Origin of the sequence: Aureibaculum sp. 2308TA14-22 (assembly GCF_040538665.1) — a bacterium.
Taxonomy (GTDB): domain Bacteria; phylum Bacteroidota; class Bacteroidia; order Flavobacteriales; family Flavobacteriaceae; genus Aureibaculum.
Window position 1 is genome coordinate 115,344 of the sequence record NZ_JBEWXT010000001.1, and the last position, 57,671, is coordinate 173,014.

Sequence of the window (57,671 nt, forward strand, 5' to 3'; positions counted from 1 at the left end):
TCAAACATTATATCGGTTATGGAAAAGCCTAAAATGTCATTGGCTTGTTCAAAGAGTTCTTGGGCAATGTTCGATTTTTCATAAATGTCTAAACCCATTCCTGAAAATTGAGCTCCCTGACCAGGAAAAATATATGCGTGCATAAGTTGGTTTTAAAAGTTGTTCTACAAAAATAGAAAATTTGAATCTAATGAGGTTCATAAATATTTTATACTTTTGGTTGTAATGAAACCCTCAAAGAAACTATTGGCATATAAAATCTATATGGTGTTGGCCGCCCTATTCATTACCTCTCTAGTCGTTTCAAACTTAATTTTTCAAAAGTTTTTTTCGTGGGACTTTTTTGGAGTTTATACTTTTGAAATTTCCGTTGGCATATTACCTTATCCGATAACCTTTTTAGTAACCGATTTGATTTCTGAAATTTATGGAAAGAAAAAGGCAAATCAGGTAGTTATTGCGGGTATTTTTGCCTCATTTTTTTCTTTATTGATTATTTACGTAGCCGATGTTGTACCAGCTACTGCTTGGTCTCCCGTAGATGATACTGTTTTCAGCAACGTTTTTGGACTGTCAATATTGGCTGTGTTTTCTTCAATGATTGCATATTTACTGGCTCAATTTGTGGATATTCGAATTTACCATTATTGGAAAAAACTAACCAAAGGAAGGCACTTATGGTTACGGAATAATTTCTCAACAGTAACCTCACAATTTTTGGACACTTTTTCTGTATTGTTTTTATTGTGCTCTTTTGGTGTTATTGAATGGGATTTGTTTGGAAAATTATTGTTAAACGGCTTTCTGTTTAAAGTAATGGTGGCATTTTTGGACACCCCAATTTTATATATAGCCGTACATTATTTTAGACAATTATTCAACTTAGAGGTTGGCGAAGAAATTGATTTAGATGCTTAAGCCAAACCATTTTTAAGAGCATAAATAACCAAACCAATTCTGTTTTTTACTTCCAGCTTTTTAAAAAGTTGCTCTCGGTAGCCATCAATGGTTTTTGGGCTTAAATGCATAACATCGGCAATTTCCTTATAGGTCATTTCTGTACTGGCCAATTTTAAAAATTCCAGTTCCCTATCCAAAAGCTTTACTTCTTTTTTGTTACTTGGATGAAGAGAATGTACTAAAGTATCGGATACTTTTTTTGAGTGGTAATAACCTTCTTTAATTAAACTGTATAATGCTTCTTTTAAAATATCAGGATGAATATCTTTGAGCAAATACCCTTTAGCTCCGTTTTTAATCATTTTTAAAATGGAGTTTTCATCATCATCCATAGATAAAGCCAATACTTTAATGCTTGGATAGTTTTCATTTAAAAACTTAGTAGTCTCTAAACCATCCATAATGGGCATGTTTAAATCCATTAAAGCGATTTTGGGTAACTTAGCGTTGTCTTTAAGATTATCAATAAAAATCTTTCCATTTAAAGCATGCTGTGTTACTTCAAAATCTTCAAAGTTGTTAATTAGTCCTTTTAAAGATTGAGCAAAAAGGAGGTGGTCGTCTATTATGGCAACAGTATGTTTAGACATCTTTTTTTAGTATTGGATAAGTTAATAATAGTGAAACTCCTTTATCTTTTTCAGATTTTAAATCAAATTTGGTATTAATCAGTTTAGCACGGCTTTTCATGTTTAATAGTCCTGACCCTTTTTTAATAGAAGCCTCATCAAAACCGACTCCATAGTCTTGTACTTTTATTGTCAAATAATTACTGCTGTAAGTTGCAACAACTTCCATTTTTTTGGTTTTAGAATGCTTTACTGAATTTGACAAAAATTCTTGGATAATCCTAAATAAAATAATTTCATCTTTTTGATCAATCGGAATAACATTTCCATTTACCTTAAACGAAGCTTCTATAAAATTTAACCTATTAAAGCGATCAATTTCCAATTGTATGGCTTCATGTAAGCCTAAGTTTTTAACAGCTTCTGGATTCAATAATTTCGACAACGACCGTATTTCTTGTAAACTTTTTGAAATTATTTCTCCGGTTTCTTGCACTATTGTCTTTTGTTCTTCAGTTAAATTGGGCTGCACAATATTCAGTTGCATCCTAGCTACAGAAAGCAATTGACCAACATTATCATGCAATTCCCAACTAATATTTTGCAACGTTTGTTCTTGTGTTTCTAATTTTGATTTTATTATTTCTTCATCAAACTGCTGTTTGGCTACTTTTTGGTCATATAAAAACTTAATTTTTCTATTCTGAAAAACACTAAAAATAATAATGATAACAACTACTAGCAGAACCACTGTTAGGCTTGCTATCAATATTAGTGTTGTTAAATTACCATCCATAAATTCATTCTCTTATCCTATAAAGTTAGGGTTCTTCTTTGTAAATGGACAATTTATTTTTAATTACATTTCTTAATGAGTCATTATCTTCTAATAATTTATTTTTTTTGTGCTGAAAAATGCTGAATAACAATACCATAGCTATTACAGCTATTAACACCACAAGTGTACTTATCAATATGACTATTCTTTCTTGCTCCATATAAATCCAAAAGTAAAAACTGAGTACATGGCAATTGCCAATATATGATTTATTAAAAACATTTTTTGAAGTGCTTTATCGGCCAATGCGTAATTATTTACAACCACCGTAAACGGTATAATAGATGTGTAATAAACTAATAACCCTACACTTAACCAAAAAGATACAGATCGGTGAAATCTAATTACTTTTTCAGACTGCAACAGCTCAATAAAATAGAAAATAACACAGATGGTTAAAAATAGAGAACCTATAATGTCAGGATATTTTGAATATTCCGTAAGAAAATCCTGAATAAATATCCAATTGATTATTGAAATTACAATAAAGCTTAAAAAAAAGATTTTGATAGCGTTTCTATACTTTTTGGTTTCTAATGCTTTATAATAAATGTAGTAAAATATAGGGTAAACGATAATATATAATAAATTGTATAAACCTAAATTATATTTTACGCCATTTTCATCCATATAATATATATTCCACTCAATATAAAACGCCCCTATTATCTCAGTAATTACAATAAGCCAAAGTACAATTAAGAAGTACTTAAAGGGCGTATTTTTATATTTGAAATAATAGATAGTCCCAAAAATGGCAGCTATTATTTCAGAAATTAATACGGCATGCATATAAAATTTAAGCATATAATTAGAATACTAACCAGTTATTTTTATCAATTAGGTGGACTTCCTTGACTTTTGTTATACAATAAACCCTCATCACCATCTAAAGTAGTTAAAGAAAAGAATCCTGCTTTATCCATTTGTTGGTTTTGAGAAGGCGTATAACGGCCACTGCTTAAAATTGTTTTTAAAAACAGAGGTTGTGTTTTATCATCAATCGTTTCTAAAGTATAACCAGATTGCTTTCCTTTATTTTCAGTGGTTGGTGCTATAAAAAAGGTTTGATGATTTTTTTGTTTACCCTCATCATCACCATAGACACTAAAATAAAATTGAAGCCCTTCAGGGGTGATATCATTTTCAGCAGATCTTTTTTCAACATAAGCGATATAATTTTTTAAGGTTTTAAGATCAAACCAAACCCTACGCGTGTCATTAAAATTTTCATCTTTATATATTGCTTGGAGAGTGTCTTTAAGAATATTAAGACGCTGTTCTTCATAATTTTTATAGATTTCAACAGCTTTTTCAGTTTTAATAATGTGAGCTAACATTTCTTTGGTAGGTTTTTGATTTTCATGACGAGGTTTTTGATCCTGACATGAAATTAATAAAGAAGTTGCTGCCAAATAGAGTAAAAAAGAATACTTGATTTTGGAGTTTAAAAATTTGAGATTGTTCATAATTAGTGTTTTAAGATTATGTTTCTGCAAATTACAAATAAATATGATTGCTTTAAAAGGGGATTTTTCCCCTTTTTTATTCGGGTGAAAATCCCCCGATAAATTAAGGGTTTTACCTCTTGTTTCACTTTAGTTAATGCCCCACATTTGTACCAGAAAAATAGTTGAAAGAAAAATTCTTAGACGTGTAATATATCTTTCTAATTGCTATGGAAATGGTTGCTGTGAAGATAGTAGCTATGGAAATTTAGAATGGGAAAATTGCTATGAAAACCCATTGTTTGACATTATTTGAGTTAACAATCAGCAAAATTAGGCTAAGTTTAGTAGGTTTAGCATTATTTTGCACCAAGAGGGGTAATTTACAGTCTAAGGATTTTTTATTTTTTAAACAAAGCATCAAATTACTAAATATAAAAAACTTGCATTATCCTTTAAATTAAAAGGGAATGCAAGTTTTACATTTATGATAGAATACTATTTTTAAACAGTTTTTCTCTCATTTATAGCTAAACCAGCCAATGTGGTTAATAGCATAATGTGAATCATTATATTCATCCAATTACCTGAAGGAATGTGTACTAAAACCAAAGCCATTAGCATTATAAATGCTAAAAAAGCATAAGCATATAATAGTTGTTTATTTAGTAAAACCAAAATTCCAGCTAATAACTCTAAAGCCGCCAATACGGCTCCCAAAGCATAAGTTCCAGTATCTCCTAAAAATGCGAGTCCGCTAACTTTTAGAAAATCAGCCATATTTTGTAGACCAACGCCTCCAAGGAAACCTTCGATGAATTTTTCTAATCCACCCCAAATAAATAAAAGAGCAATTCCTATTCTAATTACTATATTTCCTATATCCATAATAGTTGTATTTAAAATTTAATTATAGTTCTTCTGCAAGTGGAAAGTCAATTTCAAATCCTGCTAAATTGTGTATGTAGTTACTTATTATTTTATCTCCGATGATAATAACAACATCTATCATGTTAGCTTCTGTATAACCTGCATTAAAGAAATTGCTTTTTATTTCCTCCGAGACATTCCCTTTATTTGATACTGCAGCCAAAGTAAACTCAGCCAACGCATTCAATTTTTCATCAAAAGAAGCTGTCCCTTTTCTTAATTCGATAATCTGCTCATCATTAAATCCATTCATTTTGCCTAAAGCGGTGTGTGCAGATTGACAATAACGACAACCGTTATATTGACTTACCACTAAATTGATAACTTCACGCTCTTTTGCTTTTAATGTAGATTTTCTATTTTGAAGAGCAAGATAATCAGGTAATGCTGTTTCGTTTTTTGCATAATAAGCATATAGATTAGGTACAAAACCTAAATTGCTTTTAAGCGAATCAAAAATTGCTTGATTATTAGTAGATACTTCTTCTCTTGTTGGTACTGTAAAATTTGTTGTTGTTTCCATTTTATACTGTTTTAAAGATTTATATTATTTTAACAGTACAAATGTATGGCGAGGTTAACACCAGATAGTTATCTAGAATTCCTAGTGTGTTGGCAATAATTCCTTTTTATGGCAAATTTCTAAATTCTGAAGGTGAAATATGCTCAATATTTTTAAAAAAGCGGCTAAATACCTGCACATCAGTAAACCCTAACTCATAACCAATTTCAGAAATGGTTTTATCAGTATAGGTTAGCAATCGTCTTGCTTCTAACATAATTCTATGCTTTATATAATATAAAGGAGTTTTGTTTCCTGCTTTTTTAAAAAGATTAGTTAACGTTTTAGGAGATTTATTAAGCATGTCTGCGTAATCCGAAACGGAATGATTTTCTTTAAAATGTGTCTCAACTAAATAGTTATATTCTCTAATGATATCTATATTACTTTCTTCTTTTTGAAAATAATTGCTTTGTAACTTGTATATTCTTGTGCATAGAATAAGTATTCGTTTGACCATCATTTGTAGCATTTCTAACTGTAAATTATCCTTAGAATTAAATTCTATTTGCAACATTTTTAAAACGGTTTGCAGTATTTCAATATTTTCACCATCTGGTTTTATTACTGGAAGGTTTGAAGCTCCATAATATAATATTCCTTTGCAACCAACTTCACTATCATGATCTAAAATGCAGTAAAAAGATCTATTCCATCTTATAAGATGCAGTGTTTTTAAGTTGATAACTTCAATTTTATGAAACTCGGTAAGGCTAATAATGTCATTTTTGTTAAATGTGTAATGTATAGCATCTATAATAAGCTGATTATTGTCCGAGGTAAACCATAACAGAGAGAGTTCGCTAGTTTTCGAAGTCTTTAATATATGACAGTTGTTAGAAGTTATTTCATGAAGCTCAATAAAAGCTCCATTTTGGTTAGAAAATTTCATTCCTGCTACTAATTAAACCCTAGCTTAAATTAAGCTGTATGTAGTGTCCTTCACTACCTCTTATATTAAAGACGGTATTATCTTCAAAAATTACATATTGCCCCTTGATGCCTTTTAAAACGCCTGAATAGTTTGGAGTTTTTCTTAGACTAAGGCTTTTTACTTTTGTTGGATATTGCAGTACAGGAAATTCAATATTAGTTTCCTTAATATGATTTTCTAAATAATAAGGTTTTGCTTCATCAGGAATAAATTTGGCTAGTTTTTCTTTTTCAGCAAGTAAATCAACATCAATAATATCGTTTGTTAGCATTTTACGCCAATTTGTTTTGTCGGAGATATGTTCTTTAAGTGCTATTTCAGTAATTCCAGCCAAATACCTATTGGGAACTTCAACTATTTCTATAGCTTCATGTGCTCCTTGGTCAATCCATCGGGTTGGGACTTGAGCCTTACGTGTAACACCAACTTTTACATTGCTAGAATTTGCTAAATACACTATATGTGGTTGTAATTGCACTTTTTTTTCATATTCTAAATCACGATCTTCTTTACCTAGGTGTGCTGTACTTAATTCTGGTCTCATTATCCAATCTGCCGCTTGTGGGATGTCATAAAAGCAATTTTTACAAAAACCTTGACGATAAATAGGTTTGTCTAAATGACAGTTTAAACATTCATATTTTACAAAAGTAATTTCTAAGGTTTTGCCTAAAAGCTGATTTACATTTATAAAATCATTTTCTAATTGCAGGTAATACTGAACTGGCGAGGCCAATTCGGTCATCATTTTTTGCAAAACGCCGCTATATTTCATAAAATTTAACCTTTTAGGATTTCTGAGTACTTATAACTTTTATTGTTTTCTTTACTTTTTCCGCAACCTTTCTCGCTTCGTCTAAATCTTGATGGACAATAGTTACATGACCCATTTTTCTGAACGGTTTTGTTATTTTTTTACCATAAATATGAGGTGTAACACCATCCATTTTTAAAATCGTTTCCATGTTTTCATAAACCACATTTCCCATGTAATCTTCATCACCTACCAAATTTACCATAACACCACCAACTTTACTAGAAGTATCACCCAAAGGTAAATTTAAAATGGCTCTGATGTGTTGTTCAAATTGATTAGTAAAAGAAGCTTCAATACTGTAATGCCCACTATTATGAGGTCTTGGAGCTACTTCGTTGACCAGTATTTCGTCATCTTCAGTCAAAAACAGTTCTACCGCAAGCAATCCAACGTGCTTGAATGCTTGTGCTACTTTCAAAGCAATAAATTCTGCATTTTTTGCTATTTGCTTAGGGATTCTTGCTGGACAAATTACATATTCAACTTGATTGGCTTCAGGGTGGAATTCCATTTCAACAACGGGATATGTTTTTAAGTCACCATTAGGATTTCGAGCAACAATTACCGCCAATTCATTTTTGAAAGGAATTAATTTTTCCGTGATACATTCCACATTAGGTAAGGTGTCCAAATCGGTATAGGTTCTAACAATTTTAACTCCTGTACCATCATAACCAAATTGAGCACTTTTCCAAACAAACGGAAAATCAATGGTTTCATGTTTTAGAGCTGTTTTAATTTCGTCAGCGTAAGCATAACGGGAAAATTCAGCGGTTGGAATGTTATGGTCAACGTAAAACAATTTCTGTTTTGATTTGTTCTGTATCGTTCTAATTGTTTTAGAACTAGGATAGACATTTATACCTTCATCCTCTAATTTTTCTAAGGCATCAACATTAACATTTTCAATTTCAATAGTTAATGTATTTACTTGTTTGCCAAAATTATAAACAGTATCAAAATCGAGTAGGCTACCGACATGAAATTCATCACAAATATTTGCACAAGGTGCATCTTTAGCAGCATCTAAAACACAGGTGTAAATATCAAATTTTTGAGTTTCTGTCAAAAGCATTTTACCTAATTGACCACCACCAAGAATACCTAACTTAAAATCTGAAGAAAAATAATTATTCATTTAGAAATTTGTAATTAATAAAGTTTGACCATTATTTACAACCTTATACTCTTTAGCTCCATATTTTGTTCCACTCTGTGGAGCACCTCCCAACGCCAATGCATATTTAGAATCGTCACAAGGGCATGTCATATTAAGTCCGTCAACGGTCATCTTACCACATTCACTTGGTGGCAAATTAGGGCAAGCCAAATCAAAAGCATAAAAAATATCGCTAGCACCGTGATACACGACTATACCTTTAATGCCTCCAGGAATTTCTACATAACCATTTACAAACAAAAGATTATTATTGGACGGGTTGTTTAAATACACAGTCTGATTCACTGCTACATTTGGCAAGATAGGATTGTCGTTATCTGAATCGGAACAATTTATAAATGTAAACAATAGTAAAAAAGCTACAACTATATTTTTCATTTAATATATTTTTTAAGGATTACAAATATAAGGCATACAATGTTGAAATAATAAATATTTCGTATCTTTGTAGGCGAATCTCAACTCCGTTATATAGAGCTGGGATTTTTGTATTTTATTAAAAATGATTAAGTTATGAGTAAAGTTTCTTATTACACAGCAGAAGGATTAAAAAAATTAAAGGAAGAACTAGAACAATTAGAGCATGTTGAAAGGCCTAGGGTTACTAATGCTATTTCAGAAGCTAGAGATAAAGGTGATTTGAGCGAAAATGCGGAATACCATGCTGCAAAAGAAGAGCAATCTTTGTTAGAATATAAAATTGCTCAATTAAAAAATGTGGTTGCATCTGCACGATTAATTGATGAGTCGCAATTAGATACGTCTAAAGTTTTGGCATTATCAACTGTTAAAATAAAAAACGTTGCTAATAATATGGTAGTCAGTTATACATTGGTTGCCAATTCAGAGGCTGATTTTAAAGCGGCTAAAATTTCCGTTGATTCTCCGATAGGAAAAGGATTATTAGGTAAAAAAGTAGGAGAAATTGCTGAAGTAAATGCTCCAAATGGTGTCATGAAATTTGAAATTTTAGAGATAACTAGATCTTAGTATGTCAATATTTACGAAAATAATTAACGGAGAAATACCGTGCTATAAAGTAGCGGAAAACGATGATTTTTTTGCATTTTTAGACATCAATCCGAATGCTAAAGGGCATACGTTGGTTATACCAAAAAAAGAGGTAAATAAAATTTTTGACTTAGACGAAGACACTTACAGTGGGCTTATGCAATTTTCAAGAAAAATTGCCATTGCTATGGAAAAAGCAATTCCATGTGAACGTATCGGTATGTCTGTTATTGGTTTGGAAGTGCCTCATGTGCACGTGCATTTAATTCCGTTAAATGATATGAAAGATGCTACTTTTAGGCAAAAAGTAAACTTAAGTAAAGAAGAGTTTGAAGAAGTGGCAGCTAAAATAGCTGAGAATTTAGACTAGGGTTTTACAGTTCTTTTAATAACACACTCATTGTAGTACCCACACCAATCTCAGATTTTTCAACAAGAATTTTACCATCGTGGTAATCTTCCATAATTCTTTTGGTTAGTGATAAACCTAACCCCCAACCCCGTCTTTTGGTAGTGAAGCCAGGTTCAAATATTTTGCGGTATAAATTTTTAGGAATACCTTTACCGGTATCCGTCACTTGCACTTGAACAAATTTGCCATCCTTAGAAAACACCTTAATTCGTAACGTTCCTTTTCCTTCCATGGCATCAATGGCATTTTTCACTAAATTCTCAATTACCCATGAGAATAATTGCTGATTGATCATAGCGTAAATTTTCTCATCTTCATCTGTATCAAAATGATAATCAATAAGCTTAGAACTTCTGGAAGAGTAATAATCAAAAGATTTTTTGGTTTCTAACACAATATTGTGTCTAGTCAATTTAGGAATAGAACCTATTTTAGAGAATCGGTTGGCAATGGTATTGAGGCGTTCAATATCCTTTTCAATTTCCATTACCGTATTTTCATCGGTATTGTCCATTCTAAGTATTTCTACCCATCCCAGTAATGAAGACAATGGTGTGCCAATCTGATGAGCAGTTTCTTTAGCCATCCCTGCCCAAAGCTTGTTTTGTTCAGCTACTTTTGTTGATCTAAATACCAGATAAATTACAATGGTAAAAAGGCATAAAATAAATAATAGTGCCAACGGGTAGTATCTTAACTTGTATAAAAGGTCTGAATTTCTATAATAGATAAAATCGGTAACAGGTCCTTCAAGAGATTCGTAAGTAACTGTCAATTGATTGTTTTCTTTTCGCATTTCTGCCAATTGGTTGGCAAGGTACATCCTGTCCTTATCAGGCAGATCGTTATATGAAGTGGTTTTATCTTCAACATCCAAATTAGCCCATCTTTTTATAACATTATCCTCAGTTGTGTAAATCATAGGGATATTATTATTACTTAGGATAATTTTTTCTTCTAAAGAAAAATCGGCATTTAAATTGGATATGCCCGAAGCATTTTTATAAGCAGCAGCCAAAATTTCCATTTTGGTACGTTCTTCTTGTTTAAAATTTTTGAAGAATGTATTGGTATTCCATAAAATAAGAGCAACCAATATAAAGGCTGCCGATATCAATATCCATCTAATGATATTCTTGCTAAAGGGGAGATTCATTGTAACAAAGATAAAATTATCTGTCGATATAACTAAAAAAAATATCCGTTATTATGTTTGTTAATTGAGTATTTTTGTTTTTTTATTAACATTATGATGATAACTATTGATGTAGAAAATATTCCGACTGCCAAATTACATTCCTATTTGTTAAGTGCAGTTGCACCAAGACCCATTGCTTTTGCAAGTACAATTGATGCTAATGGTAATCCAAATTTGTCTCCTTTTAGTTTTTTTAATGTGTTTAGTGCTAATCCACCAATACTCATTTTTTCACCAGCCAGACGGGGTAGGGACAATACTACAAAACACACTTTTGAGAACGTAAAAGAAGTAAAAGAGGTAGTTATTAATGTTGTTAATTATGCCATTGCTCAGCAAATGTCATTGTCAAGTACAGAATATGCAAAAGGAGTAAATGAGTTTGAAAAAGCTGGATTTACCATGTTGCCCTCTGAAGCTATTAAACCATTTAGAGTGGCAGAATCGCCCATACAGTTTGAGTGTAAAGTAAATGAAATTGTGGAATTGGGCAAGGAAGGCGGAGCGGGTAACTTGATTATTTGTGAAGTTTTAAAAATGCATATTGATGAGAGCATTTTAGGTGATGATGGGGTTATTAATCAGGAAAAACTGGATTTGATTGCTAGGGCTGGGGGTAGTTATTATTCAAGAGCCAAAGATGGCTTTTTTGAAATACCCAAACCTTTACAGAAATTGGGAATTGGTGTAGATCAAATTCCTGATCAAATTAAAAAAAGTAATATCCTTACTGGGAATAATTTAGGGATGTTGGGCAATGTGGAATCTATACCTAATCAACAAGATGTTGATAACTTTGCTAAGGTTAACCCTAATTTTATAGGGCTAAAAACAGAAGAAAAACATAAGTTTGCACAAGAGTTTTTAGAAAAAAATGATGTATTAAGTGCTTGGAAAGTACTTTTAATTAAATAATTACAATAAAATGGAAGTTACAGGAAAAATTAAAAAAATTGACGAAACTAAAACATTTGGAGCTAGTGGATTCAGAAAACGTGAAATGGTAGTTACTACTGATGAGCAATATCCGCAGATGATACTAATAGAGTTTGTTCAAGATAAGACAAGTTTGTTAGATGCTTATAATGAAGGTGACCAAGTTAAAGTTAATATCAATTTAAGAGGAAGAGAGTGGATTAACCCAGAGGGAGAAGCCAAATATTTTAATTCTATTGTAGGGTGGAGAATAGAAAAATTACAATCTGAAGCTCCAAATGCAGTTCCTCCAGTTGAAGCTGTTGATGCTTTTCAACCAGCAGATAATGTTTCTAGTGAAGAACCAGATGATTTGCCGTTCTAAGAGATTTGTCAAATAAAAATGTATAAAATAATTTAAGCCTTTTAGTATTTGACTAAAAGGCTTTTTAGTTAAAAATGGTTCTTTTATCAGATAAATTATGGTTTCCACCAGTTGAAAATGCCTCGCCAGAAGGCATTATAGCTTTTGGTGGTGATTTGTCTACAGATAGACTATTACTAGCCTATAAAAGCGGAATTTTTCCTTGGTATAGCCAAGGTGAACCTATTGTTTGGCATAGTCCGGGCAAAAGAATGGTATTGTTTCCAAACGAGTTGAAAGTTTCTAAGAGTATGCAACAAGTTCTGAAAAAAGATAAGTTTAAAGTTACGTTCAATCAGAATTTCAAGGAAGTAATCAGGGCTTGCAAAACTATTTACCGAGAAGGGCAGGGCGGAACCTGGATAACTGACGAAATGGAACGGGCTTATATTAAATTATATGAATTAGGATATGCAAAATCGGTTGAGGTTTGGTTAGACAACAAATTAGTTGGTGGACTTTATGGTGTTGATTTAGGGACTATCTTTTGTGGCGAAAGTATGTTTAGTATTGTTTCTAATGCATCTAAAGTTGCGTTTATAAAATTGGTAGAAAAACTGCACAACGAAGATTATAAACTAATAGATTGTCAAGTTTATAATGAACACTTGGCTAGTTTAGGAGCAAAAGAAATTCCAAGAGCCGAATTTTTGAAGTATCTTTGATGTGACTAATTTCATTAAATTGTTATGAACATACAAAACGCACAACAAGAAGTAGATAATTGGATAAAAGAACACGGTGTTCGTTATTTTAATGAGCTTACCAACATGGCTCAACTTACAGAAGAAGTAGGTGAAGTAGCACGAATTATTGCTAGACGCTATGGAGAACAAAGTGAAAAAGAATCAGATAAAAATAAAGATCTGGGCGAAGAATTGGCAGATGTTATGTTTGTGGTTTTGTGCTTGGCAAACCAAACAGGCATTGATTTACAAGCAGCTTTTGATAAAAAAATGGATATTAAAACCAAACGCGACCACGACCGTCATCACAACAATAAAAAATTAAAATAATGACATTTTTAGAAAAAATTAAAACCGCCTTTTTTTGGAAACGGGCATTGATGATTATTATTCCGTTTTTTGTGTTTTTGGTAATTATTTCATTGCTGCTCAATAGTTTTTCGGCAATAATCGGAGCGGATTGGGCCAAAATAATGGAAGATAATTTTTATCATGGCAAATGGAAATTGTTCTTTGCCACCAAAATCATGGTCAGTATTTTATATGGTCTTTGGGTAACGAATAGAAATGTGAAATAGAAGCCCCTCCTAACCTCCCCTAAGGGGAGGAACTTGTTGAGGGTAAAGAAAATATTCTGCCGCAATCTTATTTAGCGTGATTGCTCACTCCCTTCGGTAGGGCTAGGGTGAGCAACTCCTCCTTAATCAAGCTTTATCAAATCAATTCCACTCTCTTTTACCTTATTGTTGAGTTCAGAAACATCATTTTTAAAGATTTTGTATAATGCTGCTAATTCTTTGTCAATCGCAATGGTAATCTCTTTTTTAAACTGAACTTCTGCATCCGTTGGTCGGTAATCTCCCATTGAGGTTAAGGAGTTTACATGAGCTAATTTATTGTTCAATTTAATTGGAAAATTCAATGGATCTTGATTGCTCTTGCTTTTGGTCTGGTACAGATTGTTTTCAATTACAGTAACTTCTTTTGCTATTTTACTGGCAAAATCCAAGAGGCCCTTATGTTTTTCTTTGTCCGTAATTGATTTTTTCAAAACCCCGATTTGATTTTTTACTTTCTTCACATTTTTTAAGGCTTTGTGAATTTCAGTCAGTTTATCTCTTACCTCTATTATAAAATCGAACTGAGCTTGCAAGTCTTCTTGGGTAGATTCACTTCTTGGATCCTTTAAAATGGAAAAGTCTTTGGTATCGCTTTGCTTGTTTTTTGTCAACACCACAGAGTAATTGCCAGGTATAGCTTGCGGTCCACTTAACGAAGCCCACCATAATATCATACCATCCACTTTTTCAGCACCCGCGTACATCATATTCCAATTAAAGATATTATTTCCAGGTTTAATTTTCAACGTTTCTTCTTTTTTATCCTTATCGGGATGTGTACTGTATTTTTTAATCAGTTTTTTGTTGTTATCCAAAAAGGAAAGTGAAATGGTATCCGTTTTGGCAGTATCTTTCATAAAGAAATTAACAGCGACACCACCATAATGGTTCTGTCCATTGGTTTTCGACTTGGCTCCTCTACCGCCGCCCATTTTATAACTGTCCATAGGTTTGTACAAAAAGAAATCTTTTGTAGTTAGGCTATTTTCTAATTGGTGTAAAGGTGTTAAATCATCAATAATCCAAAAAGAACGACCTTGTGTTGCGGCGATTAAATTATTGTTTTTGATGGTTAAATCGGTTATGGGTACAATTGGTAAGTTCAGCTGAAAGTTAGTCCAGTTGTTTCCGTCATCAAAGCTGATATACATACCGCGTTCGGTTCCTGCATACAATAACCCTTTTCGTTTGGGGTCAGCACGTAAGGCTCTAGTAAAATCCTCATAGGCTATTCCGTTAGTAATTTTTCTCCAAGTAGCACCGAAATTAGTGGTTTTATAGATGTAGGGCTTGTAGTCCCCAGTTTTATATTTAGTACCTACAATGTAAGCACCGCCTTTATTGAACGGATCTATTTCAATACTGTTAATCATCATCCATTCTGGCATATTTTTAGGAGTAACGTTTGTCCATGTTTTACCATCGTCTCTAGTTATATGCACTAATCCGTCATCAGAACCCGTCCATATCAATCCTTTTTCAGTTGGAGATTCCGCCACGGCAAAAATGGTTGCATAATATTCAACGCCTGTATTATCTTTGGTAATAGGGCCACCTGAAGGGCCTAAAGTTTTAGGGTCATTTCTTGTAAGGTCGGGACTCATTACTTCCCATGTTTGGCCCTCGTTCAGGGTATAGTGCAAATGATTGGATGCCGCATATAATTTTTTGGGATTATTGGGCGAAAACAGTATCGGAAAATTCCATTGAAAGCGATACTTCATGTCTTCTGCACCATGCCCCATGGGGTCATCTGGCCAAACGTTTATAGCCCGTCTTTCATTGGTTCTATGGTTGACACGTGTTAAAAAAGCACCATAACTACCACCATAAACAATATCGTTATTGTTTGGGTCAACAGCAATATGTGCACTTTCTCCTCCTGCTGTACTTTCCCAATCACTTTCTGTGATGTATCTACCGTCAGTTCTGTGAGAAATTCGTACGGTAGAATTATCTTGTTGAGCTCCGTAAATTCGGTACGGAAAATGATTATCGGTGGTTACCCTGTAAAATTGAGAAGTAGGCTGGTTATGATAAGTTGACCAATTTTCACCAGCATCAAAACTAATTTGGGCACCGCCATCATCACCAATAATCATACGCTGATTATCATTTGGGTCTATCCATAAATCATGATGATCCCCATGTGGAGCTGCAAAAGTTTTATAGGTTTTTCCACCATCTTTAGATTGATGATAACGTACATTTAAGACATACAATCCATTTTCATCTTGTGTATCGGCGTATAGTCGTGTGTAGTACCAAGCACGCTGACGCAACTTTCTTTCTTTATTAATGAGTTTCCATGTTTTTCCAGCATCTGTAGATTTATAAACCCCACCATCTTTGTTTTCTATCAACGCCCAAACTATATCGGAATTTACGGGCGAAACCGTAACGCCACTTATGCCCCAAATGCCTTTAGGTAAACCTTCGTTGGTACTGATATTTGTCCATGTTTCGCCTTCATCTGTACTTTTATACAAACCAGAACCTTCACCGCCACTAGATAAACTGTAAGGTGTACGTCTAATGTTCCAAGTACTGGTATATAAAATACGCGGATTATTAGGGTCTAGGATTAAATCGACTGCTCCAGCATCGGCATTTGCAAATAGTGTTTTTTTCCAAGTTTTACCACCATTTGTAGATTTGTAAACACCGCGTTCGTTGGTAGATTTGTATAAATCGCCCATAACAGCAGCATACACTATATCAGGATTTTTAGGGTGAATTCTTACTCTAGAAATATGTCTAGAGTTTTTAAGTCCAATATGTTCCCATGTTTTTCCTGCATCCACACTTTTCCAAATGCCATCACCAGAAGATACATTACCGCGAACGGTTTTTTCGCCCATACCTACATAAATTACGTTGTTGTCCCATTCAGAAACCGCTACGGCACCTACTGATCCACCAAAAAATCCATCGGAAATATTTTCCCAAGTGTTACCGGCATCGGTAGTACGCCAAACGCCACCGCCCGTAGCACCAAAATAATAAAGGTTGGCTTTGCCAGGAACACCAGTTACCGCGGCACTTCTACCACCACGGAATGGGCCGATATTTCGCCATTGCATAGCGTCGTAATATTTTTCTGCAAATTGAGGTTGTTGCGTTTTTTGTTTTTTTTGTCTTTTTTGTGCGTTAACTTTGTCGGCAGTTGCAAATAATATGCAAACCGCTAGGAAGAGTATTTTTTTCATGGTTTTGGTTTGTTGATAGAAGTTAAAATTAAGAATAAAAGTTAATATAGATACTTGTTGTATGGATTTATTTTTAGATTATACTGATAAACAAATAGTTACTTCAAAAGTTAAGATTTCTGGATCTAAAAGTGAATCAAACCGTTTGTTGATTTTACAGCAATTTTATCCCAATCTAACCTTAAAAAATGTATCAGATTCTGATGATTCTGTGCATTTGACACATGCTTTACAATCAACAAAAGAGTTAGTCGATATTGGCCATGCGGGTACTGCAATGCGTTTTTTGACTGCCTATTTTTCTGTAAAAGAGGGCAGGGAAGTAGTACTTACTGGCTCTGAACGAATGCAAAATCGTCCCATAAAAATATTAGTAAATGCGTTACGGATGCTGGGTGCGGATATTGAGTATATGGATAAGGAAGGTTATCCACCATTAAAAATAAAAGGGAAGAAAATTACAAAGCAGAAAGTTTCCATAAAAGGAAATGTGAGCAGTCAATATATTTCTGCCTTGGTATTGATTGCCCCAACATTGGAAAACGGATTGGAAATAGAATTATTAGAAGAGATTACTTCTAGACCCTATCTGGAAATGACCTTGGATTTGCTAAATCAATTAGGAATTGTTACCATTTGGGAAGAAAACAGCATCAAAATTCAACCTCAAGAATCCATAAAAGATAAAATTATAACCGTTGAATCCGATTGGAGCTCGGCTTCTTATTTTTATAGTTTAGTTGCTTTGAGTGAGGTAGGTAAAAGCATTACTTTATCATCATACAACAAAAAAAGTTTGCAAGGCGATAGCTGCTTAGCGAGTATTTACGAAAATTTTGGAGTAGTAACCGAATTTAATAATAACTCCATTCGACTTATTAAAACGAATGTCATTCAGAGCGATAGTGAAGAGTCTCAATCTTTGAAATTCGATTTAAGAAATGCTCCCGACATTGCCCAAACCATAGCAGTTACTTGTTTTGGATTAGGTATGGCTTGTGATTTAACAGGGTTGCACACGCTAAAAATAAAAGAAACCGACAGATTAGTTGCTTTGCAAAACGAACTACAAAAGTTTGGTGCTGAAGTTGAAATTACTGATAAAAGTTTACATTTAAAAATTTCAACCAAAGGGTTTACTAAAAATGTTACTGTAAAAACCTATAACGACCACCGAATGGCAATGGCATTTGCCCCATTAGCATTAAAAGTGGCTTTTACCATACAAGATGCCGATGTGGTTACGAAGTCCTATGTTAACTTTTGGGAGGATTTGGATTCTTGCTTAAAAGGTTAAAGAACTGTTAATACTCTTTTTTTCTTAGTAAATTCTTATCAGAATTACCCCGCCAACTACTTTAATAGTTTTCTTTCGCTTAAAAATGCTCATGGACTATTTTAACGTAAAATGAACAGGTAGAGAAAATGTAATGTTAAATGTTAAAGTTTGTAACACATTAGTTTTCTCATCGTCTTTTATAAATAGGAGAGTCTCTATAAAAAACTAAAACCCATCAACTATGCTATCGTATATGCCGACTTTTACTGACGACGAAATTTCTAATCGTTTTAGCAATATTAGCTTTTTAGTGGGTAGTTATGACATTGAAGTTTTTAGTTATACACTTTCTAAAGGTTGGGTAAAGTCGGGTACAGGGAATTCTGATTGCATAATTAAAGATACTTTTATTACCGAAAAAGTAAAACTAAATAAAGAAAATTGTATTGTCCATTTAAGCAACACTATTGGCTGTGACGTCTTAGATGACACGTTCCGTCTCCTCTCTTTAGATATTCCTTTGGGCAGTATAGATGTTTATAAAGGCAAAATTGAAAACGAAACATTAATCTTTACTAATCTTGATTCTGACACAAAAGCCAAAAGTAAAATTGGAGAAGAGTTATCATTTAAATTAATTTACAAAGCCCTTTCTGGTACTGAAAACGAATTAGTAGTTGGATATACCAAAGATAAAGGTAAAACTTGGTGCCCTTTTGTAAAGAATGTTTATAAACGGATAGGAAAGTAAAATATAGTACTTAATTAAGCAAAAAAAAGCAGCACAATTGTGCTGCTTTTTTTGCTTGTACTCGAGATGGGAATTGCCTAAAGGCGAGTCCTTATTCAAACCTATTGAGAATTAAAAATACCAATCATTTCATGATTTCTTTTTTAGTTCCTCACTTTTGGTCAAATTTATTTGAAGCCAAAAGTTCCAAACAAAAAAACCAAAGCGAAAGCTTTGGTTTTTTATTCATCAGTACTCGAGATGGGACTTGAACCCATACGGACATTACTGTCCACTGGATTTTAAGTCCAGTCTTTCTGCAACCAAAAAAACATAAGTAAACTCATTATCAACTGATTAACAGTAGTTTAATATTTTTTGATTTCAATTGATTTCAATTAAAATCAACATTTGTTGTACCTATGTTGTACCAAATTTTCTTATCTTTATAGTTCAAAAATAAAATCCATGACTTCAAATGCAAAAATAACGTTAAGGAGAAAACCAAACAAACAGGGTAAATACCCTTTGGCTATTAGAATTACTAAGAATAGAAAATCTAATTACATGTATCTTGGTCATTATATTAGTTTAAAATATTGGGATGAAAAAAATAAAATAGTCAGGAAATCGCATCCAAACTCAATTAGGTTAAATAATCTTTTACTTTCTAAACTTGTTGAAATTAATAAAAGTTTGCTTCAACTTCAAACCGAAAGCAACGATATTTCTGCAAGCCAAATAAAAAAGAAACTAACTTTTTCTAAAAAAAATTCAAGTTTTTTTGGAGTTGCTGAAGATTATTTGAATGAATTGGAAAATGATAAGAAATTATCCAGGTTATCCTCTGATAAATCTCGAATAAAACATGTCTTAAGTTATAATCAATCTAAACATCTTAGTTTTCAAGAAATTAATGAAACTTTTTTGAGACAATTTTCATCTTATTTAAGAAATAAATCTTTATCAGAGAGATCTGTTGTGAACAATTTGGTCGTTATAAGAACCCTTTTTAATAGAGCAATAAAAATGCAAATAGTAGATAGGAGGCTATATCCATTTGGAGCTGATAAGATTCGTATTAAATTTCCAGAAACTGAGAAAATTGGATTAACCAAAGAAGAAATTATGAAATTGGAATTGGTAATTGATTTATCGAAGAATGAAATATATGCAAGAAATGTATGGCTTTTTAGTTTTTATTTTGCTGGAATACGAGTCGCAGATGTCATAAAAATTAGATGGAGTGATATTTATGATGGAAGATTTCATTATAGAATGAATAAAAACTCAAAACTACTTTCACTTAAAATTTCAGACAAAGTGGAACCTATTTTGGAGTATTATTTTGAAGATAAGAAAAGCGAAGATGATTTTATTTTTCCTGAAATGAAAAAGGCAAATTTAAAAGATGCAAAGGATATTTATGCAAAGACAAAAACAGCAACTAAAAAATATAATAAACATCTAATACAGGTGGCCAATAAAGCGGGTATTGATAAAAAAATCACAATGCATATTGCAAGGCATAGTTTCGGAAATATATCAAAGGATAAAATTCCAATTCAAATGTTACAGAAACTATATCGCCATTCTTCACTTACTACGACAATATCATATCAGGCAAATTTTATCCATAATGATACAGACGAAGCGTTAGATAGTGTTATAAATTTCTAATAGAGTGGTTTCTACACAAATTTACGCTAGAGTCGTTGAACGAAAAGTTAGTGTTGACATGCTAAAACTGCAAGAACAATTCAAAGAAAAATCATCAGGGTACAATGCTATTAAAAACAAGAGCAAGTAATTCTTAAAAAATATAATCTCCAAAAAAGTAGTTGCCATTTTCGAACTCGAAGCTGTCTTAAGCTTGTCCAAATTTTGGTCAACAGCTTTTTCTGTTTTGAAAACTTTGATTCCATAAAATTTGTATCGATTTGACATTTTCCATTTTTTGAAAAATTTTATAAAAACCTTCAAAAATATGGCTTGTTTTTTTCTTTTTTCAAGTTTAGCCCTGTTTGTATTGTTTATTCCTGTTTTATAATGTTTATCTTTAGATACCAGTGCTGGTCCATAGCTGGTCCAAATTTTGGTTAAGTATCGGAACAGAGGTTGTCCCGATTTTGGTACAGTGTTGACCATAGCTCGTTCATAGCTTATCCTTATATTGGACATCTTAGTTATAAATATTTTTTGTACTGTTTTAATCAAGATTAATAGGTTAAATATTGTTCTCATTTCTAAATTTTTCAAAATCTTTTTCGGTAGTATTTAGTTTAAAATAGTCTTTCCCCAAGGTTCGTTTTTCAAGTGTAATCTTATTTATAATTTTTCTAACTTCAAACTTAAACCCATTGTGTTCTTTTTTCATTTTGTAATACTGATCCCGATAATAAGTCAATTCTTCATCTTCGGTAATTAAGATTGGATCCATAAATTTCTTCTCGACCAACATAGGTTCTTCTTCCATTACTTTTTCTTCAAAAAGGGAAAGCAACATGGCATTGGTAGGTTTGGTCTGTTCTTTTTCTATGCTTTTGATAATGGCGATGGAAGCTTCGGTCCGTTTTCTATTTTTTACAATTTCCTGTACGATACTTCGCTCAAATCTGTCTGAAGGTAAAAAGCCATGCCACTCAAAAAAATCCATAATAACGGTAAGCGTTTTGGAATGTGATTTTGCTATTTTCTTGGAAAATAATCGAAATCTTTTCGCAACTGAAGCCTTAAAATTTACTGTGCTGTACTTATAATTATATTTGCCTTTTACTATCATTTTACGCCAAACTTTTTTACTGTTTTCTGGTACTCTCAAGTGGTTTGAGCCAAACTTTTTCGCTCTTCCAAATTATGAAAATTAAAAAAATGCCCATTTCATAGGCTTTTGCGTAGCAAAATGAAACTGTAACACCGCCATTGCGTGTTACCCTCTTGCTTCTCCATTTCGTCACGCTAAAGCGTGACAAAATATTCGAACAACTGATTATCATCAGTTGCTTATTTTAAAAATTTAAATTCTACAATTCAATGTTTGACTAGCATCATAATGACTGTATAAATATCATCCAAAAGGTATATTCTCACAATCAAAATCAAAATGTGTATTTACTTTTAAAGGTATTTTATTTACTTAAAAAACAAAAATGTGGAATGTTGTCAAATAGTTCGTTTTGTCATCAAAAAACAGGATTTTGAGAAAATCATAACTTAAAGTCGTCAAGTTTTTGAAATTGGTAGGATGAAATTTACCGAAGATAAAATAAGAAACGTATTAGGATTAATATTGCCCTCTTTTGATTTAAACTGAAATTAATTTTAAGGGGTGTCTGTATGATTTCTTTCGTGCTGAGCACAATGGATTAAGTGGGTTTTGTCAAGACTTTTAGAAAACAAATCAGGAGTGTATGCGACGTAGCAAAATCTTAAGATTTTCAAGGAAGTAGAAACCTTATTTTTTTCTAAAACTTGTATAGTCTTGACAAGTTCCATAATGGCATTAGCAATTCTTTTAAAGCCATTTGTGTCGAGAGCGTACAGACAGTTTAGCGATCAAAGCAAATGGGTTTTATTTAGAATTGGTTATGTCATGCCTGTTTTTTGTTGTCCCGAAAAACAACAAAGGCTTCCTCCATTATAAACCCCTTAAAATGTGTTCTGGAAAGAAAGGTTTTAACTTTCCGATGAAAAGGCGGACTTCCTTCCAAAGTTTATAAGGCTCGATAATTCCATCCTACATAAGAATAACAAAGAAAAATTTATTGAAAATTATGGGCTTTGGAAAGGTGTCCAAGACCTTTAGTTGAGAAGCTCTTTTCCTGAAATGGAGTGCGACGGAATGGAAGGAAATGTGCTGAATGTAACTATAAGGTGTTAATTGATCTATAATTTAATATGAAACACCAATATTTTCAAGACTACTGAACTGAGAAGATACATTATTAGAAGTCAAATTTTCACTACGAGGTGGTAATAAAATTAGGTTGCATTTACCCTAAAAACAATAGGCAACATTATCCTTATTTTGTTGCATTACCTAATATCAATACTTTAATTTTTAACAGGAAATTTTTAAAATTAATTTTTGGATTGAGAACCAATTTGGATATAAGATGAAAACCAAATTAATTCAAATAGGTAAAAACTTTAAACTCATAGTTCAATTTTTTTTATGAAGCTGTTTTTATGAAATGCAATTGAAACAGACGAGAGTGAGGTGATTTTATATTAATTGTGTACTTCGGGACTTTTAAAGTTCCATTTCAATGCCGACAATCCACCACCTATTAAGGCCATAATTACAAAGAAATAAAACAGGTTATTCCAACCAAAAGCTTCATTGATTGCTACTACTATAAAGCCTGAAAACATTTGACCTATTGACCCGGTTCCATTAATAATTCCTGCTGCCATTCCTGCTCCTTTTTTACCACCAACATCCATAGCACCAGCTGTGCAAATAAGTGAATCTGGGCCATAGGTTGCAATGCCAATTAAGGCAATGCTTAAAACTACGCCGGTTTTACCAAAAGTAACCATATATGGATGTATTAAGCAAACTATCGCTAAACCAACCATCATAATTGTAACAGTACTAAATCGTTTTGATTTAAAAAATTTATCGGAAGAATAACCCGCAAGGATAACGCCAAAAAAACCAATTAATTCATAAACCGAGGAAATGTAACCTGCTTCATTTACATCATAATTTAATGATTTTTCAAGATAAATAGGGAGCCAAAATAAAAAAGCATAACGTGTCATTTTAAGAATCATATAACAGCTAGAATAAATCCAAAGTGCTTTATTTTTTAAAAGAATTTTTAAGATTTTTAGGTTTTCGGATTTTTTGGTTACTTGAGATTGGAACTGATATTTATCTTCAACTATTATAGGAATATTAATATCTCTAGGATTATTCCTGGTGAATAATAAATAAAAAAACGCCACTATAAGAAGTATTATTGAAGGGAAAAAGAAACCTCTTTTCCATCCCATTTCAGACATAAAATCCATATCAAAAGCAACATAAGTTGCAAAAATAGTAGCTAAAAATCCGCCAGTAACATAGCATGTGGACCACCAAGACATTACAATACCGCGTTCGTTACTTCTATACCACGGGGTCATATTTTTAACTAAGCCACTCCAACCAGTTGATTGTCCATAACCGTTAATAGCAATTAGGAAAATTAGAATCCCAATAGAAAATGACATTCCTAAAAAAAAATTAGAAACAGCAGCCAGGAATAAACCTATACTAACAATTTTTCTAGGACCAAAAGTATCTGAAAAGTAACCATTTAAAAATTGGCCAATTGTATACACTAAACTATAAATAAATATAATTGTAGCATAATCTGAATTGTTTAAACCTAAATCGGTTTCCATAGAACTCCAAGTGACCGATAAATTTTTACGGCCAAAATAAAAACCAGCGTAAGCAATCCATGTAAGAACAAAAATCCGCTTTCTCCAGTAATTCTGTTCTTTTGAAAATCCTGTCATCGTTTCTTAATCAAATACATTTTGAGTAGGGTGGCATTTGTAGAATATTTAGTATTCCAGCCTAACGGGAATACACCATCATAAAATAAAAGGTCACCCTCATTTAAGGTTATAATTTCTTTATCAAGTATATAGTCCAATTTTCCTTGTAAAACATAGGCAAGTTCGTAAGTATCACCGGCAATAGGCTTTCTGTAAATCCCTTCTTTTACTTTAATAATATAAGTTCTTAAGTTACTTGCGGGGACGTTATTGGAAAATAGAAAGGTATATTCCAAACCTTCCGAATCATCTCGTTCTTCTATTTCTCCTTCACCTTTTCTAATAAGAATATATTTTCCTCCTTTTGAAGTAGATAAATTTAACTCTGTTAAATTTATTTCTAGAGACTGCATTATTTTTAAAAGTACAGGCAGAGAAGGAGTCGTTCTATAATTTTCAATTTTTGAAATAAGCCCGATGCTAACGTCACTCATCTTAGCAACTTGCTTGAGATTCAGGCCTTTACTCAATCTGATTCTTTTTAATTCTTTTCCTAAGTTTACGAGTACATCTTCCAAAATTTATCAATTTAATTTTACAAATATTTTATTTGACCAAGATACGCTTTTAAAACGTTTAGGAAAGCTTGCATATCTTCATAATCTATTTGTCCGATGTTAGAAATTCTAAATGTATCGTAATTATTTACTTTTCCAGGATAAATTGTAAATCCTCTTTCAAAGAAATAATCGTGCATTTCGTTAAAATCATAAGCATCTGTTTTTGGTTCTAGGATAGAGGTGATAATCTTTGAATGATATTCTTTATCAATTAAATACTCTAAACCTAATTCATCTAAACCGTTTAAAAGTGTCTCCCAAGATTTGCTATATCTTGCATAACGAGCTTCTATAGTCTCTTCTTTAGTTTCTATAATGGCTTGTTTTAATGCATAAAATGTTTGTACCGGCGGCGTAAAACGTGTTTGATGTGTCTTTTCAAAATTAGCGTATTGTGCAAATAGATTTAGGTATAAACTACGCATTGGAATAGTAGCGGTAGCCTCTAAGGCTGCTTTGTTACAAATAGCAAAACCAATACCGGCCATTCCTTGAATGTTTTTATTAGAACTGGCCGCTAAATAATCTATATTCATAGATTTCATATCTACAGGAATAGCGGCAAATCCGCTCATGGAATCTACAATAAAACTAATATTGTGTTTTTTACAAAGTTTACCAACCGATGTTATATCATTGAGTAAACCGGTTGTAGTTTCATGATGAATCATGGCTAAATGTGTTAAGCCATCAGTTTTTTGAATTAAAGTTTCCAAAGATTTTAAATCTATTGGTTCTATGGAGGAAGATTCATAAACTACGGTTGGAATCTTATAAACACTTGTAATTTGACACATACGTTTTCCGTAAGCCCCATTGTCTATAATTAAAACTTTGCCGCTATCGGAAATTACAGAATTTAGAATGGCTTCTACCGTTGCGGTTCCAGAACCACCAAATAATACGGTGGCATATTCTTTGGGGTCACCAACAAACTTTGTAATTTCTGTTGCACAAAATTCCATTAAGTCGCCAAATTCTTTCTCTCTTGGGCAAATATCCGGTACTGCTTGTGCCAATTTTACAGAATCTGTAGTGGTTGCCGGACCAGGATTTAGTAATACGTTTCTTGTTATTTTCATTTATTTTGAAGAATTAGAAATAATAATTTTATAATTTAAGCAATATCCCAAGGTAAAGAATATGTTTTTATATAGGTATATCCTTTCATAGCTTCAATAACACCTTCTTTGTATCCTAAGCCAGAATCTTTAACACCACCAAAAGGTGTCCACTCTAGTCTATAACTAGGGGCTTCGTTAACGTTTACCGTACCGGTATCTAATTCTGTAATAACACGCTGAATGGATGGCCAATGATTACTGACTACGCCACCAGATAATCCATATGGTGTATCATTCGCAATATCTATAGCCTCGTCTAGCGTTTCAAATCTGATAATCGGAGCTACCGGTCCAAAAGTTTCTTTGGCGACAACTTCATGCTCGTTTTTAATATGATCTAAAACGGTTGGAGCAAATAATGCGCCTTCGCGTTTATTTCCGGCAAGACAAACTGCACCATTTTCTATTGCATTTTGCACTCGGCGTTCCATTTCTGTGGCAGCTTCTTCTGTAATTACAGTACCCATATCTGTATTTTCATCGTATGGATCTCCATATTTTATGGCTTTTACCTTATTTGCAAGCTTTGTGGCATATTCGTCGGCAATACTATTGTGTACCAATATTCTGCGGATAGCGGTACAGCGTTGAGCCGAGTTTTTAAAGGTTCCTGCCATTGTAACATCAACGGCTTCATCAATATCTGCATCATCCAAAACCAACAATGCAGAGCTTCCGCCAAGTTCTAATACCAGTTTTTTGTAACCTGATTTTGATGCAATGATTTTACCTATTTCACTACCTCCTGTAAAAGAGACCATTGTGATATCTGGGTGCACTGTCATCATTTCTGAAGTTGCTTGAATGTCTTTACCATTAATACAATTCAACATATTTGGAGGCAAACCACAATCAAGTGCCAATTGTGCAAAATAATAAGCCGATAAAGGTGTTCTTTCAGAGGGTTTTAATACGACGGTATTGTTAGTTGCAATAGCAGGTGCTATTTTATGCACTACTTGATTCATGGGGTGGTTGAAAGGGGTAATAGCACTAATTAACCCTAATGGAACACGTGTAGTATAAATACGTCTTGGTTTTCCGTTTTTAGAAACATCACAAGGAAATACTTGAGAATCATCATCTAGGGTTTTCATTGCAGAAAAGCGTAATACATCAGAAACCCGACTTGCCTCATACCGTGTATCTTTTAAACATAAACCAGTTTCATCGGTAATCATCTGGCTTACTTCGTCTACACGTTTTTCTAATTCGTCTGCTATTTTATTTAAAATATCGTAACGCTCGTAACGCGTAAGTGTAATTTTTGTGTTTTTAGTGTCTTTTAATACCTGATCCAAGGTATTCGTATCGATAGAAGCGACTCTACCCACCAATTTTTTGGTGTAAGGATTGAATACTTCGATCCATTCGCCTGTTTTTACTTGTTTTCCATTTATAATACCCCCGAATTCGATAATACTTGAACCCTCAACTTCTTTTTCCTTTTTTATACTTTTAATATCTTCCATACTTTTTTGTTTTATTGAGTTTAATTATTAGAATCCATTACTTAAAAAATGAAACAAGTCAAAATTTCTAGATGCTCCAGTTGCTAATTTTTCAGCATACTCTTCATTTAGTTTTTTATTGAAAATCATTGGAACTACTTGGCAATGTTCACCTCCGTGAGAGCGTAAACCTTCTTTTACCTTATCAAGATCATGCCAATCAGGAGTTCTACCAATGGTTGTGGCAGCGTCAGAAAGAATTACTAAATCACCTATCCTATCGGAAGGTAATTCATAAGCTACGACCGCTTCGGCATTTGTTAACACTTTTTCAATACCATCTAAACTCAATAAATAGGTTTTAGCGGCTTCTAGTTGAGATTTATCATCTAAATACAACGTTCCGTAGCCGCCTAGAGCACCATGATGCACTACATAAGGATCGGTAATAGGCAAAATAACACGTGTATTGATGCCCTGCTCGTTTAATAGTTTTTCTATAAATTGAACTTTAGGAGTGCCATCTGCGTTGGTTTTAGCTTGCATGCCATGGTCGGCAGTAATACCAACAATAGCACCTAGTTTGTCCAATTCGCCAAACCAGTAATCTATTTTAGATAAGAAATCATTTGCTTCGGGGTCTCCGGGAGCATATTTATGTTGTACAAAATCCGTTGTTGTTAAGTACATGATATCAAAATGCTGACGCTGTAATAATTTTGCACCCGCTTCGATACAATACACAGAAATATAAGGATCGTAAATACCTGGTCTATCTTTACCCATTAAATCTGATTCTACATTTTCAATACCATTTCCTTCTAAAGTAGCTTCATTTGCAAATTCAGCCGAAAAACAAATACCGTCTAAGTTATGGGAAAGCATTCTTCTTAACTTTTCTTTTGCGGTAACTACGGCAACTTTGCTTCCGTTTTTACTTTTTTCAGATAAAATAGTAGGAACTTTTAGATATTTTGGGTCACTCATCATTACTTCCTTTTGAAGTTCTGTATCCCAATAGAAGTTTCCGCAGATACCATTTACATTTGGTGGAACACCAGTGGTAATAGCCATATTATTTGGGTTGGTAAATGATGGAATAACGGTTTTTACCATCCCAAAGGAACCTTCTTTTATAAAACGTTGCAAATTAGGCATTACATCCTTAGCTGCTTCGTAATAAGGGTAAGAGGTACCATCCATGCATATCCCAATTATTGTTTTATTCTGATTAGGATAATTTCTGTTGTTGATTTTCATACTAATTCTAATTATTTATCTGATTAAAGTTTTCACAAATGTAAAATAATTTTACTTATAATATAATTTTTTTATGATTTGATACTATTTTTTTTAGATGATGGTAATTTCAAACAATTAATTTAAGAGTAAAAATAAAATCACATAGAGGTTGCAATTACAAATTTTTAAAACGAATTCTAACCCAATAATAGATTGTCTTAAAATAAACAAAACCCCATTATTAAATGGGATAGGGACAATTTATTTAGACAATATACCAATTCTAGCTACAAAAAACGCTTAGATGACAAGTACCTATTTAATTAAATTTATAACATATATTCTTTTAAATACCACTTCAGGAATTTTCTTTTTTGATATGAAAATTTTAATTATTAATTAAGGCATTAATTCTATTTTTTTTAATCAGATATTTAATAAATGGTAAAATAAATTGACAAATAATAAAATTATTCAATTTTTTTTTTACATTTGCTATAATTATTTTACTAATAGTTAAACATGTGAGCTAGATTTTAAATAAATATTAAAGAATAATATTTGATATTTATTTAAAAAGTAAAACACTATAACTGACAAAAAATAAAACTTTAGTAAACATTTTAGTAGTAAGTAAATTATGAACCTAACTCAAAAACTTCATGAAATGATAGACTAAAAAAAAATCAAACACTTTTTTTTGGAAAAGCAAGATCCAAACTATTTTTTGGTTAAGTGATGAAACTAACTTTTAACAAACTTAATATACAATTGTGAGTATGAAAAAATTTAAAAAATTTAAGTATCGACTTAATGCTACCTCAGCAATTAAGGTAAAGTTAACATCGTTTGTGCTTTTGGGATTTTTAATCCTTACGCAAACGAATATATACGCCCTAAATAATTTACTCTATTTAGATTTTGAAAAATCAACAGTCCAACAACAAGAAATTAAGGGAACTGTTAAGGATGCTCAAGGTAATTCATTACCTGGAGTAAGTATCATAATTAAGGGTACTAATAAAGGTACACAAACAGATTTTGATGGTAACTACGCTATTAGTGCAAGTAATGGAGATGAACTAGTATTTTCTTTTGTGGGCATGACAACAGTAACAATTGCTGTTGGAGATCAAAATACAATTGATGTCACACTACAAGAAGATGCGAACCAACTTGAAGAAGTTGTAGTGACAGCCTTAGGTATTAAAAAAGAGAAGAAACGTATTGGTTTTGCGGTTCAAGAAGTTAAAGGAGAGGCTCTTCAAAAAGCCGTTACTCCTAATATTGTTGAATCTTTAACAGGTAAAGTTGCAGGTCTTATTGTTACCAATAATTCAAGTGATTTCTTTTCGGACCCTCAATTCTATTTGAGAGGTAGTAGACCATTAATGGTTGTTGATGGAGTACCACAAACCAATTCTGATATTTGGAATTTATCTTCTGATGATATTGAGAGTATTACGGTCCTAAAATCCGGTGCTGCATCGGCTCTGTATGGTTCACCAGGTCGAAACGGTGCTATACAACTTACCTTAAAATCAGGTAGGAGTCAAGATAAAGGAATAGTAGTTTCTTACAATTCTTCTACTTTATTTCAAAAAGGATTTTTAAGAGTTCCAAGTATTCAAACTGAGTATGGTCCAGGTAATAATGGTATTTATCGTTATGGTGGTGGTTTAGCTGGTGGTGATGGTTTGACCGAAGGTGGTGGAATCAATGATTTTGACTATTCCATTTGGGGTCCTAAATTTGATGGTAGGCTTATTGTTCAATTCGATTCTCCAATTGACCCAAATACAGGCTATCGTATTCCTACGCCTTGGATATCGAGAGGGCCTGACAATTTGAAAAACTTCATGGAAGTTGGGCTTGTAACATCAAATAATATTACTGTTCAGGCAAACTCAGATGTAGGGTCATTTGTAATTTCTAATACGTACAAGTATTCTAAAGCGTCAACTCCAGGTCAGCGTTTAGATATTAATACTACAAGATTAAGAGGTAGTTTAAATTTATCAGAAAAATTTACCATTGATGGGTCGCTTCAATATAACTATCAGTTTTCCGATAATAGGATTAGAGGAAGTTACGGACCTACATCTCCTATTTATAATTTAGCAATTTGGGGTGGAGCTCATTTCGATATTCGCAACTTTAAACAAGTTTGGGAAGAAGGAAAAGAGGGTATACGTCAAAATTTTGTGGAACACTGGCGTTTCAATAACCCATACGCCTTGGCACATGCTTGGAAAAGACCATGGACAAAAAATGATTTAATATCATTTTTAAAGTTTACGTATAAGTTTAATGATAATGTAAGTGCTTATTTCCGTTCTACATTAAATTCATATACATTAACAGCAAATGAAGAAATTCATAAAGATATATATAATTACGATATTTCTGATCGAGGTGGTCGTTTTAGATACTTTAACGAACGTTATTTTGAAAATAACACGGACTTTTTAGTTTCTTATAATAAAGATTTTATCAATGATAATTTAAATGTAAATGCTACTTTAGGGGGTAACCAACGTTATTTCAGAAATCATGAAGAAAGTGCTACTACAACTCAGTTGATAGTGCCTGGCGTTTTTACCTTACAAAATTCTGTAGATCAAGTACAGCCTAGTAGTTATAAAGAACAAAAAGGTGTATATAGTGGTTATGCTACGGTAGATTTAGCTTATAAAGATAAAATATTTTTAGGTGCAACGGGTCGTATTGATAAATCATCAACTTTACCAGAATCTAATGATTCTTTCTTTTACCCTTCGGTTTATGGTAGTGTTATTGTAAGTGAATTGTTTAATTTACCCGATTTTATTGGCTTTTTTAAATTAAGAGCAGCATATGCACAAGTGGGTGGTGATTTGGATATTTATGAAGCAAGAAATTCGTATAGTACTGATAGATGGAGAAATTTACCAACAGCTAGTTTTCCTGGAACTTTAGAAAACCCTTTATTAAAACCTTCCTTTACCAATACTTATGAATATGGTTTTGAGACGAGACTATTTCAGGGTAGATTAGGTATTGATTTTTCTTATTATAGAAATCGATACGGACCACAAATCTTTACTCAAGATTTTTCAGCCGCATCTGGTTATAGCGGAATTTTACAAAATGGTAGAGAGACTGAAAGAAGAGGTGTGGATTTTTCTATAACAGCCTCACCTGTTAAATCTGATAATTTTAACTGGACTACTGTTCTTAATTTTGACACCTATTCAGATTTTCTTATTTCTTTGCCAGCTCTTGAAGATGGTACCGTACCAGACAGAGAAGGTCGGACTTTTGTAGGTGAAGAGTTGAATCATTATTGGTATAATGTATGGGACAGATCACCGGACGGACAATTAATTATTGGTTCAAATGGTTTACCCGTGGGAAGACCACCCGTTGATCTTGGTGATACCCAACCAGATTTTACTGCAAGTATTAATAATATGATTCAGTATAAAGACTTATCACTTAGTTTCTTAATAGATGGTCGTTTTGGTGGTGTGACATTCGATAGATATGAACGTGATTTATGGAGATCCGGTTCACACCCAGATGCCGTACATCCTGAAAGAGAACTCTCCAATATCGCTTTTGCGACTGGTGGTGATGCCAGAACCATGCAAATACCTGGTGTTTCAGTTGTTTCAGGCGAAGTAGAATATGATGCTGATGGTAATGTGTTAACAGATACCCGTGTTTTTGAACCCAGTACAGCAATGGTAGCATACCCTCAATGGGCATCTAATTATAAAGGAGATTGGCGAAGTGTTATTATAGATAAAACTTTTGCCAAATTAAGAGAAGTTACGTTAACTTATAATATTCCTAGCAAAACTTTGAAGAAAACATTTTTTAAATCGGCTTCAATATCTTTAATTGGTAGAAATCTGTTGTATTGGACAGAAGCCGATACCTTTGGAGATTTAGATACCTATACTGTATCTACAGGTGATACTAATTTGCAACAACCTTCGCAAAGATCGTATGGATTTAATATTAACTTACAATTTTAAAATAGTTATGATGAAAAATATAATAATAAAATCAGTTCTATTGTTGTTCTTAACAGGATCAATTAGTAGTTGTTTAGATTATGACGATTTAAGGGAAAACCCTAACGACCCTACCACTGTACCGCCTAGTTTAATATTTACTGATTTAACACCAGGAGTTACAACTTCATTTACTGATTCTTATATAAGAATGCAATATCATTTATGGACACCTACCGATGGTACTTCTACGGTAAGTTTCAGAAGTGGTTTTGGAGGAGGTTTTGGTTATGGTACAATCCGAAATATTAATAAAATGATTGAAGAGGCTGAGGCTTCTAATGCACCTATATATAAAATTCTGGCAAAATTTTATACAGCCAGAACCTATGTAGAAATGACCAGACGTATGGGAGATGTACCCCTAACAGAAGCAAACCAAGGTGCTGAAATACCAAGACCAAAGTACGATACTTCAAAATCGGTATATATACAGAGTTTAAATTGGTTGGATGAAGCTAATAAGGAACTTGGCGATTTTATAGATGCAAATCCGGGTTTCTTTCTTGACGGAGATGTCTATTTCAATGGAGATTTAAAGCAATGGCAAAAATTAATCAATTCTTACACGTTGAGAGTTTTGATTTCGCTACATAAAAAAGCGGATGATGCTGATGTAAATGTGAAAGGACGTTTTAATGCTATAGTAAGTGATCCAGATACTTATCCAATCTTAACCAGTTTGACAGATAATGCTCAATTAGAATATAGAAATGAAGATAATTTTAAGCAAACCTACAATCCTGATAATGCGGTTTACAGACCTTCTGTAAATTATGTAAAGACCTACATAGACATGCTTAAAAACTATCAAGATCCAAGGTTGTTTGCTGTAGCAGATCCTACACAGGCTGCTATTGATGCTGATCCAGGAAATGAAGCAGGAGTAAGAGCAAATTTTGATTCATATAATGGTGCAGATGCAACAATTGCCCCTGCTGATAATGTTACTGGAAATTTGAATGGTGAATTTAGCAAACCTAATGAAGAAAAATATTGGAATTTTGTTGGACAACCTGGAGTTTTGCTAAGCTATTGGGAACAGGAATTTACAATAGCCGAAGCTGCTCATAGAGGATGGATATCTAACGATGCCAAAACGCATTATGACAATGCGATAACTGCGTCTATGGAATGGTATGGAGTTGCTGGTAGCGATATTACTGCATACCTGACAAATGCCAACTCAGAATATATCACTGGAGCTGCGGGTTTAACTAGGATTTTAGAACAAAAGTACATTGCTTTTGCTGAAAATTCAGGTACAGAGTCATTTTTTAACTTTAGAAGAACTGGTGTGCCTGACTTGCCATTTTCAGGGTTTAATGTAGGCGATCAGGATCCTGGATACCCTGTTCGTTGGTCATATCCTGGTTCTGAACTCTCGGATAATGAAGAGAACTACAAAGCTGCTCTTATAAGCCAATTTGGAGTAGAATCTGATGATATAGATTTCCTTATTTGGGAACTTAAAGACTAATAAATATTAAAATATTTCAAATGAAACATATATTAAAAAAATATTATATCTCGGCATTTTTATTGTCTTGCCTTACACTAGTTTTAATAGTTAGTTGTGTTGATAATGGAGATGGTTGGGCGGACACTAGATATTTAGAAAATTTTGAACTTTCATGGGATAATCCTAATCCCAAAACTGGGCAACCTTATACCCCTGAAGAATTAGCTGAACTTAAGTATAATCCTAATGAAGAAGAACGTTTTAAAGGTACACAACCCGTTGTACTTAATTTGCTAACTTCTAAGCAAATCAGTAAGGTAACGATTATAGATGGTTCAGATGCATCAACCCTATTAACCGTTACAGAAGCACAACCAGTTGGTGACAAATTTAAAGTTTCGATAACAACTTCTTTAGATGAGTTAAAAGTGGACGAAGGTAAAACGAAAGCTTTAAAGTTTGATATCGAATATGAAGACGGATCAATCGGTAGTACATTATTCAAAGTTGCTTCGGTATTACCACTACCTGCTGCAGCGGGTATTCTGAAGGGACATTGGGAATTTGATGATGCAAGTAATTTTCTGAAGGCTACAATGGGTAATGATTTAACTTTAGGTGGTAATAATGGTGTTGCTCCTACATCGGGTATGTCAGGTAGTGATGGTGCAGCACTAACCTCTTTTGGTGGTTATTTAGACGTTAATCACGGGTTGCCAGCCTCAGGAGGTGCTAACGTCAACGCTTATACTTTAATTTTAGATGTTAGTTTACCGGCATCTTCTTTAGGTACTTATTCTAATTTATTACAAACGTTGACAGACAATAGTTCTGATGGTTCAACTTATATAAGTCCTGGAGGAGGTCTTTGGGGTAATGGTATTGGTAGTTCTGGAGGAGGTTCAGTTGGTGCTGACACTTGGCATAGAATAGTGATTACAGTAGGTGATGGTGATTATCGAGCTTATATAGATGGTGTTAGAATTATTGGAGGCTCTCCGGGTCCTGACGGTATACACTCTTTAGACCTTTCTAAATTCACTTTATTTGCGGATAATGGAAATAATGAAGATGCTCCGATAAAAGTGACCGAAGTTATGTTGTTTGACATTACTTTTGATAACAATTGGGTGACCGAAGATTTACCACCGGTAGGTCAACCATTACAATAAATATTATTTGAGTTAGTTTTAGTATCCAATTTTATGTAAACATAAAATTGGATACTTATTTTAAAATGATGTAACAATTAGGTTGATTTTATTTAGGTACAATATGACTTTTAAATTAAATAAATTTTTACTTTCAATAATTTTAACATTGTCACTCTTATTTATTAATTGTGATAGCTCAACTTCAAGAGCGGACAATCCGCCAAATAAAATTGTAAACAAGGTATTGATTATTGGGATTGACGGATGCAGACCAGATGCTCTAACTACTGCTAATACTCCAACTATAGACGCTTTGATGGCCAATGCTACGTATTCTTTAGATGCTAGATGTTTATATACAACTAGTAGTGGTCCGGGATGGACTTCTATGCTTAGTGGGGTTTGGCAAAACAAGCATGGTGTAGTAGATAATTCATATAGTGGTGCCCAATTTTCTAATTTTCCACATTTTTTTAGACATATTGAAGATGCTAATCCTGAAAACAGAACGGTTTCTATAGTAGAATGGAACCCAATAAATAATTATATGGCTTCGTTAATTTCTGATGTTGTCATCAATGCTGATTCAGATGCTATGGTAAAAAACGAAGTAGTTAATGAGTTAGTTAATAATAATCCAACAGCCTTGTTTGTCCAACTTTCTAATGTAGATTATGCAGGTCATGGAACTGGATTTAGCCCAGAAAACCCAAATTACATAAATGCAATTGAAACCATTGACACTCATATAGGTGGAATGCTAGACGCTTTAAAGACTCGTAAAACGTATAAAAATGAAAATTGGCTGATTTTATTAAGTACAGATCATGGTGGTCTGGGCACTTCACATGGAGGCCCCTCTGATGAAGAACGGAATATTTTTGTGATTGCAAGTGGTAATTCAATTCCTAATAAAGAGATTAAAAAAACAACTTCTGAGGTTACCGTACCTCCTGCTAGTAATTGTTTAAATAGCCAATACGAATTAAAGTTTGACAATACCGTTATAGAAGTTCCACATCATGATGATTTTAATTTTGGAGCAAATCAAGATTTTTCAATAGAATGTAGAATTCGCTCAAAATTGCCACAAGATGTAGGGATTATTGCAAAAAAAGATTGGGTTAGTGGATTAAGACCTGGTTACGTTTTTTCATTTAAACCAAATACAAATAATTTTAAAGTTAATGTTGGTGATGGTGTAAATAGAGTTGATGTGGAAGCTGGAGAAATAACAGATAATGAATGGCATACAGTTAGTGCTACTTTTGATAGAGATGGATTGCTAAAGGTTTATGTTGATGGAGTATTGAAGAATAGTGCCTCTATAGCCACTATTGGTAATATAGATAACAACCTTCCTTTTACAATGGGTGCTGATGGAAATTTAAACTATCATTACAACGGGTATATCTCTCAAGTTAGAATGTTTAACACATTACTAAATGATTCTGAAATAGACAATTGGAAGTGCAAGGTGTTAGATAATTCTCATCCAAAGTATTCAAATTTGTTAGGATATTGGAACTTGACCGATGGTTCTGGCACAACAATTGATGATTCAAGTACCAATAACAATGATGGAACAGTTACTAATGGTGTATGGAAAGATGCAACGGTCAGCACTGTAGAAATAGTAGGCAATTTTGATAATACACCAAGAACTGTTGACGTTGCCGTAACAGCATTAAACCATTTATGCATTCCAATTCAAAGTGCTTGGAATTTAGAAGGAAATTCACTTATTAATACTAATTGCTCTAGCAATTAGCAAGACTATCATTCCACAGGTAATATAATTTTTAAAGACTTAGTAAAACGTAAATCATGAGAAAACAATTTTTTTTATTAGTATTGAGTGTATCTTTTTTAAATGTAGTTGCAGCTCAATCTGATTGTAAGGTAAAATTAGAGGCCATTAGTACTAGCTACAAAGGCGAATGTAAAAAAGGTTTTGCTCATGGTGAGGGAGAAGCTAAAGGAGAACAGGATTCTTATTCTGGAAAATTTAAAAAAGGGTTACCTCATGGTTCTGGAACCTATATTTGGGAAAATGGCAATACCTATAAAGGAAATTTTGTAAAAGGGAAAATGGATGGTAAAGGTGTTTTAACAATTAAAAAATCGGAAGATGAAGATGAGATTCAAAATGGTTATTTTAAAAAAGGAGAGTATATTGGTTTATATGCTGTGCCCTATAAAGAAATATCTAAAAGAGAAGTTAAAAAAGTAACGTTTCAAGAACAAAACTTAAATCTAGGAGGCTATAATCAAGTTAAAATTAGAGTAAATTTTGCTGGAGCTATTGTTAATCCACAATTAATCGTTACAGATGAAAACAACAGTGTGACAGAACTTATAAATGGAGGTGTGATTTTAACAAACGTAAAATTTCCTATGAAAAAAATTACCGTATCTTTTACATCTAATGGTTTTTCAAGTAGAGTAGTTTTTGAGATATATAAGAAAGGTGATTGGGATGTTGTCATTCATATTTAAAAGCATTAGTAGTTCAATTATTACATAAATTGTGTTAAAAACTAATCTATATTTTTTAATCCTCTTTTGTTTTGGGTTATCTGCCCAAAATTCACCAAAAATTTTCCCTGGTGCAGATGAAAAAACTCCAGCAAGATCACAGTACTTTTCTTGGATAAATAATACCAATGAAGGTTCTACAGAGACTCAAACACTAATCAATTTTAACTTCTTTAAATGGTTAAAAGATGAGTATGGCATGCAACTCGATATTTATGCGTTTGATGCCGGTGCAATTGACGGCAAACGGTTTTATGGCAGTATGGATTCCGAGAGGTTTAAAAAACAGTTTCCTAATGGTTTTGAAACCATTCATAAAGAAGCCAAAGATATTGGTTTTACGTTAGGACTTTGGGGAGGTCCTGATGGATTTGGAAATACGCCAGAAGAAGAAAAAGCACGTACCGATATGATGGTAAAACTTGTACGTGATTACGATTTTAACTTGTTTAAATTTGATCGTGTATGCGGGCAATTACGTGCAGATAAAGAAGATGCTTTTGTAAACATGCTGATTGAAGCCCGAAAACACAGACTCGATTTAATCCTGCTCAATCATCGTTTAGCGTTAACCGATAAAGGCTTGCCACACGCCACAACTTTTTTATGGGAAGGTGTAGAAACTTATGTTGATGGTCATATAAAAAACGATAGAACGGCTACCCACCATCGTGTTGGGAATTTATTACGTGGCTATACACCAGATATGAAACGTTTAACCGAAGATCATGGTGTATGTTTATCCTCTTGTTTAGATTATTGGGAAGACGATTTAATTTTACAAGCATTTCATAGAAACCTAATTTTAGCTCCAGAAATTTACGGAAATCCTTGGTTATTGCGAGATGATGAGTTTCCGAGATTAACTAGAATTTTCAACCTTCATAAAGACTATCGCGATATTTTAGTCGAAGGATTCAAGCTTCCAGAAGCACAATATGGCATGCATGCTATTTCTAGAGGTGATGAAAACACACGATTATTAGTGCTTAAAAATTTAGGTTGGGAACCCGTTACTTATCAAATTGATTTAGATAAAAGCATTGGTCTAGAAACTTCAACGAATAAAGTTCAAGTAAAACAATACCATCCGTTTGAGAGTGTTATTGGTAATTTTAATTACAATGAAAAAGCTTCAGTTACGGTGTTTCCTTTTAGATCGTGTTTAATTAAAGTATCAAATTCCAAAAAACAAGATTTAAGTTTAGAAGGTGTAAATTATGAAGTCATCAAAAACATTGAAGGACAACCTGTAGAAATTGATGTTTTAGGGTATCAGGGAACAACATCATCATTCAAATTAAATCATTTTAAAAATTATAAATCAGCTACTATTGACGGTAAAAATGCATCAAAACTATTAAAAGGAAAATCATTGAAAGTGACTTTTAATGGTGAAAAACTAAATAAAACATGGCACAGAAAATTAGCCGATTTAAAACCAGTCGATTTCCCAAAAGATGCAGAGCAATTATACGAAACCACTATTTTCGCTACCGACAATAATGCCTTTGAAGTGCGTTCTTTATTCCGTTCTGGTGAAACTAAAATTCCACAAGTAAAAGCTGCTCGCGACGCCTTTTTTAATCAAGACGTATTTGTAAAACGTGGTGTATGGGATAAAAATTTATTTGATGGCGATTATAATACTTCCTTTTATGTAGGTAATCATCGTGATAAAGTGCTAAAAATTAAAGAAGCTGCTTTTCGATTGGATTTTGGCGAACCCATTTTTATAGACGAGCTAAAAATTACTTCGCCAGATGAGTATTCCTTTATGCCAAAAAAACCTGAAGAAGCTATTTTTGCAGAAGTGTCTTCCGATTTAAAAACTTGGGAAAAAGTCATTTTTATGGGAAACCTTAAAATGACCATAAATTTACCTGTAGATAAAAAAATACGCTATATACGTATAGCTAGTTTTGCCGATAGACTATCAGAAGTCCAAGGGTTTTATAAAGGCGAAAAATTAGATTCTAAAAAATGGAAAGCTTCAAACTTGTTTGGGGATTATAAAGAGATGGAATTCGATAAAGCGTTTTCGGCTTCTTTTACATTAAACGAAGCACATAAAAACAGTTATTTAGCAGTGGCACTTAATGGCTATCACGGAAAAGAAGGGGCTTATGCAGCACTTCGAGTTGATGGAAAAATTATTGGAGCACCGGACAGAAGCATCTCATACCCTGTAAATTCTTGGGAAGCCGCCGTTTGCGATGAATGTATTTTTGATAAAAATTTCACATATTATTTTCCCGTTACCAAAGATATGATTGGTATGGAAATAGAAGTTGTGGTTATTGGAACTAAAGCATGTGATGCCAATTTAAAAAGCGACGTTTGGATTACTAGTTACCCAATTCCTTTTGAAAAGAAACGCTTGGTATTAAAATATTAAAAGAATCGATTTTAATATTTCAGTTTACATTAATTATATTTTACTATTATATAAATAAGAACAGATATGAATTTTAAAAGAATAATAACAGGACTATTTATAATTGTGGTTTCGTTGACTTGTTATAGTCAAAAAAAGAAAGCTATTCTAATTGGAATAGACGGATTACAATACGAGAAAATAGCAAAAATAAACACACCTAATTTAGATAAATTAAATATAAAAAAAGGATACACAGGAGGTGTTCATGGTACAGATTCACAACAAATAACGTCAAGTGGTCCCAGTTGGATGACTATTTTAACCGGTGTATGGACCAACCAACACAAAATTATAGATAATACTAAGGACAAGTTATGCCAGTCTCCAAGTATTTTTAATTTCATTAGAGAGCACAATAAAGATGCCTATACTACAAGTATTAGTACATGGAAAAATATAAACATCTTTTTAAAAGATGACATGTATAAAACAAATTTTTCCTCTCAAGGCGGAAATGATGTCCTGTCAACTGAGTTGGTAATAAATCAAATTAATGATTATAATTCAGATTTCAGTTTTGTTCATTTAGATGATGTTGACCATGCAGGCCATGCCTATGGTTTCGGAGAAAAACATGATAAAACCGTGGCGTTTATAGATGGTTTAGTTGGAGAGATTTTAAAAACAATCAAAGTACGAGAGCATAAATATCATGAAGATTGGTTGATAATGATAGTTACAGATCATGGTAGAGATACTAAAGGTTTTGGTCATGGAGCCCAAGAAATCAACCAGAAGACTATTTTTATTGGTATGAATAAGGAAGGGAATACTATTTTTAAAAATAGTGATAATGATAAAAAAATTAATTCTTTTAAAGATTTGGAAACTTTGATTCCGCAAACAGCGGTTGTGCCAACCATTTTAAAACATCTTAAAGTACCAATAAAAAAAGAATGGAATTTAGATGCTAAACCTTTAATAGATTAAGAACTTGAAAGGTAACCTAATCCTACTCTTTTCATTAGTGATGGTATGGATTTGAAAGATATTTCTTTTCTTTTTTGGAAAGCAATGCATGATTTTAAAGTAGTAAGAATGATGAGAAAATTAATAAGTAATACTATTAGCATAATCTTAATTACTTCGTTTATGCTGAATGCTGGATGCAAAGAAATCAAAACGGTGTCCCAATCTGAAAAGGTAAATTTAAAATTTACTGAATTAAAAGTAATGACATGGAATATATGGGGAAAACTAAATTTAGAACCACGCTACACCATTAATAATAAAACAGCTCGTCAACGAGTTATTGATATTTTAGAAGATAGCGAGGCAGATATTATTACCATGACAGAAACTTATGGCTCAGCAAAAGCAATAGCAGATGCTTTGAAGTTTAATTACTACACACCATCCCCAGATGCCAACTTGACTATTTTTAGCAGGTATCCTCTAGAAAATTTTGGAAATATTAAAGGATTATCTCCTTTTTCCTTTATTACAGCCACAGTTAACTTACCAAATAATAAAAAAATAAAAGTTTATAATATTTGGTTAACTAGCGGAGGTAGACATATTGTTGAAATAAAAAATAAGAAACTTTCAGATGAAGCATTTAACAAGGGGGACGAAAACCGTTATGAGCATATTAAGCAATTATTAGAGCATGAAGATTTAAAAAAAGATTTTTTAAATAAAAAAGAAGTCCCAATAATAGTAGCTGGAGACTTTAACTGTGTGTCGCATTTAGATTATACAGAAGAAACGAAAGCAAAAAAATTAAATTATAATAGAATTATTCCTAATAAAGTTTCATTGGCAATGACTGATGTTGGATTTAAGGATAGTTATAGAATTGCCAACCCAAAAATCACCAAAGAAACCTTGGGTTACACTTGGACTACAGTTGGGCTAGAATATATCTATGAGTCTGGACAAGGATTTGTACCTATTAAAACTAAAATTCATCCTGAACCTCAATATAGAAATCCTTTCACTAGAATAGACTATATTTATTATGCTGGAGATATGTTAGAAACTATAAATTCAAAAACTATAATACATCATAAGTCAAATATAAAAAGAAGTTTTCCCGAGTTCCCATCAGACCACGGAGCAGTTTTAACTACTTTTAGATTAAAATAATAAGAAAGTTAAGTTATAAAATAGAATCATTGATGAATTTTTTGGTTCATGAAAACAATAAATTAAACATATGAAAAAGAATTTTTTTAAAATATTAGCAATAGCATTTTTAATATATAGCTGCACCGAAAAAAATAGAACTTTTACGGAATCAGAAATAGCGATACTGCCTAAACCCGCTTCAGTAATATTGGCAGAAGCTTCTTTTGCGTTTAAAGAGGGGCAACACATAGTTGCAACTACTTCCGCACAGCAACTCGCCGCAAATGACCTTAAAAACTTTGTGAAAGATAAATCTGATTTTAACTTGACAATAAACGAAAATTCTGGTTCCATAACTTTTGAAAAGGCCGAAGCTTTAGACGCCGAAGAGTATCAGTTAACAATAACTCCGAAAAAAATAACCATTAAAGCTAATGACCAAGCTGGTTATTTTTATGGTGTACAAACCTTGAAGCAGTTACTCTCTAAAGAAGTTTCTGAAGAAACCAACAAAACCAGCTATTTAGTACCATCTATTACCATTAAGGATAATCCGCGTTTTAAATGGCGTGCCTATATGTTGGATGAATCTCGTTATTTTCAAGGTGAAGCATTTGTCAAAAAACTATTAGATCAAATGGCATTATTAAAGATGAATACTTTTCATTGGCATTTGGTTGATGATGCTGGTTGGCGAATAGAAATTAAAAAATACCCTTTGCTGACCAAAATAGGTGCTTTTCGTAGCGATTCTGAAATAGGAACTTGGAAAAGTGGAAAAACTTCTGGCGAACCTCATGGCGGATTCTATACACAAGCACAAATTAAAAATATTGTGGCGTATGCGGCAGAAAGAAATATTACAGTAGTGCCTGAAATTGAAATGCCAGGGCATTCAAGTGCGGCTATTGCTGCATATACTTGGTTAGGTACTGCTGGCGTGGATATTGATGTGCCTGTAAAATTTGGTAGGCATTATGATAATTATGATGTTACCAAACCAAAAGTAATTCAGTTTATAAAAGATGTGTTATTGGAAGTTTTTGAATTATTTCCTTCTGAAGTGATACATATTGGTGGTGATGAAGTCGGTTATAAAGTTTGGGAAGACTCAAAACATGTACAAGATTACATGAAAAAAAACAGTATAAATACACCCGCTGATTTGCAAATTCACTTTACCAACAACATCTCAAAATTTATTGAAGAAAACGGACGTAGAATGATGGGTTGGAACGAAATTATGGGTGTAAACATCCACAAAGGTTTCGAAGAAAAAAAACATGATGCAGCAGCAGAAACGGAATTGGCTAAAAATGTGGTAGTCCATTTCTGGAAAGGCGATTTAGAATTGGCTACAGACGCTGCTAAAAAAGGATATGGTATTGTGAACTCATTACACAGTAATACGTATTTAGATTATAATTATGAAGCTATTAGTTTAGAAAAAGCGTATAGTTTTAATCCTATTCCCGAAGGTTTAGAATAAAAATATCATAAAAACATTTATGGTTTGGGTTGCCAAATGTGGAGTGAATGGACACCAACTAACGCTGATGTTGAACGACAAACTTTTCCTAGAATTGCTGCCTATGCTGAAGTGGGTTGGACATCTTTAGAAAATAAAGATTATCAAAGTTTTAAGAAAGCTCTAAAAAAAATACAAAAACATTGGGATGGTTTAGGAATTAATTATTTTAAAGATTATGAAAAAATTGAGGCAGAATTAAAAGCAAAAGAAGAGGCGAAAAAAGCAAAAGAGAAAAATTAAATAATGAAAAAGTACCTATATAATTATCTTATACTATTTACAATAACTTTTTTTGTTGTTTTTGGTAGTTGCAATAAAGACGATGCCATAGCACCATCAATACCAACAAATCAAATACCGAAAGAACTAGCGGTAGATTCTGTTCAAACATTTAATCAGATTACCTCTAGTGATAACGAAATTAGCCGTTTAGGATTACGGTTTAATTTTACTGACTTTCAGCCTACGGGCGTTTATGTTAAATCCAATTCAACCTTAAAACTTAATGTGACATTACAACAAGGGACGCAGCTACCGCAATTGTTGGTAGGAACGTATTCACATAGCGATAATTGGAATCATCAACCTTTGGTTTTCGATTTGCAAGAAGGGGATAATAGTTTTCAAATTGGTAATGACGGATTAGTTTATATCAATTATACAGATTATTCAAATCCTAACGGAAAAGTGCAAATAAAGTTTACCGATGGCTGGAAACACTCACCAGTTTATACTTTAAATAAAACATCCAGTGCCACTTGGAAAAAAATGCTGGATTATTTTAAAGATGTTCCATCAGCTACGTTAATATCCAATAAAGCAATTTTGGTGGTAACCAGAGAAAAAGCAATTGAATACCAAAATGAAAATCAAGAAAATTTACTAAAGTCTATTGATGAAACAATCGAATTGTATAATGAATTAAGTGGTATGGACAACTCTACAGCTATTCATAAACCTATGTTTCATAAACTCTTAATGGCAGAATATACTGGATCAGATTATTATATGTTTGCTTATTATTATAGAACGGCATATAGCACAAGTGGAGTGCAATATATTTTGAGTGAAAAAGAATTTAAAGAAGACGGTTGGGGACCTTGGCATGAAATAGGGCACATGTATCAAATGAATGCTTGGACCTGGAACGAAGTAGGAGAAACTACCGTAAACATATACAGTTTAGCTTCGGAAAAAGCAAAAGGCATTACAACTTCAAGAATGAAACGCGAGAATCGTTGGGGTGAAATTACTACCTATTTGGCTTTGTCGGATACTGATAGAAGTTTTAATTCTGATAAAGCAAGTGTTTGGGTGCGTTTAGGAATGTTCTATCAGTTGCATTTAGCCTTTGGTGATGATTTTTATAAAATACTGCATAAAGCTGTAAGGGAAGAAAACCAGACAATAAACAACGATGAAGATAGAATGCGAACTTTTATGATACATGCCTGTAAGGCCTCAAATAAGGATTTAACGGCGTTTTTTAAAAAATGGGGTTTGAAGTTTTCCGGTGTTGAAAATGTGTATACTCAAATCCAAGATTTAGGTCTATCTACTCCTTCTGAAGATTTAACTTTACTAACCGATTAATTTAAAGATAACAATGGTAAAAAAAATGACAGTATGGTTTTTCACGTTAATGTTATTAACGGCATGTACTCAAGAAAAGGATTTTACAATAGCCAAAACTTTTGATGAACCAATAGATCCATCTCCCAATACGGAAGAAAAATGGCAAACTGTTCCAAAAGGATTGCAGGCTTCAATGGCATCAACAAACATTCGTTTTGTAAAAAGTGTTATTCCTAAAATTAAACAAGAAAATACCTGGACTGAGGATATCTGGAAAGGAGAACGCGTATCTGCTCAATTTGTACTTTGGAGCAATGATTCTTTAAATAACGTTCAAGTAGAAGTTTCAGATTTTGTTTCGGATAGCGATGATAGAATACTTTCTGAGAATATTCAATTAAACTTTGTTAAATATGTAATTACCGATGAATTTGCCGGCGGTTGTGGGTATCGGAAACCAGAAGATTTTGCATCTTCACTAGCTGCTGATGCTTTTGATTCTGTAAATTCTTATGCTGTAAAAGGACAAGAGACCAGACCTGTTTGGATTACGGTAGATGTACCTTCAGACGCAGTAGCAACAGCATACAAAAGTACAATAACGGTAAATGTAAAAGGGCAAAAAAGTAAGAAGTTCGAACTGAATTTAAACGTAATCGATAAAGTTTTACCGCCACCTACCGATTGGAAATTTCATTTAGATTTATGGCAAAATCCGTATGCAGTAGCACGTTTTCATAAAGTGGACGTCTGGTCTCAAGAGCATTGGAATTTGTTAAGACCATTAATGAAAAGACTTGCTAATGCTGGGCAAAAAGTAATTACGGTATCATTGAATAAACGGCCATGGGGTGGACAAACCTATGATCAATTTGAAGCTATGGTCGACTGGAAAAAGAAAACCGATGGCACTTGGGAATACGATTTTACCATATTTGATAATTGGGTGCAGTTTATGATGGATTTAGGTGTTAAAAAGCAAATAAGTTGCTATTCTATGGTACCTTGGGGTAATGAATTTTATTATTTTGATGAATCTAAAAATAAAGAAATAAAAGTAAAAGCAGCTCCTGGAACAAAAGAATATGAAGAATTGTGGATTCCATTTTTAACTGAGTTTAAAAAACACTTAGCTAAAAAAGGCTGGAACAACATCACCAGAATCGCTATGGACGAGCGTGGCCCAGAGGAAATGAAAGCCATGCTAAAACTCTTAAATAAATATGCTCCTGAATTTGGAGTGTCATTTGCTGATAATCATAAAAGTTATAAATTATACCCAAATGAGTTAAAAGATATGTCGGTGGCTTTTGGCCATCCTGTAGATGCCGAAGATTTGGTATTAAGACGTACTAATGGTTATGTCAGTACGCATTATGTATGTTGTTCCGATGGGTTTCCAAATACATTTACGTTTTCGCCACCTGCAGAAGGCGTTTTTATTGGTTGGTATACTATTGCCGCAGATTTTGATGGATTTTTGCGTTGGGCTTATAACAGTTGGGTAGAAAACCCTTTGCAAGATTCACGTTTTAGGGCTTGGCCTGCTGGCGATACCTATATTGTGTATCCGGATAATAGAAGTTCTATACGATTTGAAACCCTACGTGATGGTATTGAAGATGCTGAAAAAATTAGAATACTCAGAGAAGAACTGAAAGCTAAAAATATGCTGGATGAGCTAGATTATTTAAATAAAGTGGTTGCTCAGTTTAATATTGTTGAAAGCCCTAAAGGCGGGGTTGCAGTTATGATTGCTAATGGTAAAAATGTTCTAAATGCATTAGCGAAAAAATAAATATTTGAACATATACTATTGCTATTGTAGTTATATCATTGGTAAATTTTTCTAAAAATGAACCTTTCTAAAGAGAATTAAAACGCTACTCAATGAAGTGGGATTAAAGTCACCAAAAAGAAGCACCATAAGTTTCTTATAGAAAATGGTAACATCAAAATTTACAATATAAATGGAGACTTTGATAAATGTGTGTTAGAAGTTATTAGTAGTATTAAATAACGTTAATTTTTTCGGTTTTCGCAAATATATATTTAATATATGTAAAAAAAGTTGCATATTTGTAAATATATTAATTTCATAATTGCTAGTATGAATAAAAAATTAAATTTCTCTCATGTTCACTCAAAATTTTAATACATTTTCTTGCAAAGAAAACCAATCTAAAAGGATTAGAAAGGAAACTTTACCCAATGATTAGGGTTAATAGATTTTCGTAAATGAGGTTACACTTTGATCACAATTTTGTCGTTACTTTTCTTTAATTTAAATAAACTACCATGTTAAAAGTTAAAATACTATTGCTCGTTTTATTATTATCACTTATCGGTTTTGCTCAAAAGAGTGAAGTTGAAAATATTATTCTTATTTCTGTTGATGGACTCCGTTGGCAAGAAGTTTTTCAAGGAGCCGATTCTCTATTGGTCAAGGATAAAAAATATTGGGCAGAAACAGCCGATGAAAGACGTAAAAAATTATTGCCCTTTTTCTGGGAAACAATTGCGAAAAAAGGACAACTTTATGGAAATCGTAATTTAGGGAACAAAGTCAACGTTAAAAATGAGTATTGGTTTTCTTATCCTGGTAGAAGTGAGACCTTATGCGGCTACTATGATCCTAAGGTAAATTCTAATGGGTATCCCAATAATCCTAATGAAAATGTATTGGAGTTTTTAAATAATCAAAATGGCTATAAAGGAAAGGTAGCCACTTTTGCATCATGGAACGCTTTAGGAAGAATATTGAACAGAGATCGCAACGGAATGTTGGTCAACCTTCCTGGAGAAGATGTAGAAGGTGTTAATTTGACCGATGCCCAAAAGTTGGCCAATGAACTTCAGCATTTTGTGCCAGTGTATTTTGGGGATTGTAGACCCGACGCTTTCACTTATGGTTTAACTAAAGCTTATTTGCAGGCACAACAACCGAAAGTGGTACATATCGACTTTGCGGATACCGATAATTACGGTCATTCAGGAAAATATGGTAGCTATTTGGATGCTGCACATTTTATTGATGGTATGATTGCCAATTTGTGGGAAACTATAGAGAGTGACCCCAATTACAAAGGTAAAACGGCTATTTTGGTCTATCCTGATCATGGCAGGGGAGTTGGAGAAAAATGGACTGGGCACGGAACAGGCAATCCTCAATCCGATGAAACGTGGCTGATCGCATTAGGACCGGGAATCAAGCCTTTAGGGGAAATAGAGAAGGAAATGCAAATTTATCAGGATGAAATAGCACAAACAGCAGCAAAATTATTAGGTTTTACTTTTAAAGCCAACCACCCCGTTGGAGAAAGTATAAAAAGTATCCTAAAATAGAATAGGATTAACCTTAGAATAGATGTGCATAAATTATTTTACTAATAATTTTAATATTAGAAATAGCACTTGAACTTAAGCAGAATTAGATTTTTTTTTACAATTTTTCTAAACACTGATAAGAAAATATAACGAAAATAATTCCACATAATTTATATGAAGATTAAATTAGTAGTTATAGGATTCCTTTTTTTTGGCATAAACTTTTTTGGCTACGGCCAATTAAAGGGTAAGGTTTTTATTGATAATAATAATAATGGTATCAAGGAAGACATGGAAAAAGGAGTGCAAAACGCAGTGGTTTCTGATGGATATAATGTGGTTCGCACCGATAAAAACGGAAATTATCATTTACCAGGATGGAAAAAACAACGTTTTATAACTATTTATCCAAGTGGTAATTTCAAAACAGGTAAAAGGTTTATCCCCATCACTTCCAAATCAATATCATATGATTTTTCAGTAAAAACAAAAATAAAAAAGGAAGATGTAAATTTTGTGCATATCTCTGACACCGAAACGCATGAATATGGCGATTGGGTTGATAACCTAAAAAAATATATTAAAGTGCATAAGCCAGATTTTGTGGTACATACTGGAGATATATGTTATAGAGCTGGCATGGAGTGGCATGCCGATCACTTAACGGAACAAGAATTGGGAGTACCTATATATTATTGTTTGGGTAATCATGACTTAATCGACGGTGATTATGGAGAGCAGTTTTTTGAAGAGAAATTTGGCCCAGCCTGGTATGCCTTTGAAGAAGGATATACCTTATATGTAATTACCCCTATGATGGGGGGTGACTTTACTCCTGGGTTTGACCATGAGGATATTGGTGGTTGGCTTCAAAATTTATTGGCTATTTATGACAAAGAACAGCCCAAAATGTTTTTTAACCATGATCTGTTGACGAATGGAGATAGTTTTGTTTTTAAGAAAAATAAAAAAGAGTCCATAGTTTTAGAAGATTATAGCCTAAAAGCATGGTTGTACGGTCATTGGCATATTAATATGGTTAAAACCCATGGTAAATCTGGGATAGTATCCTATAGCACTGCTACTCTGGCTAAGGGTGGAATAGATCATTCACCATCTAGTTTTAGGGTAATTAATGTGAATAAGGATGGAAATCCCAAATCCAAATTAATATGGAGTCATTTGGAAAGGGAAATTCAAATTGTCAGCCCTCAAAATAACCAACTTAGATTAAATGATGATGGGAATATTGAGATATCAGTGAATGTATACGATAGCGGATCTGAAGTAGATAGTGTCCGGTACAGCATATGGAGTAAAAAAGAATTCAATTGGGATTCATTATTGTATAAATCAAAATGGAAGCCCATGAAAAAAACTTCTGATTGGAACTGGAGGGCAACCTATTCTCCAAACAATGAAAAGAATTTCGAATTGGTAATTGATGCCTATTTACATAGTGGAGAAGTACTTCATAGAAAGAAAAATTTTAGTTTAGAAGATAAAAAAGTCAAGAGTACACCTAAAGTTGAATGGTCAAACTTAGGGGGTAACAAGGAGCATCACCCCGTAGTAGATATCAAACAGAAAGCACCCTATGCGATGGAATGGACGACTAATGTGGGGAGCAATATTTACATGAGTTCACCAGTAATTAAGGATAATTACGTGTTAACAGCAGGATTTGATGATAGCAATGCAGAAAATTGCTTTATTTATTGTTGGGAAGCAACATCAGGCAGGAAGTTATGGCGGTTTCAGACGAAAAATGGTGTTAAGAATCAGATGGTCATCGCTCAAGGAAAAGTGATAGCAACGGATATGATTGGCCATACTTATGCAATAGATATCACTTCAGGAAAATTAGTTTGGGAGAAAGATTTAGAATACAACCGAGTTCCTGGATTTATTACTGGTTTGGTCACCGATGGGAACATCGTTTATACGGGATTTTCGGAATCACTTTCGGCCATAGAAGTTAATACTGGAAGAGTTTTATGGCGAAATGCTGCTTGGAGTGGAGGAGAGGGAACTACACCGACAATGACAATAGCAGATGACGTTCTTATTGCCTCGCGTCATTGGGGAGCCATATATGCTCATGATAGGTTTACGGGGAAATTGTTATGGTCTAGGAGTGATGACAATCTACGCTTTAGAGACGGTGTTTTGAGTTATAAAGATAATTATCTTTGGGTAGCCGAACGGGACAAATTTCATCAACTGGATTTAAAAACAGGAAAGACTGTTAAAAGTTTTATTACTGGAATGCAACATACGGGTACTTCAGCCCCCATAGTATTGAAAGATAAGGTCATTATTTCCGGATCCCATCCTGGTGTTGCCTCTTTTGATTTAAATTCGGGAAAGAAAAGCTGGGAGTTTCAAGTAGACCCTGCCTTATTTTATACTCCTTCTTATTTTTCAGACCAGCAACGAAGTCTGGAAACTACACCTATATTGGTAAGTAACAATCTAATTTTTGGTGCAATGGACGGCAAGGTTTATGTGGTAGACGTTGATACGGGGCAGCTAGTGTGGAAAACAATTTTAGGTGCCCCTGTGATTACTTCAGCGGCAGTTATTTCTGATGGATTTTTTATATGTGATTTTGCCGGAAACATCTATTTTTTTAAAGCAGGCGAAATATGAAAAGATTATTTCAAATATTAATAGGGTTGTTTTTTCGTGTACGAGAAACCCCGAATTATCGACAAAATACTACCGTCATTTTAATTGGTGCGGATTGTATGAGTGTTGATGGGCGTTTAAAAGCCAACAACCTTTAAATGAATATTCTAATGAAAAATGGAGCTAGTTGGTTTAAAGCAAGGGATTTTATGCTAGTTATTGGTGGCTCAAATCGGGGCTCAATGTTCTTAGGGGTGTCCAGAATAACGCAGAACCACTAATAACAAGTGGCGTATCTCCAATTACAGCATTGAAGATACTATTAGATATGAAGATGGGTTTTTTCCTTCGGTTTTTAATATTATTAAAAAGGAAGATTCACTAGTAAACAGAAGGCTTTAAAAAATATATATAAACTATGAAACACATAAAGTACATTTTAATTATAGTATTTACATTAAATATAATGTCGTGCAAAGCTCAAGAAACGGTTTATGAACCTACTTGGGAATCTTTGGACGCACGCCCAATTCCAGATTGGTTTCAAGATGCAAAATTTGGAATTTTTATTCACTGGGGACCTTATTCAGTTCCAGCTTGGTCTCCAAAAGGAACGTATTCAGAATGGTATCAGAAATGGTTACAAGGAAAATCTTTATTTGGAAATGGAAATTTTAAAGGAGATGAGGTAGCTGTTCACCACGAAAAAACTTATGGTAAAGATTTTACCTATTACGATTTTGGAAGATTATTTACAGCAGATCTATATGATGCCGATGAATGGGCAAATTTAATTGAAAAATCAGGTGCAAAATATACCGTATTAACCTCCAAACATCACGATGGTTTTACGCTTTGGCACAATAAGCAAGCTAATGATAGGGGGTTTGCTTGGAACAGTATGGAGGTAGGTGCTAAACGCGATTTGGTTGGAGAATTTATCGAGGCTGTAAAGAAAACAAACGTTAAAGCAGGATTGTATTATTCATTGTACGAATGGTACCACCCTTGGTGGAAAAATGATAAAGAACGTTTTGTAGATGAGCACTTTTTACCTCAAATAAAAGATTTGGTAACTAAATACAATCCTGATGTTTTATGGGCTGATGGCGAATGGGATATGGAAGCCGATAAATGGAAATCCAAAGAGTTTTTAGCATGGTTGTTTAACGAGTCTGTTGCTAAAGACAACATTGTAATAAATGACAGATGGGGCAAAGGTATCCGTAAAAATCACGGTGGTTATTTTACTACAGAATATGAAGTGGAAGCTCCTGGATTTGATCGTCCTTGGGAAGAATGTAGAGGCATGGGTTTTTCGTTTGGCTACAATCAAAATGAAGATATTCAAGATTATAATTCACCAAAAGCATTAGTATTGACCTTGATAAATATCGTAAGTACTGGCGGCAATTTATTATTAGATATTGGACCCGATGCACGAGGAAATATTCCTGTTATTATGCAAGAACGATTGTTACAAATAGGAGGGTGGCTAAAGACTAATGGCGAGGCTATTTACGGAACAAGATTATGGAATAATTCTTTTCAATGGTCAGAAAAAGGCGAAAAGAACTATAAGCCAAAACAGCATTATTTAGGCGGTGATGTTATACTAAAACAAACCATAGACCCAGAACCAGGTTACGCAGTAAAAGAATTATTCTTTACACAGAATAGTGAAGCTTATTTTGCAATTTTGCCACAATGGAAAAATGAAATCGTGATAAGAGATTTTAAACCCTCTGCGAATACTGAAATCACTTTATTAGCAACGGGAGAAACCCTAAAAGGTAAACAAACAGGAGAGGATTTTGTAATAACTATGCCAGTTTACCATCCTAACAAAATGAGGGAAACGGACAGTTATGCTTACGCAATAAAAGTAAATAAATGATAAAAAGTAATACCAAAATAAATGAAGTTTAAACATTTAAAAATTTTAGTAATTACCTTATTCGTTGTATGTTATTCTTGTGCTCAAAAAATTGCACCGCCTGAACCGTTTGGTCCCATACCTTCAGAACGTCAACTTCGATGGCACGAGATGGAATACTATGCTTTTATTCATTTTAATATAAATACGTTTACCAATATGGAATGGGGCGATGGAAGTGAAAAGCCAGTACAATTTAATCCATCGGAGTTGGATGCCAGACAATGGGCAAAAACGATTAAAGATGCGGGTATGAAAGGCGTTATTATTACGGCAAAGCATCATGATGGATTTTGTCTTTGGCCGTCAAAATATACTGAGCATTCGGTAAAAAACTCACCATGGAAAGATGGAAAAGGCGATGTGCTCAAAGATTTATCGGAAGCTTGTAAAGAGTACGGTTTAAAAATGGGTGTGTATTTATCACCTTGGGATAGAAACCATGCGGATTATGGTAAGCCAGAATATGTAACCTATTTTCACAATCAATTAAGAGAGTTATTAACCAATTATGGCGACATTTTTGAAGTTTGGTTTGATGGGGCAAATGGTGGTTCTGGATTTTATGGAGGTGCAAATGAAACACGTAAAATTGACAATAGAACCTATTATCAATGGGATAAAGCCATCGAAATGGTTAGAGAATTACAGCCTAATGCAGTTATTTTCGGCGACGGTGGTCCTGGAGTACGTTGGGTTGGTAACGAAGAAGGTTGGGCAAATGAAACCAATTGGAGTTTATTGAGACGTGATGAAGTGTATCCTGGGTATCAAAAATATAAAGAGTTACGTTCTGGACACGAAGATGGTACACATTGGGTGCCCGCTGAATGCGATGTATCAATTAGGCCAGGATGGTACTATCATAAATCTGAAGATACACAAGTACATTCACTAGAACGTTTAGTAAAAATATATTACGAATCTATTGGAAGAAATGCGTCGTTATTATTGAATTTACCAGTGGACGATAGAGGTCTGGTTCATGAAAAAGATGTGGAACAATTAATGGCTTTAAAGCAACAGATAGAAAAAGATTTTTCAAAGAATTTGGCTTTAGAAACTAAAGTTTCTGCAACCAATGTTAGAGGAAATGCTTCAAAATATGAAGCAGAGAATGTAAATGATGGAAATTCAGAAACGTACTGGTCAACCGATGATGATGTTAAAAAAGCTTCAATAACGTTGTCTTTTAAAGAACCTACCGAAGTGAATAGAATTGTTTTGGAGGAGTACATTCCTTTAGGTCAACGTGTGAATAAATTCACGGTTGAAACTGAAGTAAAGGGTAAGTGGAAATTAATCGATACCCAAACGACTATTGGCGATAAACGTATTTTAAGATTTAATACGGTAAAAGCATCAAAAGTGAGGGTAAATATAGAAGCTAAGGCAGCATTAACAATTTCGAATATTGAGTTGTATCGTGCTCCAAATTTTTTAACACAACCTGTTATTACAAGGAATATCGAAGGTGAAGTGACTATTGTCGTAGCAGATGAAAATATTGAAGTATATTATACGCTTGATGGCTCAGAGCCAAATACTTCTTCATTAAAATACAATCAACCCTTTATGGTGAATCAACCAACAAAAATAAAAGCGATTGCATATAATCCAGAAGATAAAGCCCAAACAAGAGTTAAAGAAGTTTATTTCGATATTTCTAAAAAAGATTGGAAAGTACTTAAAACACCTTCAACTAAAAGTTATAGAATTCCTAGAATTATTGATGAAAACCTAGATTCTTCTTGGGTGAGTGATTCAAACATTGGTAAATCTAAAGAAGTAATTGTCGATTTAGGAAAAGCGTATGATTTGTCAGGTTTTACCTATATGCCAATGCGAGGGCGTCATCCGGAAGGAATAATATCGCATTATGAATTTTTTGTAAGTATGCACAATGAAAAATGGATGCCTGTTGCAAAAGGTGAGTTTGGGAACATCAAAAACAATCCTATCGAGCAAACAGTAAAGTTTAAATCAACTAAAGGACGCTACATTAAGCTAAAAGCACTTAAAATAGTAGATGGAGTTGACAAAATGTCTGTTGGAGAATTAGGTGTAATTACTGAATAATTAAGCATAAAAAATCAATGTAAAAAAATCATTCTATCAATGCATCTTATGCTCAAAGGCAAAAACACTATTGTAAATCATAATCTAAATATTGATGTTGAGATTCTTTTTGTTCAAATTACAAAAAATAATGACACAAATAATAACACAAAAAATGCTAAATTACTTATCTATTCCTATCATTATGCTTTTAGCATGTAATGAAAAAAATAACACAATTAAAAATCCTGAACCTTCAAATACTTCAACTACCGATAAGGTTTTATTGATAGGTTTCGATGGTATACGAAGCGATGTCTTTGAGCTTTTATTAGAAAGTGGTCAGTTGCCCAATATGAAAAAGCTGATTGACAATGGTGTATATTTCAGCAAAGCGACCACATCTGATTTAACCGGAAGCTGGGGTGGTTGGTGCGACGTTTTAAGGGGTGTACATCGCGATAAACACGAAGCAGGATATTGGGGTCAAAATGTTGATCCAGGATCGGATATTCCAGAATTTGTGGCATTCCCAGATCTGTTTACAAGGTTGGAAGCACATAATAGTGATTTGAATACCAAATCGTTTATTACTTGGGAAGGATTAGATAAATCCTTAGATAAGGCCGATGAAAGAATTTTTGAGAATTATAATAATAACGGTGATGAAATTGTTACCGCCAAAGCTGTTGCTAATTTAAAAAGTGGCAATCCCGATGTTGTTTTTTTCTATCAAGCTGATACGGATATAGGTGGTCATAACAACGGGTTTGGGCCAAATGCCATTGCAACTTCATTGAGCCAGTTTCCATCTGCATATATAAATACAATCAAGCAAGCAGATATTAATGCGGGTAAGGTATTAACAGCAATAAAATCTAGGACAAATTTTGATAATGAAAAGTGGTTGGTCTTGTTTACCTCGGACCATGGTGGTACAAACGGCGGTCATTCGCAAAACAGAGTTGCGGAACGAAATGTTCCTATAATAGTCAGTAGTTTGAATTTTGAAATTTCCAAACCTACTAACGATGCCAGTCATATTGATATTCAACCAAAAAATATAGATATTGTACCTACTATTTTAAATTATTTAAGTATTTCTAAGACTTCAGATGCATGGTTAGCTTTGGAGGGTCATGATATATTTGAAATTATTGATATGAAGCGAGATTTAAGTCTTGATAAGAACTTAATCTTTAATAGTGACGCCGAATATGACACGGGTTTTGATGGTCAAGATGAGACCATTAGAGATGGTGGTTCCAAGGCTGGAGAGAGAGATTGGCCCGCTGAAGGTGTTTATTGGGATCAAACGATAAGTGCCTGGGACGACTGGACAGAAACACCATCTAGGCATAGTATGACGGTTGCTTTTTATGGATCAGGGCAAGATGACACATTTCTGCAAAAAGATCAAGCAACAAATTGGAACGGAGGTAAAAACTTTTTTTGTGCTGGGATAGATGGTAATAGTGAGATGGAACAATCAATTAATATAAGTTCTTTATCCGCTAATTCTTATGAAATTTCAGGTTATTTAGGAGGAAGTAAAACATCAAGTGACACTGCTACAATAACGGTTACATTTTTAAACTCTAGTGGTAGCGAGATCAGTACTACTGTGGTTAATGGACCTTCTGCTTACGAAAGGGACAATACCACAACGTTAATCTTAAAGAGTAAAAACGGATCCTTGCCAAATGGTACACATTCCGTAAAAATTAAATTAAAAATTAATGGTAAATATGGATTTGCCGATAATTTAAGTTTTGTCTTGAAAAATTAAAAGTAACTTAAAAGTTCAGAAATTTTGAAATACTGAAAGTTATTTGAGATTCACTAACTAAGATTGGTTTTATTAATCCATTCAGGCGATTTTGCATTGTCACCTATTTAAAATGTGTAAGAATTCTAAAGTTTTAAATAAAGAAGAAACTTTTTATTTATCAGACCATTATTCAGTAGTGGCGGAGTTTCATATTTAATATTTGTAAATTAAAAATTAAGAGTAAAACTATGTTGAAAAAAATCACGCTATTAATCACTATAGCATTAAGTTGTCAACTTAATGCACAAAATGCAGATGCTGAAATTTATTCAGGAAAACAATTAAAATACATAGGAATGCCTATTGGGGGTATTACGGCAGGACAAGTGTATTTAGGTGGTGATGGTCAATTATGGTATTGGGATATTTTTAATATACAGCGTATTAAACCAGGTGGCCCTGGTG

49 protein-coding genes and 1 pseudogene (2 of these 50 cut by a window edge) are annotated in these 57,671 nt (G+C 33.3%); 29 read left to right on the plus strand and 21 right to left on the minus strand.

Annotated elements, in window-relative coordinates:
* Positions 1-143: the 5' end (the start) of an ACP S-malonyltransferase gene (gene fabD / locus U5A88_RS00505; RefSeq protein WP_354203081.1), read on the minus strand. Its footprint begins 751 nt before the window's first position; only the first 143 of its 894 coding nucleotides appear in the window; the start codon lies at positions 141-143; its stop codon lies beyond the left edge, outside the window.
* Positions 144-225: 82 nt separating this feature from the next.
* Here fabD and U5A88_RS00510 point away from each other — a divergent pair, with 82 nt between their 5' ends.
* Positions 226-918 carry a queuosine precursor transporter gene (locus tag U5A88_RS00510; protein WP_354203082.1) on the plus strand — a complete coding sequence of 231 codons (693 nt, stop codon included), beginning with the start codon at positions 226-228 and terminating at the stop codon, positions 916-918.
* Here the strand turns inward: U5A88_RS00510 and U5A88_RS00515 are convergent.
* The 11 genes from U5A88_RS00515 to U5A88_RS00565 form a co-directional block, all read right to left on the minus strand.
* Positions 915-1,550, minus strand: a complete 636-nt coding sequence (locus tag U5A88_RS00515; RefSeq protein WP_354203083.1) for a response regulator transcription factor — start codon at positions 1,548-1,550, stop codon at positions 915-917. The genes U5A88_RS00510 and U5A88_RS00515 overlap by 4 nt on opposite strands.
* Entirely contained in the window at positions 1,543-2,325 is a 783-nt protein-coding gene (locus U5A88_RS00520; protein ID WP_354203084.1) for a sensor histidine kinase, read from the minus strand. The genes U5A88_RS00515 and U5A88_RS00520 overlap by 8 nt, the downstream gene beginning before the upstream one ends.
* 25 nt (positions 2,326-2,350) lie before the next feature.
* Positions 2,351-2,527: a hypothetical protein gene (locus U5A88_RS00525; protein WP_354203085.1), complete on the minus strand. Its 177-nt coding sequence runs from the start codon at positions 2,525-2,527 to the stop codon at positions 2,351-2,353.
* Entirely contained in the window at positions 2,509-3,174 is a 666-nt protein-coding gene (locus tag U5A88_RS00530; RefSeq protein WP_354203086.1) for a hypothetical protein, read from the minus strand. Before U5A88_RS00530 ends, U5A88_RS00525 begins: the two co-directional genes overlap by 19 nt.
* Positions 3,175-3,203: 29 nt before the next feature.
* Positions 3,204-3,836 carry a hypothetical protein gene (locus U5A88_RS00535; protein ID WP_354203087.1) on the minus strand — a complete coding sequence of 211 codons (633 nt, stop codon included), beginning with the start codon at positions 3,834-3,836 and terminating at the stop codon, positions 3,204-3,206.
* 483 nt (positions 3,837-4,319) lie between these two features.
* Positions 4,320-4,703 (minus strand): DoxX family membrane protein, encoded by a 384-nt coding sequence (locus U5A88_RS00540; protein WP_354203088.1) that lies wholly within the window; start codon positions 4,701-4,703, stop codon positions 4,320-4,322.
* Positions 4,704-4,725: 22 nt separating this feature from the next.
* Complete coding sequence (locus tag U5A88_RS00545) at positions 4,726-5,268, minus strand: carboxymuconolactone decarboxylase family protein (RefSeq protein WP_354203089.1); 543 nt, start codon at positions 5,266-5,268, stop codon at positions 4,726-4,728.
* Between the two features lie 106 nt (positions 5,269-5,374).
* Entirely contained in the window at positions 5,375-6,199 is an 825-nt protein-coding gene (locus U5A88_RS00550; RefSeq protein ID WP_354203090.1) for a helix-turn-helix domain-containing protein, read from the minus strand.
* A 19-nt stretch (positions 6,200-6,218) separates the two neighbouring features.
* Positions 6,219-7,016, minus strand: coding sequence for a DUF2797 domain-containing protein (locus U5A88_RS00555; protein ID WP_354203091.1), 798 nt, complete (start codon positions 7,014-7,016; stop codon positions 6,219-6,221).
* A gap of 13 nt (positions 7,017-7,029) precedes the next feature.
* Positions 7,030-8,196 (minus strand): 5-(carboxyamino)imidazole ribonucleotide synthase, encoded by a 1,167-nt coding sequence (locus tag U5A88_RS00560; protein WP_354203092.1) that lies wholly within the window; start codon positions 8,194-8,196, stop codon positions 7,030-7,032.
* Positions 8,197-8,616 (minus strand): hypothetical protein, encoded by a 420-nt coding sequence (locus U5A88_RS00565; protein ID WP_354203093.1) that lies wholly within the window; start codon positions 8,614-8,616, stop codon positions 8,197-8,199. It lies immediately after the preceding gene.
* 135 nt (positions 8,617-8,751) lie between these two features.
* On the opposite strand from U5A88_RS00565, the gene greA reads away from it, so the two are divergent.
* Both greA and U5A88_RS00575 read left to right on the plus strand, forming a co-directional pair.
* Complete coding sequence (gene greA, locus U5A88_RS00570; RefSeq protein ID WP_354203094.1) at positions 8,752-9,228, plus strand: transcription elongation factor GreA; 477 nt, start codon at positions 8,752-8,754, stop codon at positions 9,226-9,228.
* A 1-nt stretch (position 9,229) separates the two neighbouring features.
* Entirely contained in the window at positions 9,230-9,619 is a 390-nt protein-coding gene (locus U5A88_RS00575) for an HIT family protein (RefSeq protein WP_354203095.1), read from the plus strand.
* A gap of 4 nt (positions 9,620-9,623) precedes the next feature.
* Here the strand turns inward: U5A88_RS00575 and U5A88_RS00580 are convergent, their stop codons facing one another.
* Positions 9,624-10,817, minus strand: coding sequence for a sensor histidine kinase (locus tag U5A88_RS00580; protein ID WP_354203096.1), 1,194 nt, complete (start codon positions 10,815-10,817; stop codon positions 9,624-9,626).
* 96 nt (positions 10,818-10,913) lie between these two features.
* Here U5A88_RS00580 and U5A88_RS00585 point away from each other — a divergent pair, with 96 nt between their 5' ends.
* From U5A88_RS00585 to U5A88_RS00605, 5 genes are all read left to right on the plus strand, one after another.
* Complete coding sequence (locus U5A88_RS00585) at positions 10,914-11,774, plus strand: flavin reductase family protein (RefSeq protein ID WP_354208101.1); 861 nt, start codon at positions 10,914-10,916, stop codon at positions 11,772-11,774.
* A gap of 10 nt (positions 11,775-11,784) precedes the next feature.
* Positions 11,785-12,159: a DUF3127 domain-containing protein gene (locus tag U5A88_RS00590; protein ID WP_354203097.1), complete on the plus strand. Its 375-nt coding sequence runs from the start codon at positions 11,785-11,787 to the stop codon at positions 12,157-12,159.
* Between the two features lie 74 nt (positions 12,160-12,233).
* Positions 12,234-12,863: a leucyl/phenylalanyl-tRNA--protein transferase gene (aat, locus tag U5A88_RS00595; protein WP_354203098.1), complete on the plus strand. Its 630-nt coding sequence runs from the start codon at positions 12,234-12,236 to the stop codon at positions 12,861-12,863.
* Between the two features lie 24 nt (positions 12,864-12,887).
* Complete coding sequence (locus U5A88_RS00600; protein WP_354203099.1) at positions 12,888-13,214, plus strand: nucleotide pyrophosphohydrolase; 327 nt, start codon at positions 12,888-12,890, stop codon at positions 13,212-13,214.
* Positions 13,214-13,462 carry a hypothetical protein gene (locus tag U5A88_RS00605; RefSeq protein WP_354203100.1) on the plus strand — a complete coding sequence of 83 codons (249 nt, stop codon included), beginning with the start codon at positions 13,214-13,216 and terminating at the stop codon, positions 13,460-13,462. The genes U5A88_RS00600 and U5A88_RS00605 overlap by 1 nt, the downstream gene beginning before the upstream one ends.
* A 122-nt stretch (positions 13,463-13,584) precedes the next feature.
* Here the strand turns inward: U5A88_RS00605 and U5A88_RS00610 are convergent, their stop codons facing one another.
* Positions 13,585-16,713 (minus strand): WD40/YVTN/BNR-like repeat-containing protein, encoded by a 3,129-nt coding sequence (locus tag U5A88_RS00610; RefSeq protein WP_354203101.1) that lies wholly within the window; start codon positions 16,711-16,713, stop codon positions 13,585-13,587.
* A gap of 61 nt (positions 16,714-16,774) precedes the next feature.
* Between U5A88_RS00610 and U5A88_RS00615 the strand changes: the two genes are divergently transcribed.
* From U5A88_RS00615 to U5A88_RS00625, 3 genes are all read left to right on the plus strand, one after another.
* A complete protein-coding gene (locus U5A88_RS00615; protein ID WP_354203102.1) occupies positions 16,775-18,010 on the plus strand; it encodes a 3-phosphoshikimate 1-carboxyvinyltransferase in 1,236 nt (411 codons plus the stop codon).
* Between the two features lie 223 nt (positions 18,011-18,233).
* Positions 18,234-18,743 (plus strand): hypothetical protein, encoded by a 510-nt coding sequence (locus U5A88_RS00620; protein ID WP_354203103.1) that lies wholly within the window; start codon positions 18,234-18,236, stop codon positions 18,741-18,743.
* A gap of 447 nt (positions 18,744-19,190) precedes the next feature.
* Positions 19,191-20,402, plus strand: a complete 1,212-nt coding sequence (locus U5A88_RS00625; RefSeq protein ID WP_354203104.1) for a site-specific integrase — start codon at positions 19,191-19,193, stop codon at positions 20,400-20,402.
* A 21-nt stretch (positions 20,403-20,423) separates the two neighbouring features.
* Here the strand turns inward: U5A88_RS00625 and U5A88_RS00630 are convergent, their stop codons facing one another.
* The 7 genes from U5A88_RS00630 to phnA form a co-directional block, all read right to left on the minus strand.
* The gene (locus U5A88_RS00630) at positions 20,424-20,981 is read right to left on the minus strand and encodes a hypothetical protein (protein WP_354203105.1); all 558 of its coding nucleotides are present in this window, start codon (positions 20,979-20,981) and stop codon (positions 20,424-20,426) included.
* Positions 20,950-21,543 (minus strand): BfmA/BtgA family mobilization protein, encoded by a 594-nt coding sequence (locus U5A88_RS00635; protein WP_354203106.1) that lies wholly within the window; start codon positions 21,541-21,543, stop codon positions 20,950-20,952. The genes U5A88_RS00630 and U5A88_RS00635 overlap by 32 nt, the downstream gene beginning before the upstream one ends.
* Positions 21,544-22,952: 1,409 nt before the next feature.
* Positions 22,953-24,233: an MFS transporter gene (locus tag U5A88_RS00640; protein ID WP_354203107.1), complete on the minus strand. Its 1,281-nt coding sequence runs from the start codon at positions 24,231-24,233 to the stop codon at positions 22,953-22,955.
* Positions 24,230-24,793, minus strand: a complete 564-nt coding sequence (locus tag U5A88_RS00645) for an XRE family transcriptional regulator (protein WP_354203108.1) — start codon at positions 24,791-24,793, stop codon at positions 24,230-24,232. Before U5A88_RS00645 ends, U5A88_RS00640 begins: the two co-directional genes overlap by 4 nt.
* 17 nt (positions 24,794-24,810) lie before the next feature.
* The gene (locus U5A88_RS00650) at positions 24,811-25,917 is read right to left on the minus strand and encodes a 2-aminoethylphosphonate aminotransferase (protein ID WP_354203109.1); all 1,107 of its coding nucleotides are present in this window, start codon (positions 25,915-25,917) and stop codon (positions 24,811-24,813) included.
* Between the two features lie 35 nt (positions 25,918-25,952).
* The gene (locus U5A88_RS00655; RefSeq protein WP_354203110.1) at positions 25,953-27,431 is read right to left on the minus strand and encodes an aldehyde dehydrogenase family protein; all 1,479 of its coding nucleotides are present in this window, start codon (positions 27,429-27,431) and stop codon (positions 25,953-25,955) included.
* Between the two features lie 27 nt (positions 27,432-27,458).
* Positions 27,459-28,670, minus strand: a complete 1,212-nt coding sequence (phnA, locus tag U5A88_RS00660; protein ID WP_354203111.1) for a phosphonoacetate hydrolase — start codon at positions 28,668-28,670, stop codon at positions 27,459-27,461.
* Between the two features lie 761 nt (positions 28,671-29,431).
* On the opposite strand from phnA, the gene U5A88_RS00665 reads away from it, so the two are divergent.
* The 18 genes and pseudogenes from U5A88_RS00665 to U5A88_RS00750 all read left to right on the plus strand — a co-directional run.
* Complete coding sequence (locus U5A88_RS00665; RefSeq protein ID WP_354203112.1) at positions 29,432-32,674, plus strand: SusC/RagA family TonB-linked outer membrane protein; 3,243 nt, start codon at positions 29,432-29,434, stop codon at positions 32,672-32,674.
* 10 nt (positions 32,675-32,684) lie between these two features.
* Entirely contained in the window at positions 32,685-34,193 is a 1,509-nt protein-coding gene (locus tag U5A88_RS00670) for a SusD/RagB family nutrient-binding outer membrane lipoprotein (RefSeq protein ID WP_354203113.1), read from the plus strand.
* 20 nt (positions 34,194-34,213) lie between these two features.
* Positions 34,214-35,347, plus strand: coding sequence for a hypothetical protein (locus U5A88_RS00675; RefSeq protein ID WP_354203114.1), 1,134 nt, complete (start codon positions 34,214-34,216; stop codon positions 35,345-35,347).
* Between the two features lie 148 nt (positions 35,348-35,495).
* A complete protein-coding gene (locus tag U5A88_RS00680) occupies positions 35,496-37,100 on the plus strand; it encodes an alkaline phosphatase family protein (RefSeq protein ID WP_354203115.1) in 1,605 nt (534 codons plus the stop codon).
* Positions 37,101-37,156: 56 nt separating this feature from the next.
* Positions 37,157-37,828 carry an MORN repeat-containing protein gene (locus tag U5A88_RS00685; RefSeq protein WP_354203116.1) on the plus strand — a complete coding sequence of 224 codons (672 nt, stop codon included), beginning with the start codon at positions 37,157-37,159 and terminating at the stop codon, positions 37,826-37,828.
* Positions 37,829-37,859: 31 nt separating this feature from the next.
* Positions 37,860-40,265, plus strand: coding sequence for a hypothetical protein (locus U5A88_RS00690; protein ID WP_354203117.1), 2,406 nt, complete (start codon positions 37,860-37,862; stop codon positions 40,263-40,265).
* A gap of 66 nt (positions 40,266-40,331) precedes the next feature.
* Positions 40,332-41,237: an alkaline phosphatase family protein gene (locus tag U5A88_RS00695; protein ID WP_354203118.1), complete on the plus strand. Its 906-nt coding sequence runs from the start codon at positions 40,332-40,334 to the stop codon at positions 41,235-41,237.
* A gap of 108 nt (positions 41,238-41,345) precedes the next feature.
* Positions 41,346-42,395, plus strand: a complete 1,050-nt coding sequence (locus U5A88_RS00700; RefSeq protein WP_354203119.1) for an endonuclease/exonuclease/phosphatase family protein — start codon at positions 41,346-41,348, stop codon at positions 42,393-42,395.
* Between the two features lie 70 nt (positions 42,396-42,465).
* Positions 42,466-44,148: pseudogene (locus tag U5A88_RS00705) on the plus strand (beta-N-acetylhexosaminidase).
* Between the two features lie 3 nt (positions 44,149-44,151).
* Positions 44,152-45,501 (plus strand): M60 family metallopeptidase, encoded by a 1,350-nt coding sequence (locus U5A88_RS00710; RefSeq protein ID WP_354203120.1) that lies wholly within the window; start codon positions 44,152-44,154, stop codon positions 45,499-45,501.
* Positions 45,502-45,526: 25 nt separating this feature from the next.
* Positions 45,527-47,281, plus strand: a complete 1,755-nt coding sequence (locus tag U5A88_RS00715) for a DUF4091 domain-containing protein (protein ID WP_354203121.1) — start codon at positions 45,527-45,529, stop codon at positions 47,279-47,281.
* Between the two features lie 500 nt (positions 47,282-47,781).
* Positions 47,782-48,828 (plus strand): alkaline phosphatase family protein, encoded by a 1,047-nt coding sequence (locus U5A88_RS00720; RefSeq protein ID WP_354203122.1) that lies wholly within the window; start codon positions 47,782-47,784, stop codon positions 48,826-48,828.
* Between the two features lie 156 nt (positions 48,829-48,984).
* Positions 48,985-51,462, plus strand: a complete 2,478-nt coding sequence (locus tag U5A88_RS00725) for an outer membrane protein assembly factor BamB family protein (RefSeq protein WP_354203123.1) — start codon at positions 48,985-48,987, stop codon at positions 51,460-51,462.
* Positions 51,459-51,599, plus strand: coding sequence for a hypothetical protein (locus U5A88_RS00730; protein WP_354203124.1), 141 nt, complete (start codon positions 51,459-51,461; stop codon positions 51,597-51,599). The genes U5A88_RS00725 and U5A88_RS00730 overlap by 4 nt, the downstream gene beginning before the upstream one ends.
* Positions 51,600-51,859: 260 nt before the next feature.
* On the plus strand, positions 51,860-53,338 hold the full coding sequence (locus U5A88_RS00735) for an alpha-L-fucosidase (protein WP_354203125.1): 1,479 nt from the start codon (positions 51,860-51,862) through the stop codon (positions 53,336-53,338).
* A 21-nt stretch (positions 53,339-53,359) separates the two neighbouring features.
* On the plus strand, positions 53,360-55,456 hold the full coding sequence (locus U5A88_RS00740; protein WP_354203126.1) for an alpha-L-fucosidase: 2,097 nt from the start codon (positions 53,360-53,362) through the stop codon (positions 55,454-55,456).
* A 130-nt stretch (positions 55,457-55,586) separates the two neighbouring features.
* Positions 55,587-57,224 carry an alkaline phosphatase family protein gene (locus U5A88_RS00745; RefSeq protein WP_354203127.1) on the plus strand — a complete coding sequence of 546 codons (1,638 nt, stop codon included), beginning with the start codon at positions 55,587-55,589 and terminating at the stop codon, positions 57,222-57,224.
* Positions 57,225-57,454: 230 nt separating this feature from the next.
* Positions 57,455-57,671, plus strand: partial view of a GH116 family glycosyl-hydrolase gene (locus U5A88_RS00750; RefSeq protein ID WP_354203128.1) — the beginning only. 2,399 nt of this gene lie beyond the right edge of the window; the window shows 217 of its 2,616 coding nt (coding positions 1-217); the start codon lies at positions 57,455-57,457; the stop codon falls past the right edge of the window.

Coding starts and splice junctions, on each gene's coding strand:
- U5A88_RS00700 (WP_354203119.1), top strand. CDS start 41,346: ATGATGAGAAAATTAATAAGTAATACTATTAGCATAATCTTAATTACT.
- U5A88_RS00615 (WP_354203102.1), top strand. CDS start 16,775: ATGGATTTATTTTTAGATTATACTGATAAACAAATAGTTACTTCAAAA.
- U5A88_RS00740 (WP_354203126.1), top strand. CDS start 53,360: ATGAAGTTTAAACATTTAAAAATTTTAGTAATTACCTTATTCGTTGTA.
- U5A88_RS00695 (WP_354203118.1), top strand. CDS start 40,332: ATGAATTTTAAAAGAATAATAACAGGACTATTTATAATTGTGGTTTCG.
- U5A88_RS00530 (WP_354203086.1), bottom strand. CDS start 3,174: ATGCTTAAATTTTATATGCATGCCGTATTAATTTCTGAAATAATAGCT.
- U5A88_RS00510 (WP_354203082.1), top strand. CDS start 226: ATGAAACCCTCAAAGAAACTATTGGCATATAAAATCTATATGGTGTTG.
- U5A88_RS00540 (WP_354203088.1), bottom strand. CDS start 4,703: ATGGATATAGGAAATATAGTAATTAGAATAGGAATTGCTCTTTTATTT.
- U5A88_RS00735 (WP_354203125.1), top strand. CDS start 51,860: ATGAAACACATAAAGTACATTTTAATTATAGTATTTACATTAAATATA.
- U5A88_RS00590 (WP_354203097.1), top strand. CDS start 11,785: ATGGAAGTTACAGGAAAAATTAAAAAAATTGACGAAACTAAAACATTT.
- U5A88_RS00515 (WP_354203083.1), bottom strand. CDS start 1,550: ATGTCTAAACATACTGTTGCCATAATAGACGACCACCTCCTTTTTGCT.
- U5A88_RS00525 (WP_354203085.1), bottom strand. CDS start 2,527: ATGGAGCAAGAAAGAATAGTCATATTGATAAGTACACTTGTGGTGTTA.
- U5A88_RS00655 (WP_354203110.1), bottom strand. CDS start 27,431: ATGGAAGATATTAAAAGTATAAAAAAGGAAAAAGAAGTTGAGGGTTCA.
- U5A88_RS00535 (WP_354203087.1), bottom strand. CDS start 3,836: ATGAACAATCTCAAATTTTTAAACTCCAAAATCAAGTATTCTTTTTTA.
- U5A88_RS00625 (WP_354203104.1), top strand. CDS start 19,191: ATGACTTCAAATGCAAAAATAACGTTAAGGAGAAAACCAAACAAACAG.
- U5A88_RS00685 (WP_354203116.1), top strand. CDS start 37,157: ATGAGAAAACAATTTTTTTTATTAGTATTGAGTGTATCTTTTTTAAAT.
- U5A88_RS00745 (WP_354203127.1), top strand. CDS start 55,587: ATGACACAAATAATAACACAAAAAATGCTAAATTACTTATCTATTCCT.
- phnA (WP_354203111.1), bottom strand. CDS start 28,670: ATGAAAATCAACAACAGAAATTATCCTAATCAGAATAAAACAATAATT.
- aat (WP_354203098.1), top strand. CDS start 12,234: ATGGTTCTTTTATCAGATAAATTATGGTTTCCACCAGTTGAAAATGCC.
- U5A88_RS00640 (WP_354203107.1), bottom strand. CDS start 24,233: ATGACAGGATTTTCAAAAGAACAGAATTACTGGAGAAAGCGGATTTTT.
- U5A88_RS00605 (WP_354203100.1), top strand. CDS start 13,214: ATGACATTTTTAGAAAAAATTAAAACCGCCTTTTTTTGGAAACGGGCA.
- U5A88_RS00725 (WP_354203123.1), top strand. CDS start 48,985: ATGAAGATTAAATTAGTAGTTATAGGATTCCTTTTTTTTGGCATAAAC.
- U5A88_RS00670 (WP_354203113.1), top strand. CDS start 32,685: ATGAAAAATATAATAATAAAATCAGTTCTATTGTTGTTCTTAACAGGA.
- U5A88_RS00730 (WP_354203124.1), top strand. CDS start 51,459: ATGAAAAGATTATTTCAAATATTAATAGGGTTGTTTTTTCGTGTACGA.
- U5A88_RS00610 (WP_354203101.1), bottom strand. CDS start 16,713: ATGAAAAAAATACTCTTCCTAGCGGTTTGCATATTATTTGCAACTGCC.
- U5A88_RS00565 (WP_354203093.1), bottom strand. CDS start 8,616: ATGAAAAATATAGTTGTAGCTTTTTTACTATTGTTTACATTTATAAAT.
- U5A88_RS00600 (WP_354203099.1), top strand. CDS start 12,888: ATGAACATACAAAACGCACAACAAGAAGTAGATAATTGGATAAAAGAA.
- U5A88_RS00675 (WP_354203114.1), top strand. CDS start 34,214: ATGAAACATATATTAAAAAAATATTATATCTCGGCATTTTTATTGTCT.
- greA (WP_354203094.1), top strand. CDS start 8,752: ATGAGTAAAGTTTCTTATTACACAGCAGAAGGATTAAAAAAATTAAAG.
- U5A88_RS00580 (WP_354203096.1), bottom strand. CDS start 10,817: ATGAATCTCCCCTTTAGCAAGAATATCATTAGATGGATATTGATATCG.
- U5A88_RS00585 (WP_354208101.1), top strand. CDS start 10,914: ATGATAACTATTGATGTAGAAAATATTCCGACTGCCAAATTACATTCC.
- U5A88_RS00710 (WP_354203120.1), top strand. CDS start 44,152: ATGAAAAAGTACCTATATAATTATCTTATACTATTTACAATAACTTTT.
- U5A88_RS00715 (WP_354203121.1), top strand. CDS start 45,527: ATGACAGTATGGTTTTTCACGTTAATGTTATTAACGGCATGTACTCAA.
- U5A88_RS00650 (WP_354203109.1), bottom strand. CDS start 25,917: ATGAAAATAACAAGAAACGTATTACTAAATCCTGGTCCGGCAACCACT.
- U5A88_RS00550 (WP_354203090.1), bottom strand. CDS start 6,199: ATGAAATTTTCTAACCAAAATGGAGCTTTTATTGAGCTTCATGAAATA.
- U5A88_RS00575 (WP_354203095.1), top strand. CDS start 9,230: ATGTCAATATTTACGAAAATAATTAACGGAGAAATACCGTGCTATAAA.
- U5A88_RS00555 (WP_354203091.1), bottom strand. CDS start 7,016: ATGAAATATAGCGGCGTTTTGCAAAAAATGATGACCGAATTGGCCTCG.
- U5A88_RS00620 (WP_354203103.1), top strand. CDS start 18,234: ATGCTATCGTATATGCCGACTTTTACTGACGACGAAATTTCTAATCGT.
- U5A88_RS00545 (WP_354203089.1), bottom strand. CDS start 5,268: ATGGAAACAACAACAAATTTTACAGTACCAACAAGAGAAGAAGTATCT.
- U5A88_RS00560 (WP_354203092.1), bottom strand. CDS start 8,196: ATGAATAATTATTTTTCTTCAGATTTTAAGTTAGGTATTCTTGGTGGT.
- U5A88_RS00720 (WP_354203122.1), top strand. CDS start 47,782: ATGTTAAAAGTTAAAATACTATTGCTCGTTTTATTATTATCACTTATC.
- U5A88_RS00520 (WP_354203084.1), bottom strand. CDS start 2,325: ATGGATGGTAATTTAACAACACTAATATTGATAGCAAGCCTAACAGTG.
- U5A88_RS00665 (WP_354203112.1), top strand. CDS start 29,432: ATGAAAAAATTTAAAAAATTTAAGTATCGACTTAATGCTACCTCAGCA.